The organism is Cyanobium sp. Lug-B (assembly GCF_024345635.1).
Lineage (GTDB): Bacteria > Cyanobacteriota > Cyanobacteriia > PCC-6307 > Cyanobiaceae > Cyanobium > Cyanobium minutissimum.
This window is the reverse complement of the sequence record NZ_JAGQBM010000012.1, coordinates 1-57147: the sequence shown is the minus strand read 5'-3', so window position 1 is coordinate 57147 and position 57147 is coordinate 1. Positions and strand designations below refer to the sequence as shown.

The window sequence follows — 57147 nt, the reverse complement described above, 5'->3', positions numbered from 1 at the left end:
TCAACCTGCTGCTTTACGACCTGATCACCAGCCTGCGTCCGGCGCCGCCGGGCACGGACAAGCCGATCACGATCATCGGCATCGACGAATCGGACCTCGCCACCTACGGCTTTCCCATCGACGACCGGGTGCTGTGCGAGGCGATCGACCGGCTGAGCGCCGGAGGGGCGGTGGCGATCGGCCTCGACATCTACCGCGACCAGGGGGTGGGCCCCGGCCAGGCCTGCCTGCGCGAACGGTTCCGCACCAACCCCCGCCTCGTCTCGATCTTCAATGTGGCCGAAGCCATCGGCCCGGTGCCGGGCACGCCGCCCGATCGGCAGGGGTTCAACGATCTGGTGCTCGACGCCGACGGGGTGATCCGCCGCGATCTGGTGCATGTGGCCGGCCAGGACGAGGCCACCGTCTCCCTGCCCCTGCGGCTCCTGGAGCTGGGCAGGGGCCAGCGCAGCCTGCGGCAGCGGCTGGACGCGGGGCGGGAACCGGGCCCGTGGCTGGAGCCGGCCTCGGGGGGGTACGACCAGCTCGATGCCGCCGGCTTCCAGCAGATGCTGTCCTTCCACCGGATCGGCAGCTTCCACCTCTGGAACCTCCAGGATGTGCTCGGCCGCCGGCCGATCCCCGCCGACCAGATCCGTGGCCACATCGTGCTGATCGGCAGCACCGCTCCGAGCCTGCGCGACATTTTCCCGGTGCCCCACACCCGTTCCGCCCTCGGGGCGAAACAGCTGCTGGTGCCGGGGGTGGAGATCCACGCCCATCGGCTGGCCGGCCTGATGGATCGCTACGTGGCCGGCGACCCGCGGCGGCTGCGGACGCTGCCCGGCTGGGTGGAGAGGCTCGCCGAAGGTGTGGCGGTGGTGCTGGGGATCGTGCTGGGGGAGGCCTTCGTGCTGCTGCGTCGCAGCGTGATCGTGGTGGGGCTGGTGACGGTGCTGATGGTGGGTGGCGCCGTGCTGCTGCTCTACAACTTCGTCTGGATCGGGCTGAGCCTGCCCCTCAGCGGGCTGATCGCCATGGCCGGTGCGGCATGGGTGCGCCGGGGCGCCTCCAGCCAGAAACAGCGCCAGCAGATCGAGCGGCTGCTCGGCCAGACCACCTCCCCGGCCGTGGCGCGCCAGCTCTGGAACCAGCGCGATGGCCTGCTCAGCGACGGCCGCTTCGAGGGGCGCCAGCTGCCGGTCACGGTGCTGATGCTGGACACCTGCCAGTTCACGAGCGTCTCGGAACGGCTCAGTCCCGGTGAGCTGCTCGCCTGGCTGAACCGGGGCATGGCCCTGTTCGTCCCTGCCATCACGCGCCGGGGCGGCATGGTCAACAAGTTCACCGGGGATGGCCTGCTGGCGGTCTTCGGGGCCCCCCTGAGCAGCGGCGAGGAGGCGGATGCGAAAGCGGCCATCGATGCGGCCCTGGCCATCCAGCGCGCCGTGGCCAGCCTCAACGAGGAGCTCCAGAGGGAAGGGCTGCCGGCGATGGGGCTGCGCATCGGCGTCCATTCCGGCCCGGTCCTGGCCGGATCGATGGGCAGCAGCGAACGGCTGGAGTACGCCGTGATCGGCGATGCGGTGAACTGCGCCGCCCGGTTGGAGAGCCTCGACAAGGAGCGTCAGACCAATCTCTGCCGCGTGCTGGTGTCGTCCACCACCGAGAAACTGCTGCCCAAGGGCCTGCCGCTGGAGTGGCTCGACTGGGGGGCGATCAACCTCAAGGGGCGCAGCGAACCGCTGCGCATCTGGGAACTGCGGGGTGGCCTCAGGCGGGACAGCGCACTGGAATCCGCTCGGGCCACTGGGCCGTGATCAGGTCGGACAGGCCGAAGGCGGAGCCGACCTCCTCCCGGGGCACGCTGGCGCCGCAGGAGCGGTGCAGCTTCACCAGGGACGCCTGAACGGCCCCATCCTCCTTGGAGGCATCGGCCACCAGCAGGCTGAGGGCCGGCGGTGAGTCGGCGGCCACGAAGTTGAGCGGGTCGGCGGGGGTGGGGGTCGCCGCGGCCCCGGGGCAGAGGTAGCTGGACTCCCAGATCGTCGGCATCTTCACAGACGGCATGGTGATCAGGGTGATGCCCGGGGTGGAGGCCGGCAGCACCCGGCGCTGGCCCGAGGCCATCGCAGCATCGGCGGTGCCGCGGCCGCTCAGGGGGCGGAAGGTGATCTCCAGGGGGCTGGGGGAGGCGCTGGGGCCTTCAAGCAGGCCGAGGTAGCGCTCCTTGCCGGGGGCGAAGACGCTGCTGGCCGGCACCAGGTGGGCCAGCAGGCGGCTGGAGCAGTCACCGCGGGTGCCTCCGCCGACCCGGCGCCCCGGGAAGCTCTTGCGCAGATCGCTCTGGGCCTGCGCTGGCGGCGGTTCCAGCGCCGCCAGCGGGGCCAGGATGAGAAGCCCTGCCGCCAGGGCCGTGCCGGCAGCCCATCGCCGGGTGGTCGATTGCTGAGGGAACACTGTCTTCATGACCACGGCAGATGGCAAGGATTCAGGAGAACGCCTGGCAACTCATGACAACCAGAAGCCCGGCGATGCCTGACGGATGGCCAGCCAGGCCCAGAGGAGCTTGGTGATGATGTGAAGCGCCTGATCAAACGCCAGGCTCCAGAGACGTCGGCATTTGCCGAAGTCAATCAACAGATGCACCACCCATTCTGCCACACCCAAAAGGGGGGACTGGGTGATCGCTCCCACCAGACATCCATGGATGGCGGCATGGGAGGTGAGCCACCAACCCCAGCCGAGGGTCACATCGCAACCGGGGCATTTCTCGCGGGCCATGCGATCGCTCTGGAGCCCGAAATCCCCGACGAAATGGGCCATCGCCAGCATCAGAAAGACGTTGAAGACAGCTGACAGATCAGGCACAGAGTGAAGAACCGGGATGACCGGAGAAGCTCGTCAGGGGAGGCCTCACCAGGGAGTGCCGATCAACTGAACCCCCGCCCAGAAGTAGGGATGGGTCACACCCGCCGCAATCCGACGCCGCTGGGATGGGCTCAGCTCCGTGAGAAGGGGAAGGCCATCGAACCCGATGACCTTATCGCCTTCCAGACGCACCTTGCCAGTGGACATGGCCTGGCGCGTGGACCGCAGGGCTTCGGCTTTCTGCATTCCCTGGTCGAGGAAGCGATAGAGCTGCAGGAAATAGGCGGAGGTGGCGACATCATCCACATACCAGAGCGTGCCGATGGCACTGCGGGATCCCGCCTGCAGCGCCAGGCCGGCGAATCCGAGCTCGCTGTCACTGTCACCCAGGGCCGTGCGACAGGCGCTGAGCACGAACAGTTCCAGCGGGCTGCCGCTGCGCTGCTGGCGCAGGCGGGCGAACTCCTGCAGGCTCACCGAGCCGGTGCCGGTGTAGATGCGGGCCTGGGAGGGGCCACCGGGCATGAATTCGGCATGGGTGGCCACATGCAGGCGCTCGTAGCGCGGGTCGGCCGCCTTGCTCAGCAGCACCTCCGGGGAAAAGCTCCGGTTCAGGAAGCGGTCGACCCCGACCCCCTCCGGGATGCCGGCCAGTTCCTCGGGCACCAGGGGCAGGGGGCTGAGCCCCTCGAACTCCGAGGCGCCCGCCGCCAGCACCCGCCCCCGGGTCTGGCGCGGAGGGCCGAAGGAGGTGAGGTTGAGGGACGGGGTGATCGAGAAGCCGTAGCGATCACCGAAGTAGCTGGTGCCGTCGTGGAGGGCCGCGAAGGGGAGACCCTGGAGGCCCCGGTCGGCAACGATCACCAGGGTGGTGATGCCCTTGGCCCGGAGTTCCGCGGCGATGGGCTCGATCAGGGCCCGGTGGATCTGCCGGGACGGGGACTGGGGATTGTCCACCTGCAGGGGCTCGAGGCGGGCCAGCTGCCGGTACAGCGCCCGCAGCTGGTCGCCGAAGCGCTCCCTGGAGAGCTCGACGCGCTTGCCGACGGGCTCCCCCCGGCGGCTGAGCAGGATCAGATCGAGGAACGAATTGGCCGGCTTCGGCCCGGTGGCGCCGGCGGCCCCGGGCTCCTGGTCCGCCACAGGCTTCGGCTCCTGGCCCGCCACGGGCTTCTGTTCGGTGAAGGACACCATCAGCACCGCCGGATTGAAGCGCTCGTCCTCCTGGCCCCCCTTCTGGGAGGCCTTGCTGAGCAGCTGCTGCAGTTCCTCGAGGCGCAGGGTTCCGCCGGACTCCCCCGCCGTTCCCACATCCCCCAGGGTGCGGCGCACGTCCTCGGTGCGCTGCTGATCGCCGTCGGTGATCGCCGCGGCCACCAGGGCCGGGGACAGGCTGGTGGTGGTGACACTGAGGGGACCGGGCACCGGCAGCGACCCGCCGGTGAGGCTGAAATCGGCCTCCGAAAGGTTCACCGCCAGGGCATCGGAGCCCACCCCGCGCCGGCTGCTGGTGAGGGTGGAGCCGAAGGGTGTCGTCTGGGTGGACGGAAAGATGCGGTAGCCGAGATCGGGCAGGAGGAACGACGGGCTCGACGGGGAGAACGGTGAGGAGGCCCCCGGAGCCGTTGCTCCCGGAGCCGTGACCGTCTGGGGCGGCGCCGGCGTGACGGGCGGGGTGGGGCTGACGGGTGGGATGGGGGTGACGGGCGGGTCGGGGGGCGCCGGGGGCGGCGCCGGTGTCGCCGCCAGGTCGCCGCCGAAGCTGAAGGGCAGCTGGGGATCGCCGGTCGTGACGACGCCTTGCAGCGTGAAACCGACGGCCAGGGACACCCTGGCGGGATCGAAGGCGCCGGAGATGCCGCGGGCCCTGATCAGCTCGAAGGGGGTGATGACCCCCACGACCGGCGGTGACGCCACCTCCAGTCCCCCGCCGAGGAGGGTGTCGCCGAAGACGGAGAGCTGGTCGGCGGTGGAGAGGTCGAACAGGAGCTGGCTGTCGGCCCCCAGGGTGAGGCTGGCGGCGCGGACGCGAAGCGATCCGACGGGATCGAGCGTGGCGACCGGTGCCCCTGGGAGCGGGGACCCTTCGTTGATGAAGGTCCCCAGGGAGGAGTCCACCTCGATCAGGCCGGACCCCTGGATCGTTCCTTCATTGCGGAAGCTGTTGTCGTCGATGCGCAACCCCGCCGCGCCCGTGCCCTGCAGCACGATCGAGGAACCGGGCGAGACGACGGCGCTCTGCAGGTCCAGCGTCGCCGAGGGACCGATCACGATGGATCCGGCGTTCTGGAGGGCCGCCAGCCGGGTGGTTCCCGACAGCTGCAGCTGGGCCCCGCTCTCCACGGCCAGATTCGGACCGGCGATCGTGGCCTGGGTGAGCGCGAGGGTCGCCCCCGTGGCGACGTTGATCCGGGTGGTCTTCACGGGCGTCGGATCCGTGACCGTGCCCCCGTCGATGCCGCTGCTCTGGGCTGATGGACCGATCCGCAGCAGCGCCGTCGAGAAGGCGGTGACAGTGCGGCCGGGACCCTGGAAGTATCGCCTGGAGACATCCAGAACGGCCGGCCTGGGATCATTGAGGAGACCCAGTTGAATGGCCCCGACACTTGAGGGGCTCCAGCTGAATTCGCCGGTCCGAAGGGTGCCGGAACGCAGCTGGAACGGTTCGAAGGCTCCGGTGAGTTCGATGTTGCCGTCGATCCGCGAGGCCCCCTGGAAGGTCCGCAGGGTGCCGGTGTTGATATCCACCGCGCCCTTCTGCCAGCTGATCGATCCCGCCGGCGTGGAGGGGTCGGCGGACTTCTGATACCAGAGATCCACATCCAGCCGGCCCCCAGCGGAGGTGTTGGAGAAGGCCGCGGGATCCACGCCGGGAACGTTGATCAGAATGTCGCCGTCGGCCCGCAGCTCCAGGGCGGCGTTCGCCCCGGCCGTCTTCTCGACCGGAGCCAGCAGGGAGATGGTGCCCGACTGGGTCCCGGCAGGATCGGTGGTGTCCACGATCACCGTCTGGCCGCCGTTGAGGGCGGTGTTGATCAGCCCCACATCGACCAGTGACGCGGAGCCCGGCAGCCCCCCACCGGAACCGCCGGGGGGAGCGCCGCCACCCGATCCGCTGGGAACGATGGCGATGTCGCGGGGATCGATGAGCCAGGTGCCCCCCCGCCCCCGCGCCGCCGACAGATCCGGGGCGGCGGAGAGCGTCAGGCGGCTGGCCGAGGTTTCGACGAAGCCGCCATCGCCACCCTGGGGACCGCCCCGGGCGCTGATGACCCCTTGGACCTCGGCCCGTTCCCTGCCCAGGATCTCGATGGTCCCGCCCTGACCCGCGCCGCCGGCGTCCGCCCGCAGGCTCGATCCGGCCATCGAGACCCGTTCCCCGGACAGCCGGATGCTGCCGCCGGCCGGACCGGACACCTCCACCGTGCTGTCCTGGAGCGACACCTCCTGCCCCTGCAGGGCCACGGTCCCCCCGGGCGCCTGCAGCCGGGCTCCCCCCAGCAGCACATGGCCGCCCTGGGCATCCAGCAGCAGGCCCCCATCGACGGTGAGCAGGCCGCCGTCGATGGCCAGATCCCCCTGGGCGGTGAGGCCCAGCTGGGTCAGGGCGGCCGGATCGGTGCCGAGGCCGGCCGCACCCAGGGCCGGGGCGCCCACCAGGGCGGCGGCCGCGGCGGCCGTGGTGCCGAGCACGTCGAAGCGCCCCTCGCCCACCCGCAGGCTGGTGGCGGTCGTCAGGTTGAGCTGCTGGACATTGCCGAACGTGCCGGCGCCGCTGAGCCGGATTCCCCCCGGCGAGAGCCAGACCAGGCTGGCCGGTTGGCTCAGGGTGACGGCCTTGTCGATGAAGCTGCCCAGGGGGTGGGTGACCCCCACCATCACGTTGCGATGCCCGCCCACATCCAGCGTGACGCCGGTGATGCCGCCGCGGGTATCGAAGGCGGAGAAACGGTGAAAGAGATTGGCCCCGGCGGACGTGCCCCCACGGATCGCACAGGCACCGCCCAAGCAACTGCCGCCCAGCTGGCCATTGACCACAGTGCCGAGGCCGAGGCTGCCGCCGGTGGCGGTGATCTCACCGGCGGCAACGGGGGAAGCCAGCAGCCCGAGCACGACGGTGAGCCCCAGGGGCGTGAAGGGGGAGCGCCGTTGCGTCAGCCGGACCGGACAAATGAAGCGAATCCAGCCCAATTTACCGGATAAAAAGTAGCGGTTGTTACTCAAGATGGGGGCCACATCCCACCACAACCAGTAGCTTCCCTAGGCGCTGACGGCTGAAACTCTGGCGGGCTCATTGGTCGCGTCACTAGCTGGGTGATCATTCGCGTATCCGCACACATCAGGCGGCACTCCGCCTGATCTCATCGACTCTTCAGCAAGCTACCAGCCTGTCTTTCTGAGCGGGAACTCGGCCCACCCTGAATGCTCCTCCTTCTCGCCCAGTTGGTGGCCCCGCCCCTCCAGGATGGTCCGATCCGCCTTCCGGCCGCCCCCCGCCCGTTCGAGCGTCCCGCTCCCGCCGAACCCCAGCCGGCCCCTCCGATCGACGTCCGCCCCCTGGAGGCCCCCGCCCCCCAGCCCGACGGCAGTGCACCGCCGCCGGCCGGCCCCGCCGCCCCGGATCCAGGCCCCCAGGCACAGGCACCCCTGCCGGAGATCCGCGGGCTGACGCTCTACAGCCCCGAGCAGGTGGCCGCGATCCTGGCCGAATGCCGCCGGATCGCCGCTGCCACCGAACGGCTGAAGGCCTGCGCCGTGGCCCTGAGCACCCGGCTCGTCTTCGACGGGTACGTCAGCAGCCGGGTCTATGTGGTGAGCGACCCGGCGCCCGGGTATCTCGATGTGGTGGAAGGCCGGGTGGTCGGCATCCAGGTCTCGGGCAGCGATCCCTGGCTGAACCGCCGCGTCGGCCGGCTGCTGCGGCCCCTGCGGGGCCAGATCCTGCGGCTGTCCACGGTGGAGCTGCAGCTGCAGCTGCTCAAGAGCCAGCCGGGCATCGGCAGTGTGCGGGGCACCCTGGCGCGGCTGGGCAGCGATCCCTCCGAAGGGGTGTTCCGCGTTGCCGTGGAGCCGTCCAAGGAGCCCTGGCAGGGGGATCTGGCCCTGCGCAATGACGGCAACAGCGGCTCGGGGGAGTTCCGCGCCGTGGCCACGCTGCTGAAGCCGAGCCTGCTGCAGCGCGGGGACACCCTGCTGATCTACAGCGAGCTCAATGCCACCGACAGCCCGGAGCTGGGCGCCGCCATCGCCTCCCTCAGCTACACCTACCCCCTCAGCGACAGCGTCAGCCTCACCGGCGGCCTCGGCTTCAGCCGCCGCAACCTGGTGGAACTGCCCGCCCCGGCCGACGGGTTCTCCACCAGCCAGTACCAGGCCCTGGCCCAGTTCGAGTGGGTGTTCCGCGAATCCCTCAGCCAGCGCTGGAGCCTCTTCGCCGGCTACAGCAACAGCCGCAGCAATATCTACGAACAGGGCAGCGCCCTGCCGGCCTCGGTGCCCGCCAGCATCCGCGCCCCCGCCGGCGGCTACCTGCGGCTCGGCGTCAACGGCAGCGGCGCCGGCCGCCACAGCAGCTGGAGCGGCAGCGCTTACCTGCTGCAGGGCATCGCCGCGGCGACCCCGGCTGTTCAGCGCCAGGAACTGGCCGAAGCAGGCATCGTGGCGGGCCGGGCCACCGCCATCGGCGGCCTCCTCTCCGCCTCCTGGACGGTCTCCCCCCGCTGGCAGGTCAACCTGCGGACCGCCGCCCAGCTGGCCTTCGCCCCGCTGACCTCCTCGATGCAGTTCACCCTCGGCTCCGATGTGGGCCTGCGCGGACTGCCGGGGCAGCTGATCAGCGGTGACAGCGGCTGGCTGGCCAGCACCGAGGCCGTCTGGACGTTCTGGGACAGCAGGACCAGTGCCCTCCAGCTGGTCCCCTTCATCGGGGCCGGCGGCGTCCGCACCAGCTTCAGCGGTGGCTCCTTCGGCGACACGGTGGGCTCCGGCGGGCTGTTGCTGCGCTGGCTGGCCAGCAACCACTGGTCGCTGGAGCTGGGCTGGGCCGTGCCCTTCTCCACCACCGACAACCTGGGCCCCTGGAACGACTGGCTCCTGGGCCAGGGGCTCTACACCCGGGTGAACTACCGCTTCTGAGCCTCAGCCGCCCAGCTTCAGCCGCCACCCAGCTGGGCGGTCAGCAGCCGACGGGCCTCCGCCAGCGCCCCATCGAGGGCGGCGCCGTCCCGCCCCCCTGCCTGGGCCAGCTGGGGCCGGCCACCGCCGCCGCCGCCGCAAAGCTTGGCGATGCCACCGATGAAGGCCCCCGCCTTGGCCCCGGAGGCCACCACCGAGGGGCCGAAGGCCGCCACCAGGATCACCTTGCCCAGGTCCGCCGGGTCCGGCAGGCCGCCGAGCACCACGGCCGCCCCCTCCCCGAGCTGCTGCTGCAGGCGCTGGGCGGCCTCCTGGAGGCCGGCGCCATCGACGCCATCGAGGCGCTGCACCAGCAGCCGGTGGGGTCCGGTCGCCTCGGCCCGCTCCGCCAGGGCACTGGCCTTGGCCGCCGCCAGGGCCCCCCGCGCCGCCGCCAGCTCCTTGAGGGTGGCCCGCAGCTCCTCGCCCTGGAGGGCCACCCGCTCGAGGATCTCGCCCGGCTGGGCCTTGAAGCGGTCGGCCAGCTCACGCACCACCCGGTCGCGCTCCCGCAGGTAGGGGAGCAGGGCGGGGCCGGCCACGGCCTCGATGCGGCGGATGCCCGCCGCCACCCCCGTCTCGGCGACGATCCGGAACAGGCCGATCTCGGCGGTGTTGGCCACGTGGGTGCCGCCGCAGAGCTCCATCGAGACGCCGGGCACGTCCACCACCCGCACGACCTCGCCGTACTTCTCACCGAACATGGCCACGGCGCCGGCGGCCCGGGCCCGTTCCAGGGCCATCTCCGCCACCTCCAGGGGATGGGCCTCGGCGATCCAGCCGTTGACCAGGTCCTCGATCTGCTCCAGCTCGTCCGGGGTCAGGGCCCGGGGGCAGTGGAAGTCGAAGCGCAGCCGGTCGAAATCCACCAGGGAGCCCGCCTGGGAGATGCCGTCATCGACCACCTGCTTCAGGGCCGCCTGCAGCAGGTGGGTGGCGGTGTGGTGGGCCTGGGCGCGGCGGCGGCAGCTGCGATCCACCCGGGCCTGCACCACATCGCCCACCGCCAGACGGCCGCGCTCGATCCGGCCGCTGTGGACGAACACGCTGCGGTTGCGGCTCACCGCCTCGATGGCCACGATCAGGCCTCCCCCGACCCCGGCACCCCCCTCCCCGGCCAGCAGCACGCCCCGGTCGCCCACCTGGCCGCCCGATTCGCCGTAGAAGGGGGTGCTGTCGAGCACGATCTGCACCGCATCGCCGGCGGCGGCGGCGGTGGCCGGTTCGCCGTTGACCACCAGGGCCAGCACGCACGCCGCCTGGTCGAGGGCCTCGTAGCCGCGGAAGTCGGTGGGCTCGAGCGCACCGGCCACCTGCTCGATCGCCCCCTGCAGGGTGAGATCGATGCTCACGGCCGCCGCCTTGGCCCGCTGCCGCTGGCGCTCCATGGCCGCCTCGAAGCCGTCCAGATCCACCGTCAGGCCGTGCTCCTCGGCGATCTCCGCGGTGAGCTCCAGCGGGAAGCCGTAGGTGTCGTAGAGCTCGAAGGCCGCGTCACCGCTGATGCGCTCCGGCCGGGCGGCGAGCACCTCGGCCAGCAGCTTCTCGCCCCGCTCCAGGGTGTCCAGGAAGCGGGCCTCCTCCCGCACCAGCTCGGCCAGGATCACCTCGCGGCGCTGCGGCAGCTGGGGATGGGCCGCGGCCATCAGCTCGATCGCCGCCTCCCCCATGACCGCCAGGAAGGGGCGGTCGATGCCCAGCAGCCGGCCGTGGCGCACCACCCGGCGCAGCAAGCGGCGCAGCACGTAACCCCGGCCCAGGTTGGAGGCGGTGACCCCATCGGCGATCAGCTGGGTGATGGCCCGGCTGTGGTCGCCGATCACCTTGAGGGAGGTCTGGCCACGGGCGTCGAGGGCGCGGTAATCGACCCCCGCCAGGGCGGCGGCGGCTTCCACCAGCGGGTAGATGAGGTCGGTCTCGTAGTTGTTCGGCACCTGCTGCAGGATCTGGGCCATGCGCTCCAGACCCATGCCGGTGTCGATGCTGCGCCGCGCCAGGGGCGTGAGGGTGCCGGCCGCGTCGCGGTTGTACTGCATGAACACCAGGTTGTAGAACTCGATGAAGCGGCTGTCGTCCTCCAGGTCGATGCCGTCATCACCCCGTTCCGGGTGGAAGTCGTAGTAGATCTCCGAGCAGGGGCCGCAGGGGCCGGTGGGACCGGAGGCCCAGAAGTTGTCGGCCTCATCCATGCGGATGATTCGCTTCGGATCCACCCCCACGGCGTCACGCCAGATGGCGGCGGCCTCGTCGTCCTCCCGGAAGACGCTGACCACCAGGTAGGCCGGATCGAGGCCGAACACTGCGGTGGTGAGTTCCCAGGCCCAGGCGATCGCCTCCTCCTTGAAGTAGTCGCCGAAGGAGAAGTTCCCCAGCATCTCGAAGAAGGTGTGGTGCCGGGCGGTGCGGCCCACGTTCTCGATGTCGTTGGTGCGGATGCACTTCTGGCTGCTGGTGGCCCGGGGCGCCGGCGGCGGGGCCTGGCCGAGGAACACCGGCTTGAACGGCAGCATGCCGGCGATGGTGAGCAGCACCGTCGGGTCGTCGGGCACCAGGGAGGCGCTGGCCATCCGCCGGTGCCCCCGCTGCTCGTAGAACGCCAGGAAGGCCTCCCGGATCTCGGCTCCGCTGCGGGGCCTGGGGCGGGTGGAATCGGCAGCCATCACGACAACGCAGGGAGAGGTCCTGGGACAGGCATGATCGCCCAGCGCGGGGGCCCGGAGTCGCCCCGGCGGCCTCAGTCGTGCTCCATCAGCAGCAGCTGGAGGCTCGCCCGGCAGCTCCAGGATGACGTTTGGATGATCAGGCCTGGGGCCCCAGCAGGGCGTCCAGATCGACCGCATCGATCTGGGCGGTGGCCATGAAGCGCTCCGCGTAGGTGAGGTACACCCCGGACCGCAGGAACAGTTCGAACAGGTCCGCATCGATGCGGCCGCGGTCCCGCAGGCCGGCCAGGATCGCCAGGGACTGGGACAGGGGCATCCCCTGCTTGTAGGGCCGATCGGCGGCGGTCAGGGCCTCGAAGATGTCGGCGATGGCCAGGATCCGGGCCGGGATCGACAGCTGTTCCGCCCCCAGCCCCCGGGGGTAGCCGCGGCCGTCGAGGGTTTCGTGGTGCCCCCCCGCAATCTCCGCCACGCGGGCCAGGGAGGGGGGAAAGGCCATGCTCTCCAGCATCACGATCGTGTGGATCATGTGCTCGCGGATCTTGTAGATCTCCTCCGGGGTCAGGGTGCCCCTGGCCACCGAGAGGTTGTGGAGCTCGCCGCGGTTGTAGAGCAGCTCCGGCACCGCCAGGTTGAAGCCCCAGCGGGCTTCCGGCACCTCCTCGGCCGGCCGGGGGATGCGGTGCTGGGGGGCGTCGCTGAGCAGGGTCTCCCGGGCGGGCAGGGGCGGCGACGGCCCGCCATAGCGGGCCTGCTCCTCCCAGCCCAGGCCGATCCTGTCGTCGAAGTGGCGCCACCAGGTGCGTTCCGCCAGCCGCCGGAGCTGGGCGAGATCCTCCGGGTCGGTGCCTTCGCTGCCCAGGTTGCAGCGGGCCACGCAGGCGAAATCCGCCTGCAGCTCCTGCTCCAGCCGGACGTAGTCCCGCTGCAGGGCCTCCGGATCACCGCCCGCCAGCAGACCCTCCAGCAGGGCGATGCGCCCGTCCCGGAGCAGCACCTCGAAGCGGGTGCGGATCTCGTGCAGCCGGTTGACGGGGGCGTCCAGCTTGGTGGCCTTCTCCACCACCGCCTCGGGGGTCACGATCTTGCCGCAGTCGTGCAGCCACGCCGCCGTGCGGAACTCCCGGCGTTCGGCTTCCCCCTGGAAGCGGAAAGCGGCCAGGGGCCCCTCCTCGGTGGCCTCCGCCGCCTCCGCCAGCAACAGGGCCAGCTCCGGCACCCGGGAACAGTGGCGGCCGGTGTGGGAACTGCGGGCATCGATCGCTCCCGCCAGCAGGGCAATCATCGAATCGATCTGCCGCTGCTGCCCCTCCAGCGCCTGGGTGCGCTCGACGCAGACGGCCGCCAGGGCGGCCAGGGCCTCGATCAGCTGCTGGTCGCCGGCGTCGTAGGGGCGGACGAGCGCGGCGGCCGTCTCAGGGGTGAGCACCGAGCCCGCCTCCCGTTTGCGGTTGATCAGCTGCATCACCCCGACCACCTCCCCGGCCATGGTCCGCAGCGGCACCACCAGCATCGAGACCGCCCGGTAGCCCATGCGGCGATCCAGTTCGGCGTCGAAGCGGTAGGGGCGGTCGGCGGGAATCGCGTAGACGTCGGGCAGGTTGAGCACCTCGCCGTGCAGGGCCGTCCAGCCCACCAGCCGCTCAGGGGTGATCGGGAAGCGCACGTCCAGCAGGCTGGCGTCGATGCCGGTGTCGCCGGCGGCCAGGGAGCTGTTCTGGAAGGCGGTGAACCAGAGCCGCTTCTCCCCCTTCTCCTCCTCCACCAGGTAGATGCTGCCGGCATCGCTCAAGGTGAGATCCCTGGAGCTGGAGAGGATCTGCCGCAGCAGGGCCGGCAGGTTGAGCGCCCCGCTGATGGCGGTGGCGATCTGGAGCATCTCCGGCAGCGCGCGCCGGGCCTGGTGGGCGTCGGAGGCGTGCGGTGGCGGATGGGCGGCGCTCAAGGGGGTGGCCAACCGTGGTGGGGTCGGTGTCCTGCCCGGCAGCAGGAACGCGTGACTGGGCCAGGGAAACACCGGAACCCCGTGAGGGCAATGGCGGGCCGGGCCTGGGGCCCGCAGGCGTCGGTTCGTACCGGAGGGGCCGGGCGAAAGGGGCTGGGTGGGGGCGCGGAGAAGGGGTTGTGCTGGTTGCCCTGCTGGGTGGGGCAGCACCAATGAATAATGTAAGCCTGCCGGTGGCCAGGCATGATCGGGCCATCGCCATGGCCTTGCCGTTGACCCAGGCGTCCGACGATTCCCGTGCCCGTCTGCGGCTGCAGTCCCTGTCGTGGGCGCTGCTGGGCGGACTCGCCGCCGCCCTGATCGGCCTGCCGGCCGGCCTGGAGAGCGGGCTGCGATCGGCGGGCTGCGGCTTCTTCTACGGCCTGCTGGCCTTCCACCTCCAGCGTGTCGATCCGGATGACGACCATCTGGCCGCCGGCCTGGTGGGGGCGGTCTGCGGCATCCGCAGCCTCGGTGGGCCCGTTGCGGTCACCCCCCTGGCCCTGCCAGTTCCGGCGATCCATTCCCTGCTGCACCAGCCCCTGGCCAGTGGGGCGATCAGCGGGATCCTCGAGCTGCTGCGCGGCTGGCTGCCGCTCTGGCTGCCCCTGATCGGCAGCGCCCTGCTGCTGCAGGCCGCCCAGCGCCTCCTGCCGGCCCTGCGGCCATGAGCCTGCTCCATGCCACCTGGCTGTTTCCGCCGGAAGGGCCCGGGGGCCGGCTGCTGCTCTGGGCCGACACCTGGAGGGTCGCGACGCCGGTGGCGCCGCTGCGCACCGTTCCCGACCATCCCCTCTCGCTCAGCGTCGACGATCTGGGCGCCTGGCTGGATGACCATGGCCTCTGGTCGGAGGCCTTCCGGCCGGCGGAGGCCCAGCTCACCCTGCCCAGCCGCAGCCAGGGGGCCCGGGGCCGCCGCAAGGCAGCCAGCGAGGGTCTGGCGGCCTGGAGCGGTCTGCCGCTGCAGGCGGGCGAACCGATCCCGAAGGAGGTGCAGTGGTGGCCCTGGCGGGTGGAGGGTCTGGCCCTCGATCCGGCGGGGGCGGGCGAATGGCTGGCCGGCCTGCCCCTCTCCGGCGACGATCCCGGCCTGGCCGACGATCTGCGCTGGTGGAGCCATCTGCAGCGCTGGGCCCTGAGCCTGATCGCCCGCGGCCGCTGGCTGCCCCAGGTGGAGGAGGAGCGGGCCCGCTGGCTGCCCCTGCTGAACCGGGAAGGGGACCGGCGCCGGCTGGAGGAACTGGCCATCCGGCTGCCCCAGGTGGCCACCTGCGCCATGGCCCCCGGAGCCCCTGGGGAGGGGGGTCTGGCCTGCCGCCGACCCGGCAGCGGCCGGCTGCGGGTGGCCAGCCTGCTGGAGGCCCTGCTCGACGGCCAGCTGCGCGCCGGCTTCCGACCCCCCACCGACGGACTCGATCCCCTGCTGGTGGCCTGGCAGAAGGCCCTCGGCCCCGGCCCCGGCCGGCTGGAACTGGACGAGGAGGAGCGGGAGCGGCTGGCGGTGGCCACCCACCACTGGCGCGAGGCGGTGGCGGGGCGCGTCGCCCCCGCCCGCGCCTGCCTGGAACTGTTCACCCCCGAAGAGGGCGAGGAGCTCTGGGAGCTGCGCTTCTCCCTGCAGGCGGAGGCCGATCCCAGCCTGCGGGTGCCGGCCCGCACGGTCTGGAATGCGGGCGACGGCCGGCTCCAACTGGGGGAAGTGGAGGTGGCCGAGCCGGGCCAGCTGCTGCTGGAGGGGATGGGCCGGGCTCTGCAGGTGTTCGAACCGATCGGGCGGGGCCTCGATGCGGCGGCGCCGGAAACGATGCAGCTCACCCCGGCGGAGGCCTTCGTGCTGGTGCGCACCGCCGCCGTCCAGTTGCGCGACGTGGGGGTGGGGGTGGTGCTGCCGGCCAGCCTCAGCGGCGGACTGGCCAGCCGGCTGGGCCTCTCCATCGAGGCCGAGCTGCCCGAGCGTTCCCGCGGCTTCTCCCTGGGGGAAAGCCTCGAGTGGAAATGGGAACTGATGATCGGCGGGGTGACGCTCACCCTCAAGGACCTGCAGCGCCTCTCCGCCAAGCGCAGTCCTCTGGTGCAGCACAAGGGGGCCTGGATCGAGCTGCGGCCCAGCGATCTCAGGAACGCCGAGCGCTTCTGCGCCGCCGGACCCAACCTCAGCCTCGACGATGCCCTGCGGCTCACAGCGAGCGACGGCGACACCCTGATGCGGCTGCCGGTGCATCAGTTCACCGCCAAGCCCCGGCTACACGCCGTCCTGGAGCAGTACCACCAGCAGAAGGCCCCCGATCCCCTGCCGGCGCCGGAGGGCTTCGCCGGCCAGCTGCGGCCCTACCAGGAGCGGGGCCTGGGCTGGCTGGCCTTCCTGCACCGCTTCGACCAGGGGGCCTGCCTGGCGGACGACATGGGCCTGGGCAAGACGGTCCAGCTGCTGGCCTTCCTGCAGCACCTCAAGGTGGAGCAGGAGCTGAAGCGCCCCGTCCTGCTGGTGGCCCCCACCTCGGTGCTCACCAACTGGAAGCGGGAGGCGGCGGCCTTCACGCCGGATCTGGAGGTGCGGGAGCACTACGGTCCCCGCAGGCCGTCCACCCCCGACAAGCTGGCCAAGGCCCTCGACGGGGTGGATCTGGTGCTCACCAGCTACGGGCTGCTGCAGCGCGACAGCGAGCTGCTGGAGAGCATCGACTGGCAGGGCGTGGTGATCGACGAGGCCCAGGCGATCAAGAACCCGGCGGCCAAGCAGAGCCAGGCGGCCCGCGACCTGGCGCGTCCCGGCAAGCAGGGCCGCTTCCGCATCGCCCTCACCGGCACCCCCGTCGAGAACCGGGTGAGCGAGCTGTGGGCGCTGATGGACTTCCTCAATCCGCGGGTGCTGGGGGAGGAGGGCTTCTTCCGCCAGCGCTACCGGCTGCCGATCGAGCGCTACGGCGACATGAGTTCCCTGCGGGATCTCAAGGCCCGGGTCGGGCCGTTCATCCTGCGGCGCCTCAAGACCGACCGCTCGATCATCTCCGACCTGCCGGAGAAGGTGGAGCTGCGCGAATGGGTGGGCCTGTCGGCGGAGCAGACGAAGCTCTACCGCAAGACCGTCGACGAGAGCCTCGAGGCCATCGCCCGCGCCCCCCTGGGCCAGCGTCACGGCCAGGTGCTGGCCCTGCTCACCCGGCTCAAGCAGATCTGCAACCATCCGGCCCTGGCCCTCAAGGAGAGCGCGGTCGACAACGGCTTCGCCGGCCGCAGCGCCAAGCTGCTGCGGCTGGAGGAGATCCTCGAGGAGGTGATCGAGGCGGGCGACCGGGCCCTGCTGTTCACCCAGTTCGCCGAATGGGGCCACCTGCTCAAGGTCTACCTGGAGCAGCGCTGGCGCCAGGACGTGCCCTTCCTGCACGGCGGCAGCAGCAAGACCGACCGGCAGGCGATGGTGGACCGCTTCCAGGAGGATCCCCGCGGCCCCCAGCTGTTCCTGCTCTCGCTCAAGGCCGGGGGTGTGGGCCTCAACCTCACCCGGGCCAGCCACGTGTTCCACATCGACCGCTGGTGGAACCCCGCCGTGGAGAACCAGGCCACCGACCGGGCCTACCGGATCGGCCAGACCAGCCGCGTGCTGGTGCACAAGTTCATCACCAGCGGCTCGGTGGAGGAGAAGATCGATCGGATGATCGAGGAGAAATCCAGGCTGGCCGCCGACATCGTCGGCAGCGGTGAGGAGTGGCTCGGTGGCCTGGAGGTGGGCCAGCTGCGGGATCTGGTGGCCCTGGAGGAGAGCTGAACGGGCTGGGCCGAGCGTGGCCTCAGCGGCGGGCGAGGCTCACGTCGCCAGGCTGGGCGAGCTCCGCCGTCTCCCCGATCACGGGCAGCAGCAGGGGCAGGGCGGCCGGCGCGGGGGGCTGGCCCATGCGGCGCAGCCAGCGGTAGTGGGAGGCCACACCGGCCAGGAAGGACGGGTGGGTGCGGAAGGGGACCTGGCAGTCGCGGCAGGTCTGCTCGACGATGGCGGAGATCTGCGGGTAGTGCACGTGGCAGATCTGGGGGAACAGGTGATGCTCCACCTGGAAGTTGAGGCCGCCCAGCAGCCAGGTCAGCAGGCCGTTCGAGCGGCTGAAATCCACGGTGGTGGCCAGCTGATGGCCGGCCCAGGGACCCATGGCCGGGCTGGTGGGGTCGGCCATGGGGAAATCGGCCTCCTCCACGCAGTGGGCCAGCTGAAACACCACGCTGAGCACGAGGCCCTGCACCATTGCCGTCACCACGTAGCAGGCGATCACCGCACCGATGGGGTGGAACTGCAGGGGGATGGCGAACGCCAGGGAGAAGAAGATGGCCTTGCCGGCCAGGAACACCAGCCAGTCGGCGGGGCCCAGGCGGGGCAGGGAGTGGTCACCGCGGCCGCGGGCGGCCAGATCGGCGAAGTCATCGAAGAACTGCCACTTGATGGGCAGCATTCCGTAGAGAGGCCAGAGATAGAGGTGCTGCCAGCGGTGCCACCAGCGGTGGGGCTGATGGGGGGAGAGCCGGCCGATCAGGCCGAGGTTGATGTCGTCATCGTGGCCGGCGATGTTGGTGAAGGTGTGATGCAGCCCGTTGTGCTTGTGGGCCCAGATCAGGGAACTGCCGCCGAGCAGATCCAGGGTCATGGCGGCGGCCCTGTTGATCCAGCGATGGCGGGAGTAGGCCCCGTGGCCCCCGTCGTGCTGGATGTTGAAACCGATGGCGGCGATCGCCAGGCCCAGAACGGCCGACAGCAGGATCGCCACCGGGCCGCCGTCGGCCCGGAAGACCAGCAGGCCGTAGGTGAGGGCGAACCAGGCCAGGATGACCACCGATTTGAGCACCATGGCCAGCGAATCGCGCCGTTCCTGCCCGGTGGTCTCGAAGTGGTCGTGAACCCTTGCCCTCAGAAGACTGTGAAAACCGTCGCCGGCGCCGAACGTGATGCGATTCAAGGACTCCACGCCCTGCGTCGGGACAACCTAGGCCAGTGGGTCCGGCAGGCGTCAGGATGGGCGACGTGAGGCCGGCGGCATGACCAGCTCCTTCCCCGGCGCCTCCGGCGCCATCACCACCCAGCTGGGCCAGCAGGGCCTGGGGCAGCAGCCCTGGTGGGTGGAGCAGTGGATGGAGCTGATCCACTCCTACCGGTTCAAGAAGCGCCTGGAGCGCGCCTGGACCTACGCCCGGGAGGGCAATGTCGTCTCGATCCGCTTCGAGGGGCGCCGGGTCCACGCCCGCGTGCAGGGCACCGACCCTGATCCCTACAAGGTGAAGCTCTGGCTCGACGTGCTCAACGACGAGGACTGGGGCTATGTGCTGGAGGCCCTGAGCCAGAAGGCCCGCTGGTCGGCCCAGCTGCTGGCGGGGATCATGCCCGCCGACATCGAGCGGGCCTTCGCCGCCAGCGGCAAGCGCCTGTTCCCCTTCAAGCTCCAGGAGGTGCGCAGCGAGTGCAGCTGCCCCGACAAGGCCAACCCCTGCAAGCACATCAGCGCCGTCTACTACCTGATGGGGGACCGCTTCAGCGAGGACCCCTTCGTGCTCTTCCAGCTGCGGGGCCGCACCCGCAGCCAGCTGCTGGGCGACCTGGCCAAGCGCCGCCGGGAGGGGGTGGCGGCCCCCCTGGAGCACGCCCCCCACCCGATCCACCCCGCCATCGCCGACCCGGCCCGCTGGTGGCGCTACGGCGCCCCGCTCGACCCCGATCTGGTGGTGATCACCCCGGCCATGGAGGGGGAATCGGGCCTCGATGGCGCCGGCCCCCTGCCCCTGGCGGAGGAACCGCGCTTCCCGGAGGCCAACCGGCTCTTCCTCGACCGACTCAAGGACCACGGAACGGCCATGGCCCAGCAGGCGATGCTGCGGGCCATGGCCACCGGGGCGGATGCCGAGCCCTAAACCACCCCCCTGGCTGAGCCAGGACGCCATCGCCACCGCCGGCCGGCTCCTCGAAGGCCACCGGCTGGCGTTCGGCCGGCCCCTGCTCGCGGGCGTCGCGGTCGAGCGCTCGCCGCTGCAGGCGGCCCAGGAACTGTTCGTGGCCGCCACCGTCGTCCTGGCCCATGACGGCGGCGCCGATCCCCGGCTGATCTACGCCAACCGGGCCGCCCTGGTGCTGTGGCGCCGCTCCTGGGGCGCGATGGTGGGCCTGCCCTCGCGGCTCACGGCGGAGCCGGCCGAACGGCAGAGCCGGGCCCTGGCCCTGGAGCGGGCCCGCCGCTGCCAGGCGCTCGAGGGCTACGGGGGCATCCGCATCGACAGCGGCGGGCGCCGCTTCCGCATCGAGAACGCCCGGCTGTGGACCCTGCGGGAGTCCGGCGGCCGGCCCTGCGGCCAGGCGGCCGCCTTCGGCCGCTGGTGGTGGCTGGAGCCCCCCCGTTCCGGTTCTCCGCCCCCGCTGGCGTAGGGGCCGAACCCGGTCCGGGGGACCGAACCTGGGCCGTCGGTTCTCCCCCTCGATGTCCCCGGGCAAGGCGGGCACATTGATCGGGCGGGTGGTTCCTCACCCGACCATCCCCGTCGCTCCCTTCGGAAGCACCAACCATGCGCACGCTTCATCCCTCCCCCTTCGATCTCTTCGACCGGCTGGAGCAACAGCTGCAGACGGCCGAGCGTGTTCCCGCCGCCGAGATCCACGAAACCGAGGACACTTACACCATCGCCCTGGAGCTGCCCGGCGTCGACCGCGCCTCCATCGACGTCAAGGCCACGGACCGCTCCCTGATCATCAGTGCCGAGCGCCGCTGCCAGCCGTCGGCCGCCACCGCCGCCGCCAGCCCCGAGGACGGCAACGGCGAAACCCCGGCCGCGGAAGCCCGCCGTCGGGCGCCGCTGCTCAGTGAGTTCCGCTACGGCACCTGGAGCCGCAGCTTCCGCTTCCCCGGCGGCATCCAGCGGGACGCCCTCGAAGCCCACTACCGCGATGGCCTGCTGACGGTGACGGCGCCCAAGGCCCAGTCCCTGACCACCGTCAGCGTGAAAGTGGCCGACTGAGCCCCGAGGCCCTCAGTCCTCGAGGCGCTCCGCGGAGTCGAGGGAGAGGCCGATCACCGAGATGTAGCTGGTGGCCTCGATCCACCGGATCGTGCCCCTCAGGTCGTAGGTCTCTCCTTCGCCATCCCCCACCACCACGTTGCAGGGATGGCCCACGGTCGGCTGGTGGCCGGCCTCGATGGCGATCTTCAGGCCATCGGCGCTCAGATCCAGCACCTCGGCGAACACCCCTTCGGAGGGTTGCCGCGAGGCGAAATGGAGGCGGGCCGTGGCCAGACCCGTCGGAGGCTTGAAACGGTCGGAGCGGGAGGCTTCCTCCAGGCGCTTCTCCAGGCGTCGAAAGGCCTCCCGAAACCGTTCCAGGTCTCCGGTGGCCATTTATCCTCTCGTCCGCGGACTATTCCTGACCATTGTTCCAGGGTTCTGCGGGATACCCGCGGTTGGTCTAACAGACCGAAAAGCCTTCTGCCCTGCCTACAGTCACACGTCTGCGGAAGGAGTCTGACCCCATGAGCAGCAGCACCGCCAGCGCCCCGACCACCCTGCAGGCTGGGCCGGAGGCCGCGCCCTCCCGGCTCAGCCTGCAGTGCGAGCCGATCGCGGCCGACACCACGGCGATCCGCTCCCTCGACTGGGACCGCAGCCGCTTCGACATCGAGTTCGGCCTGCGCAACGGCACCACCTACAACGCCTTCATGGTGCGGGGCGAGCGCACCGCCCTGGTGGACACCAGCCACGCCAAGTTTCGCGACACCTGGTTACCCCTGCTGGAGGGTCTGATCGACCCCACGGCGATCGATCATCTGATCGTCTCCCACACCGAACCGGACCATTCCGGCCTGATCGGTGATCTGATCGACCGCCACCCGGACATCGAGATCGTCGGCTCCAAGGTGGCGATCCAGTTCCTCCAGGACCAGGTGCACCGGCCGTTCCGCAGCCGGGCCGTGAAGAGCGGCGACGAGCTCGACCTGGGCGTCCATCCCGAGAGCGGCGTGGGGCATCGCTTCAGCTTCCTCAGTGCCCCCAACCTGCACTGGCCCGACACGATCTTCTCCTTCGACCACGGCACCGGCATCCTCTACACCTGCGATGCCTTCGGCCTCCACTACTGCTCCGACGACCTGTTCGATGTCGACCCCGGCGCCATCGCCCCGGACTTCCGCTTCTACTACGACTGCCTGATGGCCCCCAACGCCCGCAGCGTGCTGCAGGCGCTCAAACGCATGGACGGGCTGCCGGAGATCACCACGATCGCCGTCGGCCACGGCCCCCTGCTGCGGGAGCACCTGCCCCTCTGGCTGGGCGACTACCGCGACTGGAGCGGCCAGCGCAGCGCCGGCGAGGCCTACGCGGCCGTCTGCTATCTGAGCCAGTACGGCTTCTGCGACCGTCTCAGCCAGGCCATCGCCCGGGGGGTGGGCAAGGCCTCCGGCCAGGTGCAGCTCGTCGACCTGCGCGCCACCGATCCCCAGGAGCTCGCCGCCCTGATCGGTGAGGCCAGCGCCGTGGTGGTTCCCACCTGGCCCGCCGCCCCCGATGCCGAGCTGCAGACGGCCATCGGCACCCTGCTGGCCGCCCTCCAGCCCAAGCAGTGGGTGGGCTGCTACGACGCCTTCGGCGGCAACGACGAACCGATCGACACCCTGGCCGGCCAGCTGCGCAACCTGGGGCAGAAATGGGCGTTCGAGCCCCTGCGCATCCGCCAGGTCCCCGGCGGCGCCGACTACCAGCGCTGCGAGGAGGCCGGCACCGACCTGGGCCAGCTGCTCACCAAGGAGAAGACCATCGCCGCCATGAAGGCCATCGACGGCGACCTGGACAAGGCCCTGGGGCGCCTCAGCGGCGGCCTGTACATCGTCACGGCCCGCCAGGACGACGAAGCCGGCAGCCGCAGCGGCGCCATGGTGGCCAGCTGGGTCAGCCAGGCGAGCTTCGATCCGCCGGGGCTCACCGTGGCGGTCGCCAAGGACCGGGCCATCGAGGCCCTGATGCAGGTGGACGACCGCTTCGTGCTCAACGTCCTGCGGGAGGACAACCACCAGCCGCTGCTGCGCCACTTCCTGCGCCGCTTCCCGCCGGGGGCCGACCGCTTCGCCGGCGTGAACGTGCTTGAGGGCGTGGCCGCCGGCGGTCCCGTCCTCGGGGATGCCCTGGCCTACCTCGGCTGCCGGGTGACCCAGCGCATGGAGGGCCCGGATCACTGGATCATCTACGCGGTGGTGGAAGAAGGGAACGTGGCCGACACCACCGCCGCCACGGCGGTGCATCACCGCAAGGTGGGCAACCACTACTGATGACCACCTCCCCATCCGCGTCCGATCGGCGCGTCATCACCCTGCCGGTGGAACCCGGCCTGCTCTGCTTGCGCGGCCTCAGCCCTAGGCGCCTGCGCTTCGAAGTCGAGTACGGCCTCGAGCGGGGCACCACCGCCAACAGCTTCCTCTTCCAGCAGGGCGCCTCCGGCGGGGCCCCGGTGCTGGTGCACCCGCCGGGGGCCTCCTTCGCCGCCCCCTTCCTGGAGCAACTGGCCCTGCTGGTGCCGGCCGACGCCCCCCTCAAGGTGGTGGTGGGCCACGTCAACCCCAACCGGGTCGCCCTGCTGAAGCAGCTGGCGACGGGCTGGCCGGCCACGGTGCTGGTGGCCTCCAACCCGGGCGCCCAGGTGCTCGCCGAACTCTGGGAGCAGCAGCGGCCCGGCCCGGGGGGTGAGGCCGCCGCCCCCGCCGACGCCGTGCCCCTGCCGACGATCGAGGTGGTCAAGCAGGAGACGAGCCGCACCCTCGCCGACGGCCATGTCCTGACCCTGCTGCCCACCCCCACCCCCCGCTGGCCCGGCGGCCTGATCGCCTTCGAGGCCACCACGGGGCTGCTGATGAGCGGCAAGTTCTTCGCCGCCCACCTCTGCACCGAGGACTTCGCCGAGGCGAACCGCAGCAGCACCGAGGAGGACCGCCGCTACTACTTCGACTGCCTGATGGCGCCGATGGCCCGCCAGGTGGAGACGGTGGTCGACCGGCTGGACGAACTGCCGATCCGCACGATCGCGCCGGGCCACGGGCCGGCCATCGCCCAGAGCTGGCGCAGCCTGCTGGCCGACTACCGCCGCTGGGGGGAGAGCCAGGAGAAGGCCAGCCTGTCGGTGGCGCTGCTGTACGCGAGCGCCTACGGCAACACCGCCGCCATCGCCGACGCCCTCTCCCAGGGGGTGGCGCGCAGCGGCGTGCGGGTGGAGAGCATCAACTGTGAATTCGCGCCCGCCGAGCAGCTGCTGGAGGCCATCCACTCCTGCGACGCCCTGCTGATCGGCTCCCCCACCCTCGGCGGCCATGCCCCCACGCCGATCGTCTCGGCCCTCGGCACCGTGCTGGCCGAAGGCGACCGGGCCAAGCCGGTGGGGGTGTTCGGCAGCTTCGGCTGGAGCGGCGAAGCCATCGACCTGCTCGAAGCCAAGCTCCGCGACGGCGGCTTCCAGTTCGCCTTCGAGCCGATCCGGGTGAAGTTCAGTCCGGATCTGACCACCCTGCGGACCCTGGAGGAAACGGGCACCGCCCTGGGCCGGCGCCTGCGCCAGCAGCACCGCCAGGCCCAGCGGCGCAGCAGCATCGGTGGCCTCAGCGAGAGTCGCACCAACCCGGCGATCCAGGCCCTGGGCCGGGTGGTGGGATCCCTGTGCGTGGTGCTGGCCCGCAAGGGGGACGGCGCCGACGCCATCGGAGGGGCCATGGTGGCCAGCTGGGTGAGCCAGGCCAGCTTCAGCCCCCCCGGCTTCACCGTGGCCGTGGCCAAGGACCGGGCGATCGAGAGCCTGCTGCACGTGGGCGACGCCTTCTCGCTCAACGTGCTGGCGTCAGGGCGCGAGAGCGGCCCGATGAAGCGGTTTCTGCAGCCCTTTCCCCCCGGGGCCGACCGGCTGGCGGGGCTGGAGCTGGAGACCAGTCCCGGCGGCCAGCCCCTGCTGCCGGAGGCGCTGGCCTGGCTGGAGGCCCGGGTGAGCCAGCGGATGGAATGCGGCGACCACTGGCTGCTGTACGCCGAGGCCCTCAGCGGCGACCTGCTGGATGCGGCCGCCACGACGGCCGTGCACCAGCGCCGCAGCGGCGCCGCCTACTGAGGCGCCGGCCTAGGCCGCGTGGGGCGGCGTGGGCGATCCGCCGCCGCCCGCCTGGAAGGGAAGCACGAGGGTGGCCCAGTGGTCGGGCCGCTCCGGGCGGCGGCGCCGGGCCCGGCGCACCCCGAAGGGCACCCGCACCACATTGGTGCCGTCCACCCGCTGGCTGGCCTCCGGCAGATCCGGGGAAAGGATCCCCGTGCCCGGCTCACCGCCTGAACTGTCGTTGCCGTTCATGAACCCCATGACAATGAAAGGCGGTTGCCATCGCCGTGTGGGGATGGCACAGCAATGATGCGCCATCCCGGGGAGAAAAGGTACCGCCGGAACACTCAGGCGGCCAGTTCCGGGATTGCCACTTCCTCGACGCTCGGGCAGGTGCAGACGAGGTTCCGATCACCGAAGGCGTTGTCGATGCGGGCGACGGCCGGCCAGAACTTGGCCTGCCGCTGACTCTCCCCGGCGGGGAAGGCCGCCTCGCTGCGGCTGTAGGCCCGATCCCAGTCGTCGGCGGTGACCGCCGCCAGGGTGTGGGGCGCCTGTTTGAGCGGGTTGTCGAGGGGGTCGGCGGCGCCGGTCTCGATGGCCCAGGCCTCACGGCGGATCCCCTCCATGGCCGCGCAGAAGCGGTCGATCTCCGGCAGCGACTCGCTCTCGGTGGGCTCCACCATCACCGTGCCGGCCACGGGCCAGCTGACGGTGGGGGCATGGAAGCCGTAGTCCATCAGCCGCTTGGCCAGATCGTCCACCTCCAGGCCGCAGCTGCGCTTGAGGGGCCGCAGGTCGAGGATGCACTCGTGGGCCACCCGGCCGCCCCGGCCCCGGTAGAGCACCGGGAAGTGGGGCTCGAGACGCTCGGCGATCAGGTTGGCCGCCAGCAGGGCCACCTGGCTGGCGGTGCGCAGGCCCGAGCCCCCCATCATGCGGATGTACATCCAGCTGATCGGCAGGATGCCGGCACTGCCCAGGGGGGCCGCCGACACCGGACCGATGGCCCGGTCGCCCGCGGCGACGGCCAGGGGGTGGGAGGGCAGGAACGGCACCAGGTGGGCCGCCACCCCGATCGGACCCACCCCGGGGCCGCCGCCGCCGTGGGGGATGCAGAAGGTCTTGTGCAGGTTGAGGTGGCAGACGTCGGCGCCGTAGAGGCCGGGCTTGCAGAGGCCCACCTGGGCGTTGAGGTTGGCGCCGTCCAGGTACACCTGGCCGCCGTGGTCATGGACCACCTGGCAGATGCGGCGGATGCCGGTCTCGAACACCCCGTGGGTGGAGGGGTAGGTGACCATCAGGGCCGCCAGGTCGGCGGCGTGGGCGGCGGCCTTGGCCTCCAGGTCAGCGATGTCGATGTTGCCCTGGGCATCGCAGGCCACCGCCACCACCCGCATGCCCGCCATCACGGCGCTGGCCGGATTGGTGCCGTGGGCGCTGGTGGGGATCAGGCACACCTGGCGATGGCCCTCGCCCCGGCTGCGGTGCCAGGCCCGGATCACCATCAGACCGGCGTACTCGCCCTGGGAGCCGGCATTCGGCTGCAGGGACACCCCCGCAAACCCGGTGATCGCCCCCAGCCAGGCTTCCAGATCCGCCACCAGGGCGGCGTAGCCGGCGGTCTGGTCGGCGGGGGCGAAGGGATGGATCTGGCCGAAGGCCGGCCAGCTCACCGGGGCCAGCTCGGCCGCGGCGTTGAGCTTCATCGTGCAGCTGCCCAGGGGGATCATGCCGTGGACCAGCGACAGGTCCTTGCTCACCAGGCGCTGGATGTAGCGCAACAGTTCGGTCTCGCTGCGATAGCGGTGGAACACCTCCTGGCGCAGCCAGGGGCGCTGGCGAAGGGGCACCCCCTCGAGCAGCTCCGCCAGGGGCCGGGCCTCCAGGGTGGACAGGCCGGCCCGCAGGGCCGCCTGGGCCGCGGCGGCGGCGGCGGCATCCGGCGCCAGAGCGGCCAGCAGGGCGGCCAGCTCCTCGGGCGTGGAGAGTTCATCGAGGCTGATGGCCAGGGCGGCCGCGCCGTCATCGCCCCGGACCCCGCAGCGGAGGTTGAAGCCGGCGGCCACGGCCCGCTGGCGCAGGGCGGGGGCCGCGGCGGTGCGCACCACCACGGTGTCGAAGGCGGGCCCCGGATCGGCCGGCAGGCCCAGGGCGTCCAGGCCGAGCACCAGACCCTGGCGCAGGACCGGCAGGCGGCGGGCGATGGCCTCGAGGCCTTCGGGGCCGTGGTGGACCGCATAGAAGCTCGCCATTACGGCGAGCAGCACCTGGGCGGTGCAGATGTTGCTGGTGGCCTTGTCGCGCCGGATGTGCTGCTCCCGGGTCTGGAGGGCCAGCCGCAGGGCCGGGTTCCCCTCCGCATCCTTCGACTGGCCCACCAGGCGACCGGGGATCTGGCGCTTGAAGTCCTCCCGGGTGGCGAAGAAGGCGGCGTGGGGCCCCCCGAAGCCCATCGGCACGCCGTAGCGCTGCAGGCTGCCGACGGCGATGTCGGCGCCCAGCTCACCCACGGGGGCCAGCAGGGTCTGGGCCAGGGGGTCCACGGCCACCGTGCTGATCACCCCGAGGGAGCGGGCCGCCGCCAGCAGCGCGGCGGGATCCCAGAGCCGCCCCTCGACCCCGGGCAGCTGCAGCAGCAGGCCGAACACGTCCTCGCCCAGCACCCCATCGGGGCCGCTGGCGGCAGCTTCGGCGTCGAACGTCTCGATGACGATCCCCAGGGGTTCGGCCCGGGTGTGGAGCACGGCCAGGGTCTGGGGCAGGACGGCGTGGTCGACCAGGAAGCGGCGGGCGCTGGGGCGGGTCGTGACCGCCGTCGCCATCGCCATCGCCTCGGCGGCGGCGGTGGCCTCATCCAGCAGGGAGGCGTTGGCGATCGGCAGCCCGGTCAGCTCGCTGACCAGGGTCTGGAAGTTGAGGAGGGCCTCCAGCCGCCCCTGGGCGATCTCCGCCTGGTAGGGGGTGTAGGCGGTGTACCAGCAGGGGTTTTCCAGCACGTGGCGCTGGATCAGGGCCGGCGTCGCCGTGCCGTGGTAGCCGAGGCCGATCAGGCTGCGCAGCACCTGGTTGCGGGAGGCCAGCGCCCCCAGCTCCTTCAGGGCCTGGGCCTCCGGGCAGGGCAGCGGCAGGCCGACCTCGGCCTCCTCCGCCGTCAGCAGGATGTCGGCGGGAACGACCTCGGCCGCCAGCTGATCGAGGGACCCGAGGCCGAGCTCCGCCAGCATCCGCTGCTGATCCTCGGGATCCGGACCCAGATGCCGGACCAGGAAGGAGGCGGACACGGGCGTTCGGGGTGGAGGTGGCGGGATCCTAAGGACAATCAGCCCGCCTGCACCTTGGCCCCGTAGGTGCCGGCATCCATCAGGTCGTCGAGCTCAGCGGGGGCCCCCAGGCGCACCAGCAGCAGCCAGCCCTCCCCGTAGGGATCGTTCTGGAGCTCCTCGGGGCTGGCCAGGACGGCCTCGTTGCGGGCCTCCACGGTGCCGCTCACCGGAGCCATCAGATCCTCCACCGCCTTGACCGACTCGACGCTGCCGAAGCTCGTGCCGCGCGCCAGGGCGGCCCCCACCGCCGGCAGCTCGACGAAGACGATGTCCCCCAGCTGGTCGACGGCGAAGGAACTGATCCCGAGCCGCACCAGATCACCCTCCGGACGCACGTATTCGTGGCTCTCGGAATAGCGGCAGTCGTCGGGGAAGGAGTGCGCCAAGGCCGGTGCGATGCGGAGAAGCGGCCATCAGTCTGACCGAGCGGCGCAGTCCGGGGCCTTCCCGATGTCATCAAGGGACGCCAGGGCCGCCAGGGCCCGCTCGAGGGCCAGGGCCACATGGCCGTGGTGGGTGCCGCCCTGGGCGTAGAGCACCCAGGGTTCCCGCAGCGGCGCGTCGGCGGAGAACTCGCTGGTGCTGCCGTCGATGAAGGTGCCGCCCGCCATCACCAGATCGGTGGCATAGCCGGGCATGGGGGCCGGCACCGGATCGAGGTAGGCCCCCACCGGTGAGCTGCGCTGGAACGCCCGGCAGACGGCGATCAGCCGCTCGGCATGGCCGAGCCGGACCGCCTGGATCACATCGCTGCGCTCGGCGCCGGCTGCGGGGTTCACCGCATAGCCCAGACCGGCGAACACCTCGGCCACCAGATCGGCCCCGATCAGGGCCTCGGCCACCATCTGGGGGGCCAGGAACAGCCCCTGGAACAGCAGGCGGTACTGGTCGAAACCGGTGCCGCCCTCGCTGCCGATGCCCGGGGCGGTGAGCCGGCAGCAGGCCATGTCCACCAGGTCGCGGCGGCCGGCCACGTAGCCCCCCGTCGGGGCGATGGTGCCGCCGAGGTTCTTGATCAGGGAGCCGGCGATCAGGTCGGCCCCCACGGCGGTGGGTTCCAGCTCCTGCACCAGCTCCCCGTAGCAGTTGTCGACGAAGCAGACACAGTCCGGCCGCAGCGCCCTGACCCGCTCACAGAGGCGCCCGATCGTGGCCACAGGCAGGGAGGGGCGCCAGCTGTAACCGCAGCTGCGCTGGATCAGCACCATCCGGGTCTCGGGGGCCAGGGCGTCCTCCAGGCCCGCCTCGTCCACCTCGCCATCGGCGCCGAGGGGCAGCTCGTCGTAGGTGATGCCGAACTCGGCGAGGGACCCCTGGCCCGTGCCCCGCAGGCCGATCACCTCCTCAAGGGTGTCGTAGGGACGGCCGGTGAGGGCCAGCAGCCGGTCCCCGGGCCGCAGCACCCCGAACAGGGCGGCGGTGATGGCGTGGGTGCCGCTGACGAACTGGAGCCGCACGGCGGCGGCCTCGGCCTGCAGCACCCGGGCGAAGACCCGGTCCAGCACCTCCCGGCCCAGGTCGCCGTGGCCGTAGCCGCTGACCGAGGCGAAGTGATGCACGCCGAGGCGTTCGGCGGCGAAGGCGTCCAGCACCCGCGCCAGGCGGGGCCGTACGGCGGCGGTGCGGCGGGCGGCGACCGGGGCCAGCCGCTCAAGGGCGGCGGCGACGGTGTCGGCCGGGTGCGCCGTGTCAGTGGGGCCGGTGGGGCCGGGACAGACCTGCTCCAAAGCCCTGGGACCAGCAGGGGTCACTCTGCCATCGTCGCCGTGGGTGAGGATGGGAAGCCGAGCCCCAGAGCCCCCCCGCCCTTCCACCGGAGAACCGCTTGGTCGCACGTTCCGAAGCCTCCCGATCAGGCCAGAGCGCCCGGACCGTGCGGGTGCCCCTGCAGGACACCAGCCATTCCCGCAAGAAGGCCCAGCTGCTGGCGGCCATGGAGGGACCCCGGCCGCCCCTGCCGGCCAACCAGCGCAAATTCAAGACGGGCACCACCGGCTTCATGCTGGCCATCCATGTGGGCGCCGTCTTCGCCCTGCTGCCGCGCTTCTGGAGCCTCCAGGGGGTGATCGTGCTGGCGGTCCTCTACTGGGCCACGGTGCTGGGGGTGACCCTGGGGCTGCACCGGCTGGTGGCGCACCGGGGCTTCGAGGCGCCCCGCTGGGTGGAGCGGCTGCTGGTGCTGATGGGCACCCTGGCCTGCCAGAGCGGACCGATCGAATGGGTGGGCCTGCACCGGCACCACCACCTCTTCTCCGACCAGCCCAACGACCACCACGACGCCGCCCGCGGCCTCTGGTGGGCCCACAGCGAGTGGATGCTGCACAGGATCCCGGCCCTCACCGAGATCCACCGCTTCACAGGCGACATGGAGAAGGACCCCTTCTACCGCTGGCTGGACCGCTGGTTCCTGCTGCTGCAGCTGCCCCTTGGGGCCGCCCTGTACTGGTATGGCAACGCCGCGGGCGTCCATGGCGGCGGCCTGGGGCTGGTGCTCTGGGGCATCCCCCTGCGCCTGGTGCTCGTGTATCACGTCACCTGGCTGGTGAACTCCGCCACCCACGCCTTCGGCTACCGCAATTTCGACTGCCCGGACCGCTCCCGCAACTGCTGGTGGGTGGCCCTGCTGACCTTCGGCGAGGGCTGGCACAACAACCACCACGCCTACCCCCACTCGGCCCGCCACGGACTGCGCTGGTTCGAGTTCGACATCACCTGGCAGCACATCCGCGCCCTGCGGGCCCTCGGCCTGGCCAGGAAGGTGCGCATCGCCCCGGGCTTCGGCCGGCGTGCCGACGCGGGCGCCGGCGCCTGACTCAGAGCTCGGCCGGTTCCACCACCGCCGGGATCGCCGTGCCGATCTCGCGGCGGATGGCGGCCGCCAGGTCGTCCGGGGCCTGGTGGGAGCCGTCCCCCTGCAGGCGCCGGGCCCGCTGCCGCAGCAGCTCCAGGAAGCGGTCCGGGCCCAGCTCCTCCTCCCCCGCCGCCCCCAGGGCCGCCAGGGTGCGCCGCAGCTCGGGCAGCTCGGCGTCGAGTTCCACCGCCGTGTAGTCGCGCTGGCCGGCGATCACCTCGGCGAAGCGCTCCCGCCGCTGGCGCTTGGCCACCGGATAGGCCGCCATCAGCCGGTCGCGGCAGTCGCGCCAGGGCCGGCCGGCGGTGAGCAGCTGGGCCAGGGCGGCACTGAGCCCCGCGGCCTCCGCCTCGCTGATGCGCAGATCGAAGCTGGCCGGCGGCTGGCGGAAGCCCACGAACACCTCGAGCAGGGCCCCGGGCCCCAGCACCCGCTGCTGCTCGTCGCGCACCGGCAGGGCCGAGCTGCTGAGGGCTTCGAACAGTTCAGGGTTGGCCGCCAGCAGGGTGCGGGCCGGGAGCGGCTCCAGCCGGCCCCCGGGGGCCTGGGCATCGAGCCACAGGTTGACGCTGCCCAGGGCCAGGAACACCTCAGGGCCCGGGGAGGCGAGCTTGCCGTTGCGCAGCATCGAGAGCTGGGAGTTGTGCACCCGACCCAGGTCGAGGGCCTCGGCCAGCATCGGCAGAACCCGGTGGGACCAGCCGTTGCGCTCATGCCAGACGCGGATCAGGTGGGCGAAGGCGACGCGGCCAGATACGAGTTCGTCTCGATATCCCACTCGATCAGGATTCGTATTGCTACCATTGTAATCACTCAACAGGAGCCCGGTCCTTCATGGCCGTCACCCCCCTCTCCCGCCCCGGCATCCAGCCAGGCGCCCCATCCGGCAACCGCCGTGATGCCGGCACCAGGGCCCGCCACACCCGCCGTCCCGCCACCATCAACCAGGGGGCCGATGCCCTGGTCCGGGCGCGGGCCCTGCACGATCCGCGCCGCGGCGAGCCCCGCGGCGTCTCCCCCAAGGGCACCCGCTGGGGCACGATCGGCTTCATGGTGCTGATCCACATCCTGGCGGTGGTGGCCCTGCTGCCCCGCTTCTGGAGCCTGGAGGCCGTGGCTGCCCTGCTGGTGATGTACTGGGTCACCGCCTGCCTGGGGGTGACGATCGGCTACCACCGCCTGCTCAGCCACCGCTCCTTCCGGGTGCCCCAGTGGCTGGAGCGTTTCTTCGCCACCTGCGGCGCCCTCAGCTGCCAGCACGGCCCCATCGACTGGGTGGGCCTGCACCGCCACCACCACAAGTTCTCCGATACGGAAGCGGATCACCACGACAGCAACAAGGGCTTCTGGTGGTCCCACATGGCCTGGATGTTTGAGGAGATTCCCGCCATGGCCGCCGTGCCCCGGCTCACCGGCGACCTGGCCGCCGACCCCTACTACCGCTGGCTGAACAAGGGCTTCCTGCTGCTCCAGGTGCCCCTGGGCCTGCTGCTGTTCTGGATCGGCACCGTCACCGGCGCCGGCGGCTGGGCCCTGGTGCTGTGGGGCATCCCCCTGCGCCTGGTCCTCGTCTACCAGTGCACCTGGCTGGTGAATTCGGCCACCCACATGTGGGGCGAGGCCGTCCACGACAGCGGCGACAAGTCGAAGAACAACCCCTGGGTGGCGGCGCTGACCTTCGGTGAGGGCTGGCACAACAACCACCACGCCTATCCCCATTCGGCCCGCCATGGCTTCGGCCCCCGCCAGTTCGACCTCACCTGGCAGCACATCCGCCTGATGCGCGCCCTGGGCCTGGCCACCCAGGTCCGCCTGCCCCGGGCCGCAGCCCCCACCAGGGCCATGTCGTAGGCTTGCCGATCGGATTTCAGATGGCTCAGCCGGGGCGTTGTCATGGTCAAGAAGCGTGTGCAGGTGGTCCTGAGCGAGGACATCCTTTCCCTGGGCAAAGACGGGGACCTGGTGGATGTCGCGCCCGGTTACGCCCGTAACTACCTCCTTCCCACCGGCAAGGCCCTGGCCGTCACCGCCGCGGTGCTGCGTCAGGTGGAGCACCGCCGGGCCAAGGAGGCGGAGCGCCAGGCGGCCCTGAAGGCCGAGGCGATCGCCTTCCGCACCGCCCTCGACACCATCGGCCGCTTCACCGTCAAGAAGCAGACCGGCGGCGACGATGTCCTGTTCGGCACCGTCACCAACGGTGATGTGGCCGAGGCCATCGAAGCGGCCACCAAGAAGGAAGTGGATCGCCGCGTCATCACCGTTCCCGAGATCCACCGCACCGGCTCCTACAAGGTGCAGGTCAAGCTCCACCCCGAGGTCGTCGCCGACGTCAACCTGGAAGTGGTCAGCTACTGATCGGCCAGCCGCGAACCGAACTTTTACGCCCCGGGCGCCAGAGTGATCGTCCTCACCGGCGCCCGATCCCGATCGATCCGGCATTTCCTCCGGTCCGTCGCGTTCTGGAGTCCCGTCCATGGTGAGCGTGCCCCTGGCTGGTTCCGACCCACCCCGGCCCGACGGCCCGAGGCCGGCGTCCAGGCGCGACGAGCAGGCCGGCTTTGAGGCCCTGCCCGATTCGGTTCCGCCCCAGAACCTGGAGGCGGAGGAATCGGTGCTCGGCGGCATCCTCCTCGACCCCGACGCCATCGGCCGGGTCGCGGACGTGCTGCGGCCGGAGGCTTTCTACCTCGGCGCCCACCGCGAGATCTACCGCACCGCCCTGATGCTGCACAGCCAGGGCAAGCCCACCGACCTCACGGCCATGGCCGCCTGGCTCGCCGACACCGGCCAGCTGGAGAAGGTGGGCGGCAGTGCCCGGCTGGTGGAGCTGGTGGAGCGCACCCTCTCCACCGCCTCCATCGACCAGGTGGCACGGCTGGTGATGGACAAGCACCTGCGGCGCCAGCTGATCCGCTCCGCCAACGAGGTGATCCGGCTCGGCTTCGACCAGAGCCTGCCGATGGAGCAGGTGCTCGATGAGGCCGAGCAGAAGATCTTCGCCATCAGCCAGGAGAAACCCACCGCCGGCCTCACCCCCACCGCCGAGATCCTCACCAGCACCTTCAACGAGATCGAGAGCCGCTCCCTCGGCACCGCCGTCGCCGGCATCCCGGTCAACTTCTACGACCTCGACGCCATCACCCAGGGCCTGCAGCGCAGCGATCTGATCATCGTCGCCGGACGGCCCGCCATGGGCAAGACCTCGATCGTGCTCAACATCGCCAAGAACGTGGCCCAGCTGCACCAGCTGCCGGTCTGCGTGTTCAGCCTGGAGATGAGCAAGGAACAGCTCACCTACCGCCTGCTGTCGATGGAGGTGGGCATCGAGAGCGGCCGCCTGCGCACCGGCCGCCTGCAGCAGGAAGAATGGCCCCTGCTCGGCCAGGGCATCAACAGCCTCGGCCAGCTGCCCCTGTTCATCGACGACAAGCCCAACTCCGGTGTGCTCGAAATGCGCTCCCTCTGCCGGCGCCTGATGGCCGAGACCGGCAAGGAACTGGGCCTGATCGTGATCGATTACCTGCAGCTGATGGAGGGCAGCACCCCGGACAACCGGGTGCAGGAACTCTCCCGCATCACCCGGGGCCTCAAGGGCATGGCCCGCGAACTGCACGTGCCCGTGATCGCCCTCTCCCAGCTCAGCCGCGGTGTCGAGTCCCGCACCAACAAGCGCCCCATGCTCAGCGACCTGCGGGAATCGGGTTCGATCGAGCAGGACGCCGATCTGGTGCTGATGATCTACCGCGACGAGTACTACAACCCGGAAACCGCCGACCGCGGCATCACCGAAGTGATCGTCACCAAGCACCGCAACGGCCCCGTCGGCACCGTGAAGCTCCTGTTCGAGCCCCAGTTCACCCGCTTCCGCAATCTCGCTGCCTAGATCCGCTGCAGCGCGTCACGGCATAGGGATATCCGCCGTATCGCGCCAGCGAAACTGCCAGTAGCCTCAGGATCAAGGCATCGCGAAGCTATACGTGCAGCATCATTCCTTCTGGTTCTATGTGTTCACGTTTTTCGCCATCATTCTGGCGCGCTATCTCGCCATGGCCGGCTTTGCCCACTGGCTTCTGTATCAACGACAGGAGGCCAGGGTGTCGGTTCTCAATGACATCCAGCTGTCCGTCATCTCCGCCGCCATCTTCTCCCTGGCCACTGCCCTGGTGATGACGTTGCAGGAGCAGGGACTGACCCGTCTGCATGGCCAGATCCATGCCGAAAGCTGGTGGACCCTGCCACTCAGTTACCTGGCCGTCCTGGTGCTGCAGGACGCCTATTTCTACGCCACCCACCGTCTGTTTCACCAGCCGAAACTGTTCCCCTGGTTTCACCGGGGACACCACCGATCACGGCAGCCCACACCCTGGACCTCCTTCGCCTTTGACCCCCTGGAAGCCGTTGTTCAGGCCGTGTTCCTGGTCGCCATCGTGCTGCTGATTCCCCTGCATTTCGCCACCCTGCTGGCGGTGCTCACCACGATGACGGTGTGGGCCGTGGTCAACCATCTGGGCCTGGAGGTGCTGCCGCTCCACTTCCCCCACCACTGGCTGGGGCGCTGGCTGATCGGCCCCGCCCACCATTCCGTGCACCACCGCCGCCACGGCCACCATTTCGGGCTCTACTTCACTTTCTGGGATCGGGTGTTCGGCACTGAGGATCCCGCCTACGCCGCCTCGCTGCAGCCACCGGCCGCCTGAGCGCGATCAGGCCAGATCGGCGGCCCGCACCACAGCGGCCAGGCGGGAGAGCTGCCCGATGGATTGGTCGTGCTCCTGCGGGCTCGCCGCGGCGCAGGCGTCCTCCACCAGCACCACCCGGAAGTCCCGGTCGTGGCCCTCCCGGACCGCCGCCTGAAGCGCCCAGGCGGTGCTCACACCCCCCAGCAGCAGCCGCTCGATCCCCGCGGCCCGCAGCAGCGTCGCCAGGGCGGTGCCGTGGAAGGGGCTCACCCGGTGCTTCACCAGCACCGGGTCGCCGGGCTCCACCGCCAGATCGGCATGGAAGTCCGTGCCCCACTGGCCGAGCCGCAGGCCCCCCAGCTCCCGGGCCCGGCCCAGGAACGGCGCATGGGCGGGCAGCTCCGGGTAGCCGGCCCGGAAGGCCACCTTCACCAGGAGCGTGGGCCAGCCCCGGGCGCGGGCCCGCTCCAGCGCCTGGTTGGCCGCCGCCAGCACCCCGCGTCGCTGCACTTCGGCGGCGTAGGTGGGCATCGCCCCGTCGGGGTGGATCAGGTCGTTGATCAGATCGATCAGCACCAGGGCGGTGCGCATGGGGGGAGACCTCGGCCGCAGGGCTCCATCATCGGCCGCCCGACCATGTCCCACAGCCCCACCGGCCCCTGCCACGCCATACATTCAAGGCATGGCCCTGAGCGCAGACCCCACCGAACGGTTCGACCTGATCGTGGTCGGCGGCGGCCATGCCGGCTGCGAGGCGGCCTTCACCGCCGCCCGGCTCGGGGTGTCCACCGCCCTGTTCACGCTCAACCTCGACCGCATCGCCTGGCAGCCCTGCAACCCGGCGGTGGGCGGCCCGGCCAAGAGCCAGCTGGTGCATGAGGTGGATGCCCTCGGTGGGGTGATCGGCCGGCTGGCGGATGCCACCGCCCTGCAGAAACGGCTGCTCAACGCCAGCCGCGGCCCGGCCGTGTGGGCGCTGCGGGCCCAGACCGACAAACGCCAGTACGCCCGCCAGATGCTGCAGCTGCTGCAGCACACCCCCCACCTGGCCCTGCGTGAAGCGATGGTCACGGGGCTGGAGCTGGAGGGCGATCCCAACGATCCGGCCGGCCCAACCGCCCGGGTGATCGGGGTGCGCACCTACTTCGGCAGCGTCTACGCCGCCGGCGCCGTGATCCTCACCACCGGCACCTTCCTGGGCGGCCGCATCTGGGTGGGCAACCGCTCGATGGCGGCGGGCCGGGCCGGCGAGCAGCCCGCCGAAGGGCTCACCGAAGCCCTGCAGGCCCTGGGGTTCCGCACCGACCGGCTCAAGACCGGCACCCCCGCCCGCGTCGACCGGCGCAGCGTGGCCCTCGACCGGCTGGAGGAGCAGCCCAGCGACGCCGCCGACCGCTTCTTCAGCTTCGATCCCACCGCCCGGGTGAGCGGCGAGCAGATGGCCTGCCACATCACCCGCACCACGGCGGCCACCCACCAGCTGATCCGCGACAACCTCCACCTCACGCCGATCTACGGCGGTTTCATCGACAGCAAGGGGCCCCGCTACTGCCCGTCGATCGAGGACAAGATCGTCCGCTTCGCCGACAAGGACAGCCACCAGATCTTCCTGGAGCCGGAGGGGCGCGACACGCCCGAGCTGTATGTCCAGGGCTTCTCCACCGGCCTGCCCGAATCGCTGCAGCTGGCCCTGCTGCGCACCCTGCCCGGGCTGGAGGCCTGCGTGATGCTGCGTCCCGCCTACGCCGTCGACTACGACATCCTGCCGGCCACCCAGCTGGAGCCCTCCCTGGAAACCAAGCGGGTGCGGGGCCTGTTCTCGGCGGGCCAGCTCAACGGCACCACCGGCTACGAGGAGGCCGCCGCCCAGGGGCTGGTGGCCGGGCTGAACGCCGCCCGGCTGCTGGGGGGCCAGGACCCGGTGCATTTCCCCCGGGAGGGCAGCTACATCGGCACCCTGGTGGACGACCTGGTCACCCAGGACCTCAAGGAGCCCTACCGGGTGCTGACCAGCCGCAGCGAGTACCGCCTGGTGCTGCGCGGCGACAACGCCGACCGGCGGCTCACGCCCCTCGGCCACCGGCTGGGCCTGATCGACGAACGGCGCTGGCGCCTGTTCGAGCAGAAACAGGCCGCCATCGACGCCGAGAAGCAGCGGCTGGAAACGGTGCGGCTCAAGGCCTCCGATGCCGCCGCCACCGCCGTGGCCGCCGCCACCGGCGCCGGCATCAACGGCTCGATCACCCTGGCCGACCTGCTGCGCCGGCCGGGCCTGCACGGCGAGGATCTGGTGCGGCTGGGGCTCCTGGATCCGGATCTGCCGATCGATGTGCGCGACGGCGCCGAGATCGACATCAAGTACAGCGGCTATCTGGCCCGCCAGGAACAGCAGATCGCGCGGGTGCGCCGCCAGCTCGATCGGGCCATCCCCCCTGGTGTGGACTACGCCGCCATCGGCACCCTGTCGGCGGAGGCCCGCGAGAAACTGGCGGCGATCCAGCCCCACAGCCTGGGCCAGGCCTCCCGCATTCCCGGGGTCAGCCCCGCCGATGTCAACGCCCTGCTGCTCTGGCTGGAGCTGCAGCGGCGCCGGGAGCCGCCGGCCCCTCGTCAGACCGTGGAAGCATCGTTACAGTGACGCACGCCTGACGCCGAGGACTGCAGATGAGCCCCTCCCCTCGGCGTCCCCTGCGCGGCATTCCCACCTCCCGCGCCTACTGGGAGCTGAAGGCCGAGCAGATGATGAACCGGGTCTTCGACCCGGAGGCCACCATCGATCTCGACGTGGCCTCCCAGGCCGAGCCCCCCCCGACCCTGCCCCTGGCCCCCTCGGTGCGGCGGCTGCGGGGACGGCCGGCCGCCCCGGCCCCGGCCCCGTCGCGGGCCGACCGCAACACCCTGCTGCTCACGGCCATGGGCGGGGTCTGCATGGTCAGCGTCGCCAGTTCGGTGCTGTATCTCACCCACTCCAGCCGCATGCAGCAGGCCCTCAGCCAGGAGCGCAGCCTGCTGCTGGTGGAGCGGCTGCGGAGCCTCGGCCCGGCCAACCCCTCCCCGCTCGGAGCCGGCGTCGGCGCCAACCTGGCCGGCGGCCCGTCCGTCCTGCCGCTCGCCAGCGACCAGCTGCCACCGCCGCCGGAGGAACCCTGGATCGAGCAGCTCTCCCAGCTGCCCCAGCCGGAGGGCTCCAGGGCCCCGGTCCTGCGGGTGCCGGTGAGTCCGAAACTGGCCGCCGCTGCGCCCCCCGCCACCGGTGGGGATGGGGGCTACGCGCAACGCAGCGCCGCCCCGGCCCCTGGGCCCGTGCCTGAACTGGTGGGGGTGGTGGGCTCGGCGGGCCGGCCCGCCTCGGCGATCTTCCAGATGGGGGGGAGCTCCACCAGCGTCAGCGTCGGCGAAGCGATCGGATCCAGCGGCTGGCGGCTTCGCTCCGCCGATGGCGACACCGCCATGATCGAACGGGGCGGCGAGGTGCGGCGCATCTCGATCAGCAACGGCTACTGACCTGCCCTCCGGCCCGCCATGAACCAAGCCACCGGCGGCCTGTTGCCGTCCCCCGCGTGTCTGTGGCAAGCCAGTGCCGCCGAGCGCCCGCAGCCGCCGGCCGGCGGTGAGCTCACCGGCCCGTGGACGCTGCTGCTGCTCGGGGACGGCAGCCCGACGCGCCACCTGCAGCTGCTCACCGGCCATCCGGTGGAGGTGGAGCTGATCGCCATGGCCTCCGAACCGGGGGTCTCCGCCGGCGCGCCGGCGGAGGTGGCCGAACTGGCCGAGCCGCTGCTGCGGCGCCAGGTGTGGCTCACCTGCGGGCCCCAGACCCTGGGCTGGGCCGAGAGCTGGTGGAACCGGGCCGAGGCGGAGGCCCATCTGAAGGATCGCCGGCTGCCGATCTGGCGCAGCCTCTCGGCGGGGCGGGCGGAGCTGTACCGCGAGGTGGATGGCCTCGGCCAGGTGCAGGAACCCTGGCTGGCGGAGCGTTTCGGCTGCGACGGCCCCTTCTGGAGCCGGCATTACCGCTTCTTTCGCCACGGGCGGGAGCTCACGGTGATCCGGGAGGTGTTCTCCCCGGCGCTGGAGCGGTGGCTGGGACCGGCCCAGGCGGGATCTGTTCGTAAAGACTCATCAATTCAGTAACGCCGTGTGGCGGTTTGCTGTTGACGAATTGACGCTCCAGGCTCCCTGGCCAGGATTCGGTCATTCGAAACCGGACCATGGCCACCCGCCACAGCGCCCAGACCCCGCCGGGAGGGGACTGGCTCACCCTCACCGAACTGGGCCGCCGCTACGGCGTCTCCGCCGTCCACACCGGAAAGCTGCTGGTCGCCTCCGGCCTGCGCCGCAGCAGCGGTGAACCGACCGCCGAAGCCCTGGCGGCCGGCCTGGCCATGCGGCCCCAGCCGGGCCATCACCACTCCAGCCTCTGGCTGCACCAGGGGTGCGCGCCCTACCTCGAGCGCCTGGGGCTGGTGCCCCAGGCCCAGCGCACCATGGTGAGCCTGTGGGCCGATCTGCTCAGCGCCCTGCAGAACGGCTCCCCGTCGATCAGCATCTCGGCCGAGGAGATGGCCGTTGACGTGCCCCGCGACCTGGTGAAGCCAGTGAACAGGGAATTGCGTCAGCGGGGCTGCAGCTTCCGGGTCAACCCGAAGCTCAGGACAGCCGCAGGGCCTGGGCCTGCTTGCTCGCCTGCTCGAGCATCTGACGCAGCCGGTCCTCGTCGGTATGGCTGAGGTTGGTGCGCAGCAGCTTGGCGTGGGGCGCATGAACCCGCAGCCGCTCGATCAGCCGGTCGGGGGTGGCGTCGCGCAGCAGCAGGCAGAGGGCCGCGCTGCCGGGGGGGAGGGTTTCACCCACCTCGCGCATGAAGTTGTCGTTGATGCCCAGATCCGACAGGGAACCTGAGGCGGCCCCCAGGCCGGCGCCGACGGCCGCCCCGAGCAGGGGGTTGAGGAACAGCAGCCCCACGAGCGTGCCCCAGAAGCCACCGCCGAGGGCGCCGGCCTTGGTGAGATTGAGCGACTGGTGCAGGCGCACCTTGCCGTCCGGTTCGGCCTCGACGACCACCGCGTCCTCGAGGGCGATCAGTTCCTCCTTCTGGATCTCCACCAGCTGACGCCGCACCTGGTCGGCCTCCTCGACGGACGGAAACCCAACCACCACCAGGCTGCTCATGGCCGACATCCCTGCAGGTACGACGTCAGTCCTAACCCACTGCCTGCCGAAATGGCGGTGTCGACGGCTCAGGCACGGCGGCGGGTGGAGCGGGGCAGCGGCCGGCCGGCCGCAGGAGGGGTGAAGGCCGCGTCCGGCTCACCGGAGCCCGGGAGGCGATCGCCGGCGGCATCGCGGCGGGCCGGCTCCGGGCGCTGCCAGCGGGGCAGGGTGAAGCTGTCGTCATCGGGCCAGTCATCGTCGGCCCCGGTGGCGGGAGCGGAGGGCGCCGAGGGAGACGGGGCGGGGGCGTAGCGGGCCTCGGCGCCTGGGGGACGGGACGGCGGAGCCGGGCGGCCGCGCCGGGACACCGCCTCGAGCATCGGCCGGCGGGAGCGGAGGGGAGCCGGGGCCGGCTCCGGGGCCCCGGGGGCGCCGCGGTCGCTCTCCTGCCAGGGTTCCCGCCAGTCGTCGCCATCGTCGAGCAGCCAGTCGAGACGGCCCTCCACCCAGCGGCCGAGGTCGTCGATCCGGGGCCGCAGCTGGGGGCGACGCTCGGCCCCCCGCCCTGCTGGACGGCCACCGGGCCGGGACCCCGCCACCCCCTCGACAAACTGCCGGCCGGCGGTCACCCAGCGATCCACGCGCTGGTCGAGGGGATCGGTGCCGCCACGGGGGCGCCGGGGGAGGTCGCGCTCGCGGCCATCGCGCTGCAGGAGGTCGCGATCACGGAATTCGCGCTCCCTGGGTTCGCGGTCACGGGATTCGCGCTCGGGGGGATCGCGGTCCCAGGGATCCCGCATGCGGCCGTCGCCCTGATCCATCGGATGCATCAGGCCAATCTAACGACGCCGACCGGAGAGCCAGTGCTCCCGCCCCATCCCCACCAGGGCAATGGTGAAGCCGCCCCATTCCAGGGTCCACAGAAACGTCGCCATCGGCCCCAACACCTGCGCCAGAACCTAGGCGGTGTTGGGCTCGAACACCAGCAGGCAGCTCGCATCCCAGCGCCCGCCATGGAGGCGCTCGCAGCAGTGGCGGCAGGCCAGGCCCTGCCGGCGGCGCTGGTAGGGCGTGCGGCTGTCGCAGCGCGGGCAGCGGGCGATCCAGCGGCTGGCGGCCACCGGCAGGGGATAGCGGTGCCGCAGGCTCACCTGAAAATCGTCCTGGGCCCGGTTGATCTGCTCCATCCGGGTTCGGAAGCGGGGACCATGGACCTCCTGCACCGCCAGCACCCGGTCCACCCAGGCATGGATCATCTCGTGGCAGAGGGTGCCCAGGGTGGCCTGCCGCGGCAGCGGCTCCAGCAGGGGGCGGGAGAGGACGATCTCGCAGAGGTCACGCCCGTCGGCCAGACGCCCCCGGCGGTAGAGCCCGGCGGTGCGGGTGAGGCGGCCGTCGCTCCAGCGCACGTCCACCAGCGGCCGGCTCTCCCGGGTGAGCTGGCCGTCGAAATGCTCGCGGTTGAGCCGGTGGAACAGGGGCAGCAGCGGTTCCAGGGGCATCGGCCCATTCTGGTGGGGTCGTCCGTCAGACTCTGCAACGCTGCGAACGGATGGGATCACCATGGACTGGGGACTGGCCCGCGACATCGGCACCAAGCTCCTGCTGGCGGGGGCCGGTGGCCTGCTGCTCTATTGGACCGTCTCGGCGGTGAAGCTGGTGCTCAGCGCCCGGGGCATCAATCCGCTGATCAAGCAGTTCTTCACCCAGGTGGCCTCCGGCCAGGTGGACGGCGCCTACCTGCTCACCACCCGCAACTACCGCTCCCACGTCAACCGGCAGCAGTTCATCCGCTTCCTGGCCGGCCTGCAGCTCAACAAGTACCGCAACCTCAAGTCCGGCCGTCCCCGGCTGCAGGAGGGCCAGGTGATCCTGACGGTGAAGCTCAAGAGCGACGGCAAGGAGGAGCTGCCCCTCGACTTCACCTTCGTGAAGGTGGAGGAGACCTGGCGGGTGGACCGCATCACCAAGCTGGCGGCCGCCTGAGCCGTGGCCCAAGCCCGGGCGGAGGAACTGCGGCGGCTGCTCAATCGCGCCGCCCACGCCTACTACGTGCTCGATGCTCCGGTGATGGAGGACCCGGTCTATGACCGGCTCTACCGGGAGCTCGTGGCGCTGGAGGAGGCCGATCCGGAGCTGATCCGGCCCGACAGCCCCACCCGCCGGGTGGGCGGTGCCCCGGCCGAGGGCTTCACCAGCGTGGCCCACCGGATCCCCCTGCTGAGCCTCGACAACGCCTTCTCCCACGACGAACTCGACGTCTGGTACACCCGCCTGCTGCGGGTGCTCGACCGGGAGCCGCCGGCCGGATCCGCCGCTCCGGCCCTGCCGTTGGTGGGCGAGCTCAAGATCGACGGCAACGCCCTCGCCCTCAGCTACGAGCAGGGGGTGCTGGTGCGGGCCGCCACTCGGGGGGACGGGGAGCGGGGCGAGGAGATCACCGCCAACGTGCGCACGATCCGCAGTGTGCCCCTGCGCCTCGACCTGGAGCAGCCGCCGGCCTGGGTGGAGGTGCGCGGCGAGGCCTTCATCCCGGAGTCCACCTTCGCCGCCATCAACGCCGAGCGCGCCGAGCGGGGCGAAGCCGCCTTCGCCAATCCGCGCAACGCCTGTGCCGGCACCCTGCGGCAGCTGGATCCGAAGGTGGTGGCCGCGCGGGGCCTGTCGTTCTTCGCCTACACCCTGCACCTGCCCGAGGACTGGCAGGCCGGGCCTGGAGACCCTGCCGAGCCCCGCAGCCAGTGGCAGGCCCTGGCGTGGCTGAAGGCGGCCGGGTTCCGGGTCAACCCCCACTGCGCCCTCTGCCCGGACCTGGCGGCGGTGAAGGCCTTCTGCGACCGCTGGGAGCAGGAGCGCCGCGGGCTGCCCTACGCCACCGATGGGGTGGTGGTGAAGCTCGATGACCTGCGCCTGCAGGAGGAGGCGGGCTTCACCCAGAAGGCGCCCCGCTGGGCGATCGCCCTCAAGTACGCCGCCGAGGAGGCCCCCAGCCGCCTGCTGCGCCTCACCTGCCAGGTGGGGCGCACGGGCGTCGTCACGCCGGTGGCGGAGTTCGAGCCGGTGCCCCTGGCCGGCACCACCGTGAGCCGCGCCACCCTCCACAACGCCGATCGCCTGGCGGAGCTGGATCTCTGCGCCGGCGACACGATCGTGGTGCGCAAGGCGGGGGAGATCATCCCCGAAGTGGTGCGGGTGCTGGTCGAGCTGCGTCCGGAGGGGGCCCGTCGGCTGCAGCTGCCCCCCACCTGCCCGGAGTGCGGTTCGGCCCTGGTGCGGGAGGAGGGGGAGGCCGCCACCCGCTGCGTCAACAACGGCTGCCCCGCCATCCTGCGGGGGTCCCTGCGCCACTGGGTGAGCAAGGGGGCCCTCGATGTGGACGGCCTCGGGATCAAGCTGATCGAGCAACTGGTCGACCGGGGCCTGGTGGCCTCGATCCCCGACCTCTACCGGCTCGATGCCGCCCTGCTGGCCAGCCTGGAGCGGATGGGGGAGACCTCCGCCGCCAAGCTGGTGGCCGCCCTGGAGGCGTCGAAGCAGCAGCCCTGGCACCGCCAGCTCTACGGCCTCGGCATCCACCACGTGGGGGAGGTGAATGCCAAGGCCCTGGCCCGGGCCTTCCCCAGCGCTGCGGCGCTGGAGGCCGCCGCCCTCGCCGGGGAAACCGACGAAGGCGGCGAGGCCGGCGAGGCCGGCGAGGCGCCGGTTCCGCTCACGGCGGTCTTCGGCATCGGCCCCGAGATCGCCCAGTCCCTGCGGCAGTGGTTCGCCACGCCGGCCAACCGGTTGCTGCTGGAGCAGCTGGGGGCGCTGGGCTTCTCCCTGGCCGCCCCCCCGGAGCTGGACGGCAGCAGCGATGGGGGGGCACCGGCGGCGACGCCCCTGGCGGGCCTCAGCTTCGTGCTCACCGGCACCCTCCCCTCCCTGAGCCGCGCTGCGGCCCAGGCCCTGATCGAGGCGGCCGGGGGGAAAGTGAGCGGTTCGGTGAGCCGCCGCACCAGCTACGTGGTGGCCGGCGAGGAGGCCGGCAGCAAACTCACCAAGGCCCAGTCCCTGGGCGTTGCCGTGCTGGATGAGGACGGCCTGCGGGCGCTGCTGGCGGCGGATCCGGGCTGAGGCGGCCCCGTGGATGACGGCGCCGGGACGGACGGCCAGAGTGACGGTGGTGCCCCTGTCCCTGCCCATGCGACGACGGCAACTGATCGTGATCGCCGTGGTGGCGGCCCTGGGCTGGAGCGTGGCGCGGGCCCTGCCGCCGCCGGCGGCCCCGACCCTTCAGGGGCTGGCGGCGGCGCGCGGGCTGCGCTGGGGCTCCGCCGTCACCAATGACCAGCTGCGGGATCCTGGTCTGCGCCGCCTGGTGAGCGAGCAGAGCGGCCTGATCGTGCCCGAGTCGGAGCTGAAGTGGGATGGGGTGGAGGCCGCGCCCGGGCGCTTCGATTTCAGCGCCCCGGACCGGTTGCTGGCCTTCGCCCGCGCGCAGGGCCTGGCGATGCGGGGCCACACCCTGGTGTGGCACGAGCAGCTGCCGGCCTGGGTGAAGGCCCTGCCGCCGGCGGAGCTCGACCGGGCCATGGCCACTTACATCGGCACCGTGGTGGGGCACTACCGCGGCCAGCTGCCGTCGTGGGACGTGGTGAACGAGCCGATCGCCGACGACGGCTCGGGCCTGCGCCGCAGCCTCTGGCTCGAGCGGCTGGGTCCCGACTACATCGCCCGGGCTCTCACCCGGGCGCACCAGGCCGACCCGAAGGCGGCCCTGGTGATCAACGAGTACGGGCTGGAGGGCGATGACGCCAAGACGGCGCGCAAGCGGCAGGCCTTCCTGAAACTCCTGCGGCAGCTGCGGCAGAGCGGCGTCCCGCTCAACGCCGTGGGCCTGCAGGCCCATCTCTACGCCAACGGCAGCGGACCGACCACCTTCCGCACCCTGCCCGCCTTCCTGCGGGAGCTGGCGGCCCTGGACCTGGACATCCTCGTGACCGAACTGGACGTGAACGACCGGGAACTGCCGGCGGCCATCCCGGAGCGGGACCGGGCCGTGGCGGCGGTGTACGGCGCCTTCCTGACGGCGGTCCTGCCGGAACCGCGGCTGAAACTGATCACCACCTGGGGGTTGAGTGATCGCACCACCTGGCTGAATGCGTTCATGCCAAGGGCGGATGGCCTGCCCCAGCGGCCCCTGCCCTTCGATGAAGACAACCGACCCAAAGCGGCGACCGCCACGATTCAGGCGGCCCTCGAGAAGCGCTGAGCGGCTCAGATGGGCGATCCAAGCAGAGCTGGCAGATGACGGATTCCTGCGCTGTCGATAGGGCTTACCCAAGCAAAAAAATTCGCCCCTGGTAGAATGGAAATTCGTTCATCCAACGTCGGAATGCCCCCATCCGCCGCGGGCGCCAGTGAGCCTGACTCCGCCGGGCCGGCCGGTCAGGTCCTGGATGTCACCGCCCCTGACATCGCCGCGACGGATGACGATGACGCGATCCCCAGTTCCCGCAGGGCCGATCTCACCATCCTGCTGATTTCAGCGGGGCTGCTGATCACGGCCCTGGCCATCGTGATCAATTTCTTCACCGCCCGCTCCCGCGATGCGGTCATCAATGCCACCCCGATCGTGCTGAGAAGCCCGGTCACCGGCACCCTGGAAAGCCTCAACGTGGGGACGGGGGTGGAGGTCCGCCCCGGCCAGACCCTGGCGATCATCGTCAACCCCAGGGCCTCCCGGGACACCCTCTCCGCCCTCGAGACCGAACTGGAGACGGCCCGGGGCCGCCTGCAGGAACTGCGCACCCGCCGCGACCTGCGCCAGAAGCTCGTCGAGCGGCTCAGCCAGGACGCCCGCCAGCAGCGCAACCTGGAGGTGGCCCGCGACCAGGGCGACCGCGACAGTCTCGGTTTCGCCCTGGATCGCGCCCGCAAGGAACTGGCCTTCGCCCAAAGGGAAACCCAGCGCCAGGAGGAGCTGTTCCGGGCCGGTGCCGTGGCCGCCAACGTGGTCGACCGGGCCCGCACCACCGAGCTGCAGCGGGCCCGGGAGGTGCGCGGTCTGGAGGCCCAGCTGGCCGGCCAGGCGGCGGTGCTGGAGGCCTCCCGCAACGAACTGACCCTGCGCAACAACCGCAGCAACTCCGATCCGGTGGTTCGGCTTCAGGAGGCCACCATCGCCCTGGAGAACGCCGAAGGGGATGTGCGCACCCAGGCGTTCCAGGTGAGTGGCCTGGAGCAGCAGGTGGCCGTGGCCCGGAAGGAATGGCAGGAGCGCAGCAGCGCCCGCCTGATCAGCCCCCGCAAGGCGGTGATCTGGCAGCTGGGGGCGCAGCGGGGCGACTCCGTCGATGCCATGCAGTCGGTGATCCAGATGATCGACTGCAGCCAGCGGTGGCTCACCACCACGGTGGCGGAGAACGACCTCAACCGGATCCGCCTGGGCAGCAAGGCGAAGATCGAGCTGGTGGGCAGCCGGGACAAGCTGCGCGGTGAGGTGGTGGGGATCCGCTCCGGCATCGGCCGCACCCAGCTGGGTGAGGAGGCCCCCACGCCGGTGCCGATCAACCTGGCCCGGGAAAGCGAGGTGAAGATCCGCATCCTCAACGACTTCCCGGCGCCGCCGGGGGAGTTCTGCTACGTGGGGTTCACGGCGAAGGTCAGCTTCCAGCGATGAAGTTCCTGCATGCGTTTTCGGATCCCCAGGGCCGCTCGCGGATCTCGCCCTGGGTCTGGATGGTGCTGCTGCTCTCGGCGGGGTGCCTGGTGCTGGCGGTGCTGCTGGCCAACCTGCAGGTGTCCGTGGTGGCGATCGGGCTGCTCAATCCCCTGAGCTTCCGGGTTCTGCCCGAGCTCTGGCAGGTGCGGGATGTGTGGATCGACGTGCTGCTGCCCCTGGCCCTGGCCATGGGGATCTGCCTGGGGGTGAACCTGCTGCCCCGACGTCCCTCCAGCTACCTGCTGGTGAACGTGCTGCTGTCGTTGTTCACCGTCCGCTACTTCATCTGGCGCGCCACCACCATCAACACGGCCCACCCGGTCAGCCTGTTCTTCAGCCTCGTCTTCTTCCTCTGCGAGGTCACCTACCTGCTGACATCGGCGCTGCAGTTCTACCCCTCCCTCCGCTACCGGCCCCAGCAACGACGACGCCAGGCGGACCAGTTGCTGGCCTGGGCCAAGGAGCAGCAGCCCAGTGTGGACCTCTGGATTCCCACCTACAACGAATCCGAGCGCCTGATCCGGCGCTGCGTCCTGGCCTGCCGCAACATCCAGTACGCCAACAAGACCATCTACGTGCTGGACGATGGACACCGGCCCGCCATTGCCGCCCTGGCCGCTGAGCTGGGGGTGCAGTACCTGAGCCGGCCCGACAACCTGCACCGCAAAGCCGGCAACCTCAACTACGCCCTGGCCCATTCCAAGGGGGAGCTGATCGCCGTCTTCGATTGCGATTTCATTCCCTTCAGCCGCTTCCTCGATCGCACGGTGGGTTTCTTCCAGGATCCCGAGGTGGCCCTGGTCCAGACGCCGCAGCATTACTTCAACTCCGATTTCCACAATCGCAACCTCGGGCTGGATGTGCTGGTGCCGGACGACATGGACTATTTCTTCCATTACGTCCAGGTGATCCGGGATCCCTTCAATGCCGTGGTCTGCTGCGGCACCTCCTACCTGGCCCGACGTTCGGCCCTGGAGGCCATCGGCGGTTATGTCACCCACTGCATCGTCGAAGACAGCCAGACCGGCACCCGCCTGCTCACCCGTGGCTGGCGCATGATCTACCTCGATGAGGTGCTGAGCCTGGGTGAAGTGCCCCGCACGTTCCGCGATTACCTCGAGCAGCGGCTGCGCTGGATGCAGGGCAACGTGCAGATCTTCACCTCCCCGAAGCAGCTGCCGATCTGGAAGACGCTGGATTTCTGGCAGAAGGTGTTTTATCTGAACCTCCTGCTCAGCCTGCTGACACCCCTGTTTCGCGCCGTCTACATCATTTTCCCGCTGCTGTCGATGCTGATCGGCTTCACCCTGATCGCCGCTCCGCCGGTGGAGTATCTGGCCTATGGCCTGCCCTTCGTGATCCTGCTGTATTTCCTGCCCTCCTGGCAGACCAACGGCCACTACTTCCATTTCTGGACGGAAGTCTATGAAGCCCTGTTCTGCTTCCCGGCCCTGAGGAGGCTGTCACAGATTCTGTTCCGGCCGTTCCGATCCGTGGGCAGCCTGGTGACCAACAAGGACGTCACCAGCCAGAAACAGACCCTTGATCTGCGTTTCGCCTGGCCCTTCCTCACCTATCTCGTGCTGTTCGTGGGGGTGCTGGTGTTGAACTACGGCCTGCCGCTGCTGGACATCCGCTGGTCCCGGTCCGTCTTCGAGGGGGAAGGCCTGATGGTGGGCTGGAACCTCTACAACGGCCTGCTGATGTTCATCTGTCTGCTGGCCTGCATCGACAAACCGGTGCGCCGCCAGGCCGACCGCTTCCCCCTGGAACTGGCCGCCTGCCTGGAGCTGGGGGGCAAGGATTACTGGGGCACCACCAACGACGTGTCCGAGCAGGGGGCGAGCCTGGTGCTCAACACCGCCGCCCCCACCGGCCCGGAGACGGAGGGGCTGCTGCGGGTGCCCCAGTACAAGCTGGAACTGCCGGTGCGTCTGATGCGCTCGGGCCGACGCCGCCAGCTGCCACTGCTGGGGCTCAGCTTCCAGATGCCGGCCCAGGAAACGGAGGCCGCCCTGATTCAGCTGATCTACGGGGAGAATGCCTGGTTCCAGAAGGTGACGCGGGTGGGCAGCATCGAAGCCCTGTTCCTGCTGCTGGGCAGCGTGGTGCGCGCCGAACCGATTGTGCGTCGCTCCTGACCCCCGACCCGTCAACCCGCGTCGATCCAGCCGCGGATACATCTTGATTCGGGGCTTCAGCCCCAGAATGGCCGGATGTCAGCCGATCCCGTGGCCGTCGCCCCTTCCTTGGACCACGACATCAGCCTCGATCCGCCCGCGCGTCCCCCCGGACCGCCGCTGGTGGTGCGGGCCGAACCGCTGCCCGAGATCCCCGGGGAGCTGAGGCGCCAGCTGGCCCGCCACCAACTGTTGATTCCCCTGCTGCGCCAGTCGGTGATCGCCACGGCGGTGGCCGCGGTGACCCTGACGGAGGAGGAGCGGCAGAAGGCCCAGCAGGAGTGGGGCGCGAGCCACGGCCTCCGCTCCGCCGACGACCTGCGGGCCCACCTGCAGCGCCACGAGCTGACGGAGGCCGACGTGCTCTGGCAGGCGGAGCTGCCGGCCAGGATCGAGCGCCATTGCCAGGAGCATTTCCTGCACCGGGCCGAGCAGCGTTACCTGGCCCGCAAGAACCAGCTCGACCAGGTGATCTACAGCCTGCTGCGGGTGGAGGACGGGGCCCTGGCCCGGGAGCTCTACCTGCGCATCGCCGAGGGCGAAGCCGATTTCGCCGAGCTGGCGGCCACCTACGCCAAGGGGCCCGAGCGCTCCACCCGGGGGGTGGTGGGTCCGGTGCCGCTGCTGCAGGCCCATCCCTCCCTGGCCGAACTGCTGCGCACCAGCCGCCCGGGCCAGCTGCACCCGCCCCTGCGCATCGACCGCTGGTGGCTGGTGGTGCGGCTGGAGACGCTGCGCTCCGCCAGCTTCGACGACGCCATGCAGAAACGGATGGCGCGGGAGCTGTTCGAGGAATGGGTGGATCAGGAAGTGGCCCTGCGGCTGCGTTCGGGGCAGGGGCAATGACCTCCACCGTTCCAGGGCGCACCGACTGGCTCACCCTGCCGCCCTTCGACGGCCTCTCCGCCGCCGGCCGGGAGCGACTGCTGGCGGAGGCCCGGCCGTGCCGTTTCCGCATCGGCGAAGACCTGAGCAACGCCGGCAGCATCGGCGACCGGGTGCTGGTGATCCTCGAGGGGGAGGCCCGCCTGCTGGCGGAACGGGACGGCCGGCCCTTCACCCTGGAGCGTCTCGGACCCGGCGCTGTCGTGGGTCTGGTGTCGCTGCTGCGGGCGGAGGGCATCGAGCCGGTGAGCGCCGCCTCCGACCTGCTGGCGACGGCGATCCCGGACACGGTGATGCTCGAGCTGCTGCTGGCCGAAAACGGGCTGCGCCAGTGGTGTGGCCGCCACCTGTGGACGGCCGAGCTGCATCAGCTGCTGCTGCAGCGGGAGGGGGCCGCCGCGGGCCGCTTCGAGCCGTCCCTCTGGCGGGAGAAGCTCGAACGCCTGGGCCCGCGGGCACGGGCGGTGCTGCCGCAGGCCGATGGGGCCGTTGCCCTGTCGGAGGGGGAGGAACTGCTGCTGGCCAGCGCCAATGTTCCCGGCCTGGCGATCGGCTCGGTGCTCAACCCGGCGGAACCCCTGCCCCAGCCCCGTCCCCCCCTGCCACTGCGCCTGGTGGCCCTCACCGAGGCGGCTCCCGCCGCCGAAGAGCGGGTCGCCACCAGTGGCGCCACCGCTGCCACCGACGGCGCGGCCGGCCCGCTGGCGTCCGAAGCCGGCCCGGCCGGCAGCCTCCAGATCAGCAGCCTCGATCTGGGCCAGGACCGCAGCGACCGGGGCCTCACCCTGGTGCGGGGCAACGGCCCGCTGGAGGAGACCCTGGCCTGCTTCCAGATGCTGGGCAAGCTGCTGGAGCTGCCCTACCGCCGCGACGCGGTGGACAAGATCCTGCGCGACAAGATGCGCCGCGGCCAGCCGCCGGATCTGCAGCTCTGCGGCCAGATCGCCGCCATGCTCGGCCTGCTGGTCACCGGCGCCAAGGTGCCGGCGGCGTCGGCCACCCGGCTGATCACCCCCTGCCTGGTGCCGTGGAAGGAGGGCTTCGCCATCGCCACCGCCAGCAACGCCGCCGGCCTGCGGCTGGCCTCGCCGGCGGAGGGCTGGGTGCAGCTGAGCCCCGCCCAGATCGCCGAGCAGTACCCGGAGGGGCTGGAGCTGCTGCTGCTGGAGCGCAGCATCGACACCCCGGAGCAGACCTTCGGTCCAGGCTGGTTCTGGCCGGCCCTGAAGCGCTACCGGGGCATGTTGCTCCAGGTGCTGCTGGCCTCCTTCGTGGTCCAGCTGTTCAGCCTGGCCAACCCCCTGCTGATCCAGGTGATCATTGACAAGGTGATCTCCCAGCGCAGCCTCGACACGCTGCAGATCCTGGGCATGGCCCTGGTGGTGGTCACCCTGATGGAGGGGGTGATCGGCTCGCTGCGCACCTTCCTGTTCACCGACACCACCAACCGCATCGACCTGCGCCTGGGCGCCGAGGTGATCGACCACCTGCTGCGGCTGCCGCTCGGCTATTTCGACAAGCGCCCCGTCGGCGAGCTGGGCACCCGCATCGCCGAGCTGGAGAAGATCCGCAACTTCCTCACGGGCCAGGCCCTGATCACCCTGCTGGATGCGGCCTTCTCGGTGATCTACATCATCGTGATGGCGATCTACAGCTGGCTGCTGACGATCATCGCCCTGGCGGTGCTGCCGATCCAGGTGGGCCTCACCCTGCTGGGGGCCCCCCTGTTCCGGCGCCAGTACCGCCAGGCGGCCGAGGAGAACGCCCGCACCCAGAGCCACCTGGTGGAGGTGCTCACCGGCATCCAGACGGTGAAGGCCCAGAACGTGGAGATGGTGAGCCGTTGGAAGTGGCAGGAGATGTACGCCAAATACATCTCCCGCACCTTCGAGAAGACGATCACCGGCACCTTCCTCAACGAGACCAGCTCGGTGCTCCAGAAGCTCTCCCAGCTGCTGGTGCTCTGGGTGGGGGCCACCCTGGTGCTCAAGGGGGAGCTGACCCTGGGCCAGCTGATCGCCTTCCGGATCATCAGCGGCTATGTCACCCAGCCCCTGCTGCGGCTCTCCTCCATCTGGCAGAACATCCAGGAGCTGCGCGTCTCGTTCGAGCGCCTGGCCGACGTGGTCGACACCCCGGAGGAATCCAGCGAAGCCGACCGCGGCCACATCCCCCTGCCACCGGTGAAGGGCGACGTGGTGTTCGAGACCATCAGCTTCCGCTTCAACCCGGGCGGGCCGGAGGTGCTCAGCAACGTCAGTCTCCATGTGCCCCCCGGCACCTTCACCGGGGTCGTGGGCCAGAGCGGCAGCGGCAAGAGCACCCTGATGAAGCTGCTGCCGCGGCTCTACGCCCCCAGCAAGGGCCGCATCCTCGTCGACGGCTATGACATCGACAAGGTGGAGCTCTACTCCCTGCGGCGCCAGGTGGGCATCGTGCCCCAGGATCCCCTGCTCTTCTCCGGCACCATCAGCGAGAACATCGCCCTCACCAACCCGGAGGCCTCCAGCGACGCCATCGTCGAGGCTGCCCGCATCGCCGGCGCCCATGACTTCATCATGGAGCTCTCCGCCGGCTACAGCACCCCGCTGGGGGAGCGGGGCGCCTCCCTCTCCGGCGGCCAGCGCCAGCGCATCGCCATCGCCCGCACGTTGCTGAGCCAGCCCCAGCTGCTGGTGATGGACGAGGCCACCAGCGCCCTCGACTACGACACCGAACGCCAGGTGTGCGACAACCTGCGGGAGGCGATGAGCCAGAGCACCGTGTTCTTCATCACCCACCGCCTGTCCACCATCCGCCGCGCCGACCTGATCGTGATGATGCACCAGGGCGCCATCGTCGAGACCGGCACCCATGACGAACTGATGGCCCTCAAGGGGCGCTATTTCGCGCTGTATCGCCAGCAGGAGGCGGGCTGATGGCACGTCCCACCCTGCCCACCCCTGCCGACCTGCTGCGCCGCGCCCAGAACGGCCTCGAGCGCAGCATCCACACCGACAGCGACGATGTGGTGCTGCAGCAGTCCCGCTTCTGGGCCCGCTCGATCACCTGGACGCTGATGGGGGTCACCCTGTTCGGCCTCGGTTGGCTGGCCTTCGCCCAGACCGAGGAGATCGTGACCGCCCCGGGCAAGCTCGAACCCATCGGCGCCGTGAAGGACATCCAGATGCCGGTCGGCGGCGTGGTGGACGAGGTGTTGGTGAAGGAGGGCGAGCGGGTGGAGAAGGGCCAGGTGCTGCTGCGCCTCGACACCGAGGCCACCCGCGACCGCCAGGGGAGCCTGCTGCAGACGATCCGGTACAAGCAGCAGCAGCTGCGGCTCAAGCAGGTGGAGCTCGACCGCTACCTGCAGTTCAACGACACCGAACAACGGGTGCTGCGCCAGAGCCTCACCCTGGAGAAGGACGTGCTCGGCCGGCTCGAGACCCTCAACAAGGAGGGCGCCACCGCCGAACTCCAGTACCTCTCCCAGCGCAACAAGGTGCAGGAGGTGCAGGGCAAGCTGGAGGAAACCCAGGTCGACCGGCTGCGCCAGAAGGCGATCCTGCAGCAGGGCGTCCGCGAGATCCAGAGTGAGCTGGCCGATCTGCGCAGCAAGCTGACCGAGCTCAACGTCAACATCCGCTACCAGGAGATCCGGGCGCCGGAGGCGGGGGTGGTGTTCGAGCTCAAGTCCCGCTCCCGCGGCTTCGTCGCCCAGACCAGCGAACCGGTGATGAAGGTGGTGCCCTTCGACAAGCTGGAGGCGCGGGTGGAGGTGCCCAGCCGGGAGATCGGTTTCGTTTCGGTGGGCAAGGCCGCCGACATCAGCATCGATTCGTTCCCGGCCACCGATTTCGGCGTGCTGCAGGGCACGGTGCGGCGGATCGGCTCCGATGCCCTGCCGCCGGATCAGATCGACAACTTCTACCGCTTTCCGGTGGACATCCGGCTCAACTCCCAGCAGCTGAAGCTCAAGAGTGGCAAGGTGCTGCCGCTGCAGGTGGGCATGTCCCTCACCGCCAACGTCAAGCTGCGCAAGGTCACCTACCTGCAGCTGCTGCTCAGCGACTTCAAGGACAAGGCTGACGCTCTGCGGCAGATCTGAGCCGCTCCATGGCGATGGTGTGGTCGGGGATGATGCGGGTGCGCAGCCCCACCAAGGGCTCCAGCCACGGCAGCAGCAGGCCGTCGAGGCCCCGGTTCACCAGGGCGCCGGCCACCCGGAAGGCCCGCCGCCAGCGGGCGTCAGGGGCGATCAGATGCAGGGCCCGCTCATGCACGGGGCCGTCGATGCAGACCAGCCAGGCCGGATCCATCCCCGCCCGGCCCATGGCCACCTGGAAGCTGCGGCGGCTGTGGAAGCTGATGTGCTGGCCGTTGCCGAAGGCGTAGTACCACCAGTCCGGCCCGGGGATCTCACCCTCCTGGCGCATCAGGGTGGAGAAGACGAACAGGGGCGTGGCCCCCACCTCGTCGCGCAGGAAGTCGGGGGTGGAGGGCACATGCTCGATCACCTCAAAGGCGGTCTTGCAGCCGATCGCCCCATCGCCGGGAGGGCCGCAGAAAGGACGGATCAGCTCCATGGCCGCGTAGGCGTCGGTGCCGTGGAAATCGAAGCCGTGGTCGCGCAGCAGTCGCGGCAGCATGCCCAGGCCGGTGCCCAGGTCGCAGCCCGGCTCGCTGGGGCCGAAGCGGCCCAGCCGGCCGATCACCAGCAGCAGTCGCAGCAGGCGGGAGGCATGCAGGTTGCGGTCGACGTAGCCGGTGTCGCCGTAGAAGGACTCCTCGTAGGCCACATCCAGCCAGGTGGGCTCGGCCAGGAACAGGAAGTCGCAGTCGCTGCAGTGGGCGAGTTCCGCCGCCACCCGGGCCTTGCTCACCCGCACCCGGCGCACCGGGGTGAGGCGATCGCCGCCGCAGTTAGGGCAGGCGCCGGGGCGTGGGGGAATCTCGGCCGTCACCATCGCTGGCCTGCATCGCAACGTGGGAGGCTACCCCGCGTTCCTCCAGGGCCAGACGCACCTGGCGGCCCACCAGCAGCACCGCCACCAGGGTGGCCGCCACCCCCACCAGCCGCAGGACCCAGGTGGCCCCATCGGCCGGGCCCGCCAGCAGCGCCGAAAAGTGGCGCGGATCACCGGCCGCCGCCCCCAGGGCGCAGAACAGCACGGTGCCCGGGAGGATGCCGATCAGGCCGATCGCATAGTCCCGCTGGCTCACCTCGCTGAGGCCGTAGGCGAGGTTGAGCAGGCTGAAGGGGAAGGCCGGCGACAGGCGGGTGAGCAGCACCAGCACCGGGCCCTGGCGGCATACGGCCCGCTCCACCGCCTGCAGCCGCGGCGCTCCGGCCAGACGGCGGCGGGCCCAGCCCCGCCAGCGGCCGCGCCCCAGCAGGAACACCGTCTGGGCCCCCAGGCAGGCGCCGGCGAACACCAGCACGCTGCCCCCCACGGGGCCATAGAGCACCCCGGCCAGCATCGAGGCCCAGACCCCCGGCAGCAGCAGGGTGACCCAGAGCGCATAGAGGGGCACGAAGGCCACGGCCCCGAGCGGGGAACGGAGCCAGGGCAGCAGCTGATCCGACAACCAGAGCGGGTCCATGGGGCCACGGTATCGACCCTGCCTAGGCTTGGGTTCTCTGCCCGTGTCGCCATGGCTGACCCGTCGGAGCTGGCCCAGCAGGTGGCCCGGGGGGCCCTGTTCCGGGGGCGCCACAGCGTCGCCGACCCGGGCGAGCCCCTCGAGGCGGCCGTGGGCGGCACGGTGCTGGCGGCAGGCGGCGGCAGCACCGTGGGCTGGCAGCTCTGCCGCAGCAGCGAGGAACTGGTCCGTTCGCTGCACAACGGCAGCGCCCTCGGGGTGGGCCTGGGGCCCCTGAGCCTGCTGCGGGCCAAGCGGACGTTCCGCGACTCCCTGAAGACCACCGCCTTCAGCCTGTCGCTGGTGGTGTGGGCCCGGCAGGTGAGCGCGGCGCTGGAGGTGGACCAGACCCGGCTGCTGGAGGGGGTGGCGGTGCCGGCCGATGCCGGCGAACTCGAGGCCTTCGTGGCCCTGCACGGCGATGGCTTCGTGGCGGCGGCGGAGGTGGGTGGGGAGTGCCATGGGGTGTTCACCTTCTACGCCCAGTCGCAGGAGCAGGCCCACCTGGTGGAGCGGCAGATCGGCGCCGACCTGGGCCTCGGCGGCGTGAGCCTGAACCCCGCCCTGGTGGAGACCGTCACGTCGGTCGCCCGCAGCGCCGCAGTGAATCTCGGCTTCCGGATGCATGTGATGGGCACCAGGGTCCAGCCGCCGGCGGACGCCGCCTCCCTGATCCCCTTCGCCCACGACTTCGCCCGGCTGCCGCTGGACCAGCCGGCGCTGATCGGGATGCGGACCCGGGGCTACGAGACGGTGCCGGCCATCGGCGCCGCCTTCGAGGCGGTGGCCGCCAACCGGCGGCTGTTCAGCGGCGACGGCTCGGGCGCCGGCCTGCTGGAGAAGCGCGAGCAGGTGGTGGGACTGCTCCGCCAGATGGACTGGGTGGCCGAAACGTACCGGCTCTATGGCGTCACGCCGGACCCGACGCTGGCCGACCGGCGCGCCACCGCCGCCGCCGATCGCCGCGCCCTCGACGCCTGCCGGGCCGCCTACCGGGCC

The 57147-nt window shown here is 71.0% G+C and carries 45 protein-coding genes (1 of these 45 only partly in view); 27 read left to right on the top strand and 18 right to left on the bottom strand.

The genetic code is table 11. From position 1 onward, the window contains the following. On the top strand, positions 1 to 1799 hold the 3' portion of the coding sequence (locus KBY81_RS04925) for a CHASE2 domain-containing protein (protein WP_254975826.1). It extends 154 nt beyond the left edge of the window; the window shows 1799 of its 1953 coding nt (coding positions 155-1953); its start codon lies off the left edge, out of view; the stop codon is at positions 1797 to 1799. Here the strand turns inward: KBY81_RS04925 and KBY81_RS04920 are convergent. Genes KBY81_RS04920 through KBY81_RS04910 form a run of 3 tightly spaced genes read right to left on the bottom strand, consistent with a single transcriptional unit; the run spans position 1753 to position 7041 of the window. Then, complete coding sequence (locus KBY81_RS04920; RefSeq protein ID WP_254975825.1) at positions 1753 to 2448, bottom strand: hypothetical protein; 696 nt, start codon at positions 2446 to 2448, stop codon at positions 1753 to 1755. The genes KBY81_RS04925 and KBY81_RS04920 overlap by 47 nt on opposite strands. A 42-nt stretch (positions 2449 to 2490) precedes the next feature. Beyond that, complete coding sequence (locus tag KBY81_RS04915) at positions 2491 to 2850, bottom strand: DUF3307 domain-containing protein (protein ID WP_219903797.1); 360 nt, start codon at positions 2848 to 2850, stop codon at positions 2491 to 2493. A gap of 45 nt (positions 2851 to 2895) precedes the next feature. After that, complete coding sequence (locus tag KBY81_RS04910; protein WP_254975824.1) at positions 2896 to 7041, bottom strand: CHAT domain-containing protein; 4146 nt, start codon at positions 7039 to 7041, stop codon at positions 2896 to 2898. Positions 7042 to 7272: 231 nt separating this feature from the next. On the opposite strand from KBY81_RS04910, the gene KBY81_RS04905 reads away from it, so the two are divergent. Next, complete coding sequence (locus tag KBY81_RS04905; protein WP_106219460.1) at positions 7273 to 8985, top strand: ShlB/FhaC/HecB family hemolysin secretion/activation protein; 1713 nt, start codon at positions 7273 to 7275, stop codon at positions 8983 to 8985. Positions 8986 to 9002: 17 nt separating this feature from the next. Here KBY81_RS04905 and alaS read toward each other — a convergent pair whose 3' ends face one another. After that, positions 9003 to 11684: an alanine--tRNA ligase gene (gene alaS, locus KBY81_RS04900; protein WP_254975823.1), complete on the bottom strand. Its 2682-nt coding sequence runs from the start codon at positions 11682 to 11684 to the stop codon at positions 9003 to 9005. Between the two features lie 139 nt (positions 11685 to 11823). After that, the gene (locus tag KBY81_RS04895; RefSeq protein WP_254975822.1) at positions 11824 to 13644 is read right to left on the bottom strand and encodes an HD family phosphohydrolase; all 1821 of its coding nucleotides are present in this window, start codon (positions 13642 to 13644) and stop codon (positions 11824 to 11826) included. A gap of 248 nt (positions 13645 to 13892) precedes the next feature. On the opposite strand from KBY81_RS04895, the gene KBY81_RS04890 reads away from it, so the two are divergent. Both KBY81_RS04890 and KBY81_RS04885 read left to right on the top strand, forming a co-directional pair. Continuing rightward, positions 13893 to 14342, top strand: a complete 450-nt coding sequence (locus tag KBY81_RS04890; protein ID WP_106219463.1) for a hypothetical protein — start codon at positions 13893 to 13895, stop codon at positions 14340 to 14342. Then, the gene (locus tag KBY81_RS04885) at positions 14339 to 17437 is read left to right on the top strand and encodes a DEAD/DEAH box helicase (RefSeq protein WP_106219464.1); all 3099 of its coding nucleotides are present in this window, start codon (positions 14339 to 14341) and stop codon (positions 17435 to 17437) included. The genes KBY81_RS04890 and KBY81_RS04885 overlap by 4 nt, the downstream gene beginning before the upstream one ends. Before the next feature lie 22 nt (positions 17438 to 17459). Here the strand turns inward: KBY81_RS04885 and KBY81_RS04880 are convergent, their stop codons facing one another. Next, positions 17460 to 18620, bottom strand: coding sequence for an acyl-CoA desaturase (locus tag KBY81_RS04880; protein WP_254975821.1), 1161 nt, complete (start codon positions 18618 to 18620; stop codon positions 17460 to 17462). 70 nt (positions 18621 to 18690) lie between these two features. Between KBY81_RS04880 and KBY81_RS04875 the strand changes: the two genes are divergently transcribed. The 3 genes from KBY81_RS04875 (at position 18691) to KBY81_RS04865 (ending at position 20652) form a co-directional block, all read left to right on the top strand. After that, complete coding sequence (locus tag KBY81_RS04875) at positions 18691 to 19557, top strand: SWIM zinc finger family protein (protein WP_254972196.1); 867 nt, start codon at positions 18691 to 18693, stop codon at positions 19555 to 19557. Next, positions 19544 to 20065, top strand: coding sequence for an MEKHLA domain-containing protein (locus tag KBY81_RS04870; protein ID WP_254975820.1), 522 nt, complete (start codon positions 19544 to 19546; stop codon positions 20063 to 20065). The genes KBY81_RS04875 and KBY81_RS04870 overlap by 14 nt, the downstream gene beginning before the upstream one ends. 137 nt (positions 20066 to 20202) lie before the next feature. Next, positions 20203 to 20652 carry an Hsp20/alpha crystallin family protein gene (locus KBY81_RS04865; RefSeq protein ID WP_106219470.1) on the top strand — a complete coding sequence of 150 codons (450 nt, stop codon included), beginning with the start codon at positions 20203 to 20205 and terminating at the stop codon, positions 20650 to 20652. A 12-nt stretch (positions 20653 to 20664) separates the two neighbouring features. Here the strand turns inward: KBY81_RS04865 and KBY81_RS04860 are convergent, their stop codons facing one another. Then, a complete protein-coding gene (locus tag KBY81_RS04860) occupies positions 20665 to 21030 on the bottom strand; it encodes a PilZ domain-containing protein (protein ID WP_106219471.1) in 366 nt (121 codons plus the stop codon). 131 nt (positions 21031 to 21161) lie between these two features. Here KBY81_RS04860 and KBY81_RS04855 point away from each other — a divergent pair, with 131 nt between their 5' ends. Next, positions 21162 to 22949 carry a diflavin flavoprotein gene (locus tag KBY81_RS04855; protein ID WP_254975819.1) on the top strand — a complete coding sequence of 596 codons (1788 nt, stop codon included), beginning with the start codon at positions 21162 to 21164 and terminating at the stop codon, positions 22947 to 22949. Next, on the top strand, positions 22949 to 24766 hold the full coding sequence (locus KBY81_RS04850; protein ID WP_254975818.1) for a diflavin flavoprotein: 1818 nt from the start codon (positions 22949 to 22951) through the stop codon (positions 24764 to 24766). The genes KBY81_RS04855 and KBY81_RS04850 overlap by 1 nt, the downstream gene beginning before the upstream one ends. 9 nt (positions 24767 to 24775) lie before the next feature. Here KBY81_RS04850 and KBY81_RS04845 read toward each other — a convergent pair whose 3' ends face one another. The 4 genes from KBY81_RS04845 to KBY81_RS04830 all read right to left on the bottom strand — a co-directional run bounded on the left by KBY81_RS04845 (position 24776) and on the right by KBY81_RS04830 (position 29801). Then, entirely contained in the window at positions 24776 to 25009 is a 234-nt protein-coding gene (locus KBY81_RS04845) for a hypothetical protein (protein ID WP_015110242.1), read from the bottom strand. A gap of 86 nt (positions 25010 to 25095) precedes the next feature. Continuing rightward, positions 25096 to 27975 (bottom strand): aminomethyl-transferring glycine dehydrogenase, encoded by a 2880-nt coding sequence (gene gcvP / locus KBY81_RS04840; protein ID WP_396103660.1) that lies wholly within the window; start codon positions 27973 to 27975, stop codon positions 25096 to 25098. Positions 27976 to 28070: 95 nt separating this feature from the next. Next, positions 28071 to 28460: a glycine cleavage system protein GcvH gene (gene gcvH, locus KBY81_RS04835; RefSeq protein ID WP_106219475.1), complete on the bottom strand. Its 390-nt coding sequence runs from the start codon at positions 28458 to 28460 to the stop codon at positions 28071 to 28073. Between the two features lie 27 nt (positions 28461 to 28487). Next, complete coding sequence (locus KBY81_RS04830) at positions 28488 to 29801, bottom strand: methionine gamma-lyase family protein (RefSeq protein WP_254975816.1); 1314 nt, start codon at positions 29799 to 29801, stop codon at positions 28488 to 28490. Between the two features lie 206 nt (positions 29802 to 30007). Here KBY81_RS04830 and KBY81_RS04825 point away from each other — a divergent pair, with 206 nt between their 5' ends. Then, positions 30008 to 30886 (top strand): fatty acid desaturase, encoded by an 879-nt coding sequence (locus KBY81_RS04825; protein WP_219903841.1) that lies wholly within the window; start codon positions 30008 to 30010, stop codon positions 30884 to 30886. Between the two features lies 1 nt (position 30887). Here the strand turns inward: KBY81_RS04825 and KBY81_RS04820 are convergent, their stop codons facing one another. After that, a complete protein-coding gene (locus tag KBY81_RS04820; RefSeq protein ID WP_254975815.1) occupies positions 30888 to 31703 on the bottom strand; it encodes a hypothetical protein in 816 nt (271 codons plus the stop codon). A gap of 56 nt (positions 31704 to 31759) precedes the next feature. Between KBY81_RS04820 and KBY81_RS04815 the strand changes: the two genes are divergently transcribed. The 4 genes from KBY81_RS04815 to KBY81_RS04800 all read left to right on the top strand — a co-directional run bounded on the left by KBY81_RS04815 (position 31760) and on the right by KBY81_RS04800 (position 35622). Then, the gene (locus KBY81_RS04815; protein WP_106219479.1) at positions 31760 to 32776 is read left to right on the top strand and encodes a fatty acid desaturase; all 1017 of its coding nucleotides are present in this window, start codon (positions 31760 to 31762) and stop codon (positions 32774 to 32776) included. A 42-nt stretch (positions 32777 to 32818) separates the two neighbouring features. Further along, positions 32819 to 33280 carry a 50S ribosomal protein L9 gene (gene rplI / locus KBY81_RS04810; protein ID WP_106219480.1) on the top strand — a complete coding sequence of 154 codons (462 nt, stop codon included), beginning with the start codon at positions 32819 to 32821 and terminating at the stop codon, positions 33278 to 33280. A gap of 118 nt (positions 33281 to 33398) precedes the next feature. Then, complete coding sequence (gene dnaB / locus KBY81_RS04805) at positions 33399 to 34808, top strand: replicative DNA helicase (protein ID WP_106219481.1); 1410 nt, start codon at positions 33399 to 33401, stop codon at positions 34806 to 34808. A gap of 94 nt (positions 34809 to 34902) precedes the next feature. Beyond that, complete coding sequence (locus tag KBY81_RS04800; RefSeq protein WP_254975814.1) at positions 34903 to 35622, top strand: sterol desaturase family protein; 720 nt, start codon at positions 34903 to 34905, stop codon at positions 35620 to 35622. Positions 35623 to 35628: 6 nt separating this feature from the next. On the opposite strand, the gene KBY81_RS04795 is transcribed toward KBY81_RS04800, so the two are convergent. Beyond that, entirely contained in the window at positions 35629 to 36195 is a 567-nt protein-coding gene (locus tag KBY81_RS04795; protein WP_106219483.1) for a cysteine hydrolase family protein, read from the bottom strand. A gap of 91 nt (positions 36196 to 36286) precedes the next feature. On the opposite strand from KBY81_RS04795, the gene mnmG reads away from it, so the two are divergent. The 4 genes from mnmG to KBY81_RS04775 all read left to right on the top strand — a co-directional run bounded on the left by mnmG (position 36287) and on the right by KBY81_RS04775 (position 40334). Beyond that, complete coding sequence (mnmG, locus tag KBY81_RS04790; RefSeq protein WP_254975813.1) at positions 36287 to 38242, top strand: tRNA uridine-5-carboxymethylaminomethyl(34) synthesis enzyme MnmG; 1956 nt, start codon at positions 36287 to 36289, stop codon at positions 38240 to 38242. Between the two features lie 26 nt (positions 38243 to 38268). After that, a complete protein-coding gene (locus tag KBY81_RS04785) occupies positions 38269 to 39108 on the top strand; it encodes a hypothetical protein (RefSeq protein WP_254975812.1) in 840 nt (279 codons plus the stop codon). Between the two features lie 18 nt (positions 39109 to 39126). Then, positions 39127 to 39738 (top strand): chorismate lyase, encoded by a 612-nt coding sequence (locus tag KBY81_RS04780; RefSeq protein WP_254975811.1) that lies wholly within the window; start codon positions 39127 to 39129, stop codon positions 39736 to 39738. Positions 39739 to 39815: 77 nt separating this feature from the next. Continuing rightward, a complete protein-coding gene (locus KBY81_RS04775; protein ID WP_106219486.1) occupies positions 39816 to 40334 on the top strand; it encodes a hypothetical protein in 519 nt (172 codons plus the stop codon). Here the strand turns inward: KBY81_RS04775 and KBY81_RS04770 are convergent. From KBY81_RS04770 to KBY81_RS04760, 3 genes are all read right to left on the bottom strand, one after another. Continuing rightward, positions 40255 to 40776: a DUF1269 domain-containing protein gene (locus KBY81_RS04770; RefSeq protein WP_106219487.1), complete on the bottom strand. Its 522-nt coding sequence runs from the start codon at positions 40774 to 40776 to the stop codon at positions 40255 to 40257. The two genes, KBY81_RS04775 and KBY81_RS04770, sit on opposite strands and share 80 nt — an antisense overlap. Before the next feature lie 68 nt (positions 40777 to 40844). Beyond that, entirely contained in the window at positions 40845 to 41579 is a 735-nt protein-coding gene (locus KBY81_RS04765; protein ID WP_254975810.1) for a hypothetical protein, read from the bottom strand. 138 nt (positions 41580 to 41717) lie between these two features. Beyond that, complete coding sequence (locus KBY81_RS04760; RefSeq protein WP_106219488.1) at positions 41718 to 42260, bottom strand: SprT family zinc-dependent metalloprotease; 543 nt, start codon at positions 42258 to 42260, stop codon at positions 41718 to 41720. Between the two features lie 61 nt (positions 42261 to 42321). Here KBY81_RS04760 and KBY81_RS04755 point away from each other — a divergent pair, with 61 nt between their 5' ends. The 8 genes from KBY81_RS04755 to KBY81_RS04720 all read left to right on the top strand — a co-directional run bounded on the left by KBY81_RS04755 (position 42322) and on the right by KBY81_RS04720 (position 54613). Next, complete coding sequence (locus KBY81_RS04755; protein WP_106219489.1) at positions 42322 to 42744, top strand: hypothetical protein; 423 nt, start codon at positions 42322 to 42324, stop codon at positions 42742 to 42744. 3 nt (positions 42745 to 42747) lie between these two features. Beyond that, positions 42748 to 44871, top strand: coding sequence for an NAD-dependent DNA ligase LigA (gene ligA / locus KBY81_RS04750; RefSeq protein ID WP_254975809.1), 2124 nt, complete (start codon positions 42748 to 42750; stop codon positions 44869 to 44871). A 67-nt stretch (positions 44872 to 44938) separates the two neighbouring features. Next, positions 44939 to 46009 (top strand): endo-1,4-beta-xylanase, encoded by a 1071-nt coding sequence (locus tag KBY81_RS04745; RefSeq protein WP_254975808.1) that lies wholly within the window; start codon positions 44939 to 44941, stop codon positions 46007 to 46009. Positions 46010 to 46132: 123 nt separating this feature from the next. Then, the gene (locus KBY81_RS04740; protein WP_254972177.1) at positions 46133 to 47419 is read left to right on the top strand and encodes an HlyD family secretion protein; all 1287 of its coding nucleotides are present in this window, start codon (positions 46133 to 46135) and stop codon (positions 47417 to 47419) included. After that, positions 47416 to 49602, top strand: a complete 2187-nt coding sequence (locus KBY81_RS04735; protein WP_106219492.1) for a glycosyltransferase — start codon at positions 47416 to 47418, stop codon at positions 49600 to 49602. The genes KBY81_RS04740 and KBY81_RS04735 overlap by 4 nt, the downstream gene beginning before the upstream one ends. A gap of 90 nt (positions 49603 to 49692) precedes the next feature. Further along, positions 49693 to 50487 carry a peptidylprolyl isomerase gene (locus KBY81_RS04730; protein ID WP_254975807.1) on the top strand — a complete coding sequence of 265 codons (795 nt, stop codon included), beginning with the start codon at positions 49693 to 49695 and terminating at the stop codon, positions 50485 to 50487. Then, entirely contained in the window at positions 50484 to 53444 is a 2961-nt protein-coding gene (locus tag KBY81_RS04725) for an ABC transporter transmembrane domain-containing protein (RefSeq protein WP_254975806.1), read from the top strand. The genes KBY81_RS04730 and KBY81_RS04725 overlap by 4 nt, the downstream gene beginning before the upstream one ends. Next, positions 53444 to 54613 (top strand): HlyD family secretion protein, encoded by a 1170-nt coding sequence (locus tag KBY81_RS04720; protein WP_106219495.1) that lies wholly within the window; start codon positions 53444 to 53446, stop codon positions 54611 to 54613. The genes KBY81_RS04725 and KBY81_RS04720 overlap by 1 nt, the downstream gene beginning before the upstream one ends. Here KBY81_RS04720 and KBY81_RS04715 read toward each other — a convergent pair. After that, complete coding sequence (locus KBY81_RS04715; RefSeq protein ID WP_254975805.1) at positions 54579 to 55472, bottom strand: class I SAM-dependent methyltransferase; 894 nt, start codon at positions 55470 to 55472, stop codon at positions 54579 to 54581. The two genes, KBY81_RS04720 and KBY81_RS04715, sit on opposite strands and share 35 nt — an antisense overlap. Further along, positions 55429 to 56109, bottom strand: coding sequence for a TVP38/TMEM64 family protein (locus tag KBY81_RS04710; RefSeq protein ID WP_254975804.1), 681 nt, complete (start codon positions 56107 to 56109; stop codon positions 55429 to 55431). The genes KBY81_RS04715 and KBY81_RS04710 overlap by 44 nt, the downstream gene beginning before the upstream one ends. Positions 56110 to 56160: 51 nt before the next feature. Between KBY81_RS04710 and KBY81_RS04705 the strand changes: the two genes are divergently transcribed. Continuing rightward, the coding region (locus KBY81_RS04705) for a hypothetical protein (protein ID WP_254975803.1) at positions 56161 to 57147 on the top strand (987 nt) is incomplete at its 3' end.

Excerpts from the sequence above, each read along its gene's own strand:
- rplI (WP_106219480.1), top strand. The coding sequence starts at position 32,819 with ATGGTCAAGAAGCGTGTGCAGGTGGTCCTGAGCGAGGACATCCTTTCC.
- KBY81_RS04905 (WP_106219460.1), top strand. The coding sequence starts at position 7,273 with ATGCTCCTCCTTCTCGCCCAGTTGGTGGCCCCGCCCCTCCAGGATGGT.
- KBY81_RS04845 (WP_015110242.1), bottom strand. The coding sequence starts at position 25,009 with ATGGGGTTCATGAACGGCAACGACAGTTCAGGCGGTGAGCCGGGCACG.
- gcvP (WP_396103660.1), bottom strand. The coding sequence starts at position 27,975 with ATGCTGGCGGAGCTCGGCCTCGGGTCCCTCGATCAGCTGGCGGCCGAG.
- KBY81_RS04885 (WP_106219464.1), top strand. The coding sequence starts at position 14,339 with ATGAGCCTGCTCCATGCCACCTGGCTGTTTCCGCCGGAAGGGCCCGGG.
- KBY81_RS04870 (WP_254975820.1), top strand. The coding sequence starts at position 19,544 with ATGCCGAGCCCTAAACCACCCCCCTGGCTGAGCCAGGACGCCATCGCC.
- KBY81_RS04850 (WP_254975818.1), top strand. The coding sequence starts at position 22,949 with ATGACCACCTCCCCATCCGCGTCCGATCGGCGCGTCATCACCCTGCCG.
- KBY81_RS04765 (WP_254975810.1), bottom strand. The coding sequence starts at position 41,579 with ATGGATCAGGGCGACGGCCGCATGCGGGATCCCTGGGACCGCGATCCC.
- KBY81_RS04740 (WP_254972177.1), top strand. The coding sequence starts at position 46,133 with ATGCCCCCATCCGCCGCGGGCGCCAGTGAGCCTGACTCCGCCGGGCCG.
- KBY81_RS04875 (WP_254972196.1), top strand. The coding sequence starts at position 18,691 with ATGACCAGCTCCTTCCCCGGCGCCTCCGGCGCCATCACCACCCAGCTG.
- KBY81_RS04785 (WP_254975812.1), top strand. The coding sequence starts at position 38,269 with ATGAGCCCCTCCCCTCGGCGTCCCCTGCGCGGCATTCCCACCTCCCGC.
- KBY81_RS04780 (WP_254975811.1), top strand. The coding sequence starts at position 39,127 with ATGAACCAAGCCACCGGCGGCCTGTTGCCGTCCCCCGCGTGTCTGTGG.
- KBY81_RS04795 (WP_106219483.1), bottom strand. The coding sequence starts at position 36,195 with ATGCGCACCGCCCTGGTGCTGATCGATCTGATCAACGACCTGATCCAC.
- KBY81_RS04770 (WP_106219487.1), bottom strand. The coding sequence starts at position 40,776 with ATGAGCAGCCTGGTGGTGGTTGGGTTTCCGTCCGTCGAGGAGGCCGAC.
- dnaB (WP_106219481.1), top strand. The coding sequence starts at position 33,399 with ATGGTGAGCGTGCCCCTGGCTGGTTCCGACCCACCCCGGCCCGACGGC.
- KBY81_RS04865 (WP_106219470.1), top strand. The coding sequence starts at position 20,203 with ATGCGCACGCTTCATCCCTCCCCCTTCGATCTCTTCGACCGGCTGGAG.
- KBY81_RS04815 (WP_106219479.1), top strand. The coding sequence starts at position 31,760 with ATGGCCGTCACCCCCCTCTCCCGCCCCGGCATCCAGCCAGGCGCCCCA.
- KBY81_RS04825 (WP_219903841.1), top strand. The coding sequence starts at position 30,008 with ATGGAGGGACCCCGGCCGCCCCTGCCGGCCAACCAGCGCAAATTCAAG.
- KBY81_RS04720 (WP_106219495.1), top strand. The coding sequence starts at position 53,444 with ATGGCACGTCCCACCCTGCCCACCCCTGCCGACCTGCTGCGCCGCGCC.
- KBY81_RS04860 (WP_106219471.1), bottom strand. The coding sequence starts at position 21,030 with ATGGCCACCGGAGACCTGGAACGGTTTCGGGAGGCCTTTCGACGCCTG.
- alaS (WP_254975823.1), bottom strand. The coding sequence starts at position 11,684 with ATGGCTGCCGATTCCACCCGCCCCAGGCCCCGCAGCGGAGCCGAGATC.
- KBY81_RS04725 (WP_254975806.1), top strand. The coding sequence starts at position 50,484 with ATGACCTCCACCGTTCCAGGGCGCACCGACTGGCTCACCCTGCCGCCC.
- KBY81_RS04735 (WP_106219492.1), top strand. The coding sequence starts at position 47,416 with ATGAAGTTCCTGCATGCGTTTTCGGATCCCCAGGGCCGCTCGCGGATC.
- KBY81_RS04745 (WP_254975808.1), top strand. The coding sequence starts at position 44,939 with ATGCGACGACGGCAACTGATCGTGATCGCCGTGGTGGCGGCCCTGGGC.
- KBY81_RS04760 (WP_106219488.1), bottom strand. The coding sequence starts at position 42,260 with ATGCCCCTGGAACCGCTGCTGCCCCTGTTCCACCGGCTCAACCGCGAG.
- KBY81_RS04715 (WP_254975805.1), bottom strand. The coding sequence starts at position 55,472 with ATGGTGACGGCCGAGATTCCCCCACGCCCCGGCGCCTGCCCTAACTGC.
- KBY81_RS04920 (WP_254975825.1), bottom strand. The coding sequence starts at position 2,448 with ATGAAGACAGTGTTCCCTCAGCAATCGACCACCCGGCGATGGGCTGCC.
- mnmG (WP_254975813.1), top strand. The coding sequence starts at position 36,287 with ATGGCCCTGAGCGCAGACCCCACCGAACGGTTCGACCTGATCGTGGTC.
- KBY81_RS04710 (WP_254975804.1), bottom strand. The coding sequence starts at position 56,109 with ATGGACCCGCTCTGGTTGTCGGATCAGCTGCTGCCCTGGCTCCGTTCC.
- KBY81_RS04775 (WP_106219486.1), top strand. The coding sequence starts at position 39,816 with ATGGCCACCCGCCACAGCGCCCAGACCCCGCCGGGAGGGGACTGGCTC.
- KBY81_RS04890 (WP_106219463.1), top strand. The coding sequence starts at position 13,893 with ATGGCCTTGCCGTTGACCCAGGCGTCCGACGATTCCCGTGCCCGTCTG.
- KBY81_RS04755 (WP_106219489.1), top strand. The coding sequence starts at position 42,322 with ATGGACTGGGGACTGGCCCGCGACATCGGCACCAAGCTCCTGCTGGCG.
- KBY81_RS04855 (WP_254975819.1), top strand. The coding sequence starts at position 21,162 with ATGAGCAGCAGCACCGCCAGCGCCCCGACCACCCTGCAGGCTGGGCCG.